The organism is Streptomyces sp. NPDC046862, assembly GCF_040704615.1.
Classification (GTDB): Bacteria; Actinomycetota; Actinomycetes; order Streptomycetales; family Streptomycetaceae; genus Streptomyces.
In genome coordinates this window covers 1-56,578 of record NZ_JBEYXP010000009.1, presented here as the reverse complement: position 1 = coordinate 56,578, position 56,578 = coordinate 1, and the positions used below count along the sequence as shown (strand labels likewise).

44 protein-coding genes and 1 pseudogene are annotated in these 56,578 nt (G+C 70.9%); 20 read left to right on the top strand and 25 right to left on the bottom strand.

Going from position 1 to position 56,578, the window contains the following annotated elements; genetic code table 11:
• Positions 1 to 75 precede the first annotated feature (75 nt).
• The gene (locus AB0959_RS12155; RefSeq protein WP_366826263.1) at positions 76 to 1,605 is read right to left on the bottom strand and encodes a CehA/McbA family metallohydrolase; all 1,530 of its coding nucleotides are present in this window, start codon (positions 1,603 to 1,605) and stop codon (positions 76 to 78) included.
• Between the two features lie 192 nt (positions 1,606 to 1,797).
• Here AB0959_RS12155 and AB0959_RS12150 point away from each other — a divergent pair, with 192 nt between their 5' ends.
• Both AB0959_RS12150 and AB0959_RS12145 read left to right on the top strand, forming a co-directional pair.
• Positions 1,798 to 2,652 (top strand): LLM class F420-dependent oxidoreductase, encoded by an 855-nt coding sequence (locus AB0959_RS12150; protein WP_366826262.1) that lies wholly within the window; start codon positions 1,798 to 1,800, stop codon positions 2,650 to 2,652.
• 343 nt (positions 2,653 to 2,995) lie between these two features.
• Positions 2,996 to 5,590 carry a bifunctional FO biosynthesis protein CofGH gene (locus AB0959_RS12145; protein WP_366826261.1) on the top strand — a complete coding sequence of 865 codons (2,595 nt, stop codon included), beginning with the start codon at positions 2,996 to 2,998 and terminating at the stop codon, positions 5,588 to 5,590.
• 261 nt (positions 5,591 to 5,851) lie between these two features.
• On the opposite strand, the gene AB0959_RS12140 is transcribed toward AB0959_RS12145, so the two are convergent.
• Positions 5,852 to 6,403, bottom strand: coding sequence for a DUF2165 domain-containing protein (locus AB0959_RS12140; RefSeq protein WP_366826260.1), 552 nt, complete (start codon positions 6,401 to 6,403; stop codon positions 5,852 to 5,854).
• A 164-nt stretch (positions 6,404 to 6,567) separates the two neighbouring features.
• Here AB0959_RS12140 and AB0959_RS12135 point away from each other — a divergent pair, with 164 nt between their 5' ends.
• The 3 genes from AB0959_RS12135 (at position 6,568) to AB0959_RS12125 (ending at position 11,923) form a co-directional block, all read left to right on the top strand.
• A complete protein-coding gene (locus tag AB0959_RS12135) occupies positions 6,568 to 6,921 on the top strand; it encodes a hypothetical protein (RefSeq protein WP_366826259.1) in 354 nt (117 codons plus the stop codon).
• Between the two features lie 102 nt (positions 6,922 to 7,023).
• Positions 7,024 to 9,648, top strand: a complete 2,625-nt coding sequence (locus AB0959_RS12130; RefSeq protein ID WP_366826258.1) for a tetratricopeptide repeat protein — start codon at positions 7,024 to 7,026, stop codon at positions 9,646 to 9,648.
• A gap of 694 nt (positions 9,649 to 10,342) precedes the next feature.
• Positions 10,343 to 11,923 carry a LamG domain-containing protein gene (locus tag AB0959_RS12125; RefSeq protein ID WP_366826441.1) on the top strand — a complete coding sequence of 527 codons (1,581 nt, stop codon included), beginning with the start codon at positions 10,343 to 10,345 and terminating at the stop codon, positions 11,921 to 11,923.
• Positions 11,924 to 12,069: 146 nt separating this feature from the next.
• Here AB0959_RS12125 and AB0959_RS12120 read toward each other — a convergent pair whose 3' ends face one another.
• On the bottom strand, positions 12,070 to 12,909 hold the full coding sequence (locus AB0959_RS12120) for a hypothetical protein (protein ID WP_366826257.1): 840 nt from the start codon (positions 12,907 to 12,909) through the stop codon (positions 12,070 to 12,072).
• Positions 12,910 to 13,059: 150 nt separating this feature from the next.
• Here AB0959_RS12120 and AB0959_RS12115 point away from each other — a divergent pair, with 150 nt between their 5' ends.
• Both AB0959_RS12115 and AB0959_RS12110 read left to right on the top strand, forming a co-directional pair.
• The gene (locus AB0959_RS12115; RefSeq protein ID WP_366826256.1) at positions 13,060 to 13,845 is read left to right on the top strand and encodes an SDR family oxidoreductase; all 786 of its coding nucleotides are present in this window, start codon (positions 13,060 to 13,062) and stop codon (positions 13,843 to 13,845) included.
• Between the two features lie 177 nt (positions 13,846 to 14,022).
• The gene (locus tag AB0959_RS12110) at positions 14,023 to 15,582 is read left to right on the top strand and encodes a sodium:solute symporter family protein (RefSeq protein ID WP_366826255.1); all 1,560 of its coding nucleotides are present in this window, start codon (positions 14,023 to 14,025) and stop codon (positions 15,580 to 15,582) included.
• A gap of 180 nt (positions 15,583 to 15,762) precedes the next feature.
• Here the strand turns inward: AB0959_RS12110 and AB0959_RS12105 are convergent, their stop codons facing one another.
• From AB0959_RS12105 to AB0959_RS12090, 4 genes are all read right to left on the bottom strand, one after another.
• A complete protein-coding gene (locus AB0959_RS12105) occupies positions 15,763 to 16,878 on the bottom strand; it encodes an ADP-ribosylglycohydrolase family protein (protein WP_366826254.1) in 1,116 nt (371 codons plus the stop codon).
• Between the two features lie 237 nt (positions 16,879 to 17,115).
• Complete coding sequence (locus AB0959_RS12100; protein ID WP_366826253.1) at positions 17,116 to 17,316, bottom strand: DUF397 domain-containing protein; 201 nt, start codon at positions 17,314 to 17,316, stop codon at positions 17,116 to 17,118.
• A 254-nt stretch (positions 17,317 to 17,570) separates the two neighbouring features.
• Entirely contained in the window at positions 17,571 to 18,425 is an 855-nt protein-coding gene (locus AB0959_RS12095; RefSeq protein WP_366826252.1) for a helix-turn-helix transcriptional regulator, read from the bottom strand.
• A 596-nt stretch (positions 18,426 to 19,021) separates the two neighbouring features.
• Positions 19,022 to 19,777, bottom strand: coding sequence for a GPP34 family phosphoprotein (locus AB0959_RS12090; RefSeq protein WP_366826251.1), 756 nt, complete (start codon positions 19,775 to 19,777; stop codon positions 19,022 to 19,024).
• A 240-nt stretch (positions 19,778 to 20,017) separates the two neighbouring features.
• Here AB0959_RS12090 and AB0959_RS12085 point away from each other — a divergent pair, with 240 nt between their 5' ends.
• Complete coding sequence (locus tag AB0959_RS12085; protein WP_366826250.1) at positions 20,018 to 22,720, top strand: D-alanyl-D-alanine carboxypeptidase; 2,703 nt, start codon at positions 20,018 to 20,020, stop codon at positions 22,718 to 22,720.
• Positions 22,721 to 22,892: 172 nt separating this feature from the next.
• Complete coding sequence (locus tag AB0959_RS12080; protein ID WP_366826249.1) at positions 22,893 to 24,722, top strand: MFS transporter; 1,830 nt, start codon at positions 22,893 to 22,895, stop codon at positions 24,720 to 24,722.
• A gap of 191 nt (positions 24,723 to 24,913) precedes the next feature.
• Here the strand turns inward: AB0959_RS12080 and AB0959_RS12075 are convergent, their stop codons facing one another.
• The 4 genes from AB0959_RS12075 to AB0959_RS12060 all read right to left on the bottom strand — a co-directional run bounded on the left by AB0959_RS12075 (position 24,914) and on the right by AB0959_RS12060 (position 29,714).
• A complete protein-coding gene (locus AB0959_RS12075; protein ID WP_366826248.1) occupies positions 24,914 to 25,834 on the bottom strand; it encodes a MerR family transcriptional regulator in 921 nt (306 codons plus the stop codon).
• A 156-nt stretch (positions 25,835 to 25,990) separates the two neighbouring features.
• Positions 25,991 to 26,512, bottom strand: a complete 522-nt coding sequence (locus AB0959_RS12070) for a glutathione peroxidase (RefSeq protein ID WP_366826247.1) — start codon at positions 26,510 to 26,512, stop codon at positions 25,991 to 25,993.
• On the bottom strand, positions 26,502 to 28,532 hold the full coding sequence (locus AB0959_RS12065; protein WP_366826246.1) for a zinc ribbon domain-containing protein: 2,031 nt from the start codon (positions 28,530 to 28,532) through the stop codon (positions 26,502 to 26,504). Before AB0959_RS12065 ends, AB0959_RS12070 begins: the two co-directional genes overlap by 11 nt.
• A gap of 213 nt (positions 28,533 to 28,745) precedes the next feature.
• Entirely contained in the window at positions 28,746 to 29,714 is a 969-nt protein-coding gene (locus AB0959_RS12060) for an ArsR family transcriptional regulator (protein WP_366826244.1), read from the bottom strand.
• 78 nt (positions 29,715 to 29,792) lie between these two features.
• Between AB0959_RS12060 and AB0959_RS12055 the strand changes: the two genes are divergently transcribed.
• Complete coding sequence (locus AB0959_RS12055; RefSeq protein ID WP_366826243.1) at positions 29,793 to 31,022, top strand: MFS transporter; 1,230 nt, start codon at positions 29,793 to 29,795, stop codon at positions 31,020 to 31,022.
• A 129-nt stretch (positions 31,023 to 31,151) separates the two neighbouring features.
• On the opposite strand, the gene AB0959_RS12050 is transcribed toward AB0959_RS12055, so the two are convergent.
• Both AB0959_RS12050 and AB0959_RS12045 read right to left on the bottom strand, forming a co-directional pair.
• Complete coding sequence (locus tag AB0959_RS12050) at positions 31,152 to 32,393, bottom strand: DUF2235 domain-containing protein (protein WP_366826242.1); 1,242 nt, start codon at positions 32,391 to 32,393, stop codon at positions 31,152 to 31,154.
• Positions 32,394 to 32,539: 146 nt separating this feature from the next.
• Positions 32,540 to 32,971, bottom strand: a complete 432-nt coding sequence (locus AB0959_RS12045) for an SRPBCC family protein (RefSeq protein WP_366826241.1) — start codon at positions 32,969 to 32,971, stop codon at positions 32,540 to 32,542.
• 300 nt (positions 32,972 to 33,271) lie between these two features.
• Between AB0959_RS12045 and AB0959_RS12040 the strand changes: the two genes are divergently transcribed.
• The 3 genes from AB0959_RS12040 (at position 33,272) to AB0959_RS12030 (ending at position 37,201) form a co-directional block, all read left to right on the top strand.
• Positions 33,272 to 33,556, top strand: a complete 285-nt coding sequence (locus AB0959_RS12040) for a hypothetical protein (RefSeq protein ID WP_366826240.1) — start codon at positions 33,272 to 33,274, stop codon at positions 33,554 to 33,556.
• A 169-nt stretch (positions 33,557 to 33,725) separates the two neighbouring features.
• Positions 33,726 to 36,596 (top strand): hypothetical protein, encoded by a 2,871-nt coding sequence (locus AB0959_RS12035; protein ID WP_366826239.1) that lies wholly within the window; start codon positions 33,726 to 33,728, stop codon positions 36,594 to 36,596.
• Positions 36,597 to 36,799: 203 nt separating this feature from the next.
• Positions 36,800 to 37,201, top strand: a complete 402-nt coding sequence (locus tag AB0959_RS12030; RefSeq protein WP_366826237.1) for a DUF4234 domain-containing protein — start codon at positions 36,800 to 36,802, stop codon at positions 37,199 to 37,201.
• Positions 37,202 to 37,220: 19 nt separating this feature from the next.
• Here the strand turns inward: AB0959_RS12030 and AB0959_RS12025 are convergent, their stop codons facing one another.
• Both AB0959_RS12025 and AB0959_RS12020 read right to left on the bottom strand, forming a co-directional pair.
• Complete coding sequence (locus tag AB0959_RS12025) at positions 37,221 to 38,696, bottom strand: APC family permease (RefSeq protein ID WP_366826236.1); 1,476 nt, start codon at positions 38,694 to 38,696, stop codon at positions 37,221 to 37,223.
• Between the two features lie 257 nt (positions 38,697 to 38,953).
• Complete coding sequence (locus tag AB0959_RS12020) at positions 38,954 to 39,700, bottom strand: FCD domain-containing protein (RefSeq protein ID WP_366826234.1); 747 nt, start codon at positions 39,698 to 39,700, stop codon at positions 38,954 to 38,956.
• 522 nt (positions 39,701 to 40,222) lie between these two features.
• On the opposite strand from AB0959_RS12020, the gene AB0959_RS12015 reads away from it, so the two are divergent.
• Both AB0959_RS12015 and AB0959_RS12010 read left to right on the top strand, forming a co-directional pair.
• The gene (locus tag AB0959_RS12015; RefSeq protein ID WP_366826233.1) at positions 40,223 to 41,686 is read left to right on the top strand and encodes an amino acid permease; all 1,464 of its coding nucleotides are present in this window, start codon (positions 40,223 to 40,225) and stop codon (positions 41,684 to 41,686) included.
• A 340-nt stretch (positions 41,687 to 42,026) separates the two neighbouring features.
• Positions 42,027 to 42,956 (top strand): hypothetical protein, encoded by a 930-nt coding sequence (locus AB0959_RS12010; protein ID WP_366826231.1) that lies wholly within the window; start codon positions 42,027 to 42,029, stop codon positions 42,954 to 42,956.
• A 2-nt stretch (positions 42,957 to 42,958) separates the two neighbouring features.
• Here the strand turns inward: AB0959_RS12010 and AB0959_RS12005 are convergent, their stop codons facing one another.
• On the bottom strand, positions 42,959 to 43,279 hold the full coding sequence (locus AB0959_RS12005; protein ID WP_366826230.1) for a GYD domain-containing protein: 321 nt from the start codon (positions 43,277 to 43,279) through the stop codon (positions 42,959 to 42,961).
• A gap of 126 nt (positions 43,280 to 43,405) precedes the next feature.
• Positions 43,406 to 44,197: a helix-turn-helix domain-containing protein gene (locus AB0959_RS12000; protein ID WP_366826228.1), complete on the bottom strand. Its 792-nt coding sequence runs from the start codon at positions 44,195 to 44,197 to the stop codon at positions 43,406 to 43,408.
• Between the two features lie 251 nt (positions 44,198 to 44,448).
• On the opposite strand from AB0959_RS12000, the gene AB0959_RS11995 reads away from it, so the two are divergent.
• Positions 44,449 to 44,658 carry a hypothetical protein gene (locus tag AB0959_RS11995; RefSeq protein ID WP_366826227.1) on the top strand — a complete coding sequence of 70 codons (210 nt, stop codon included), beginning with the start codon at positions 44,449 to 44,451 and terminating at the stop codon, positions 44,656 to 44,658.
• A 110-nt stretch (positions 44,659 to 44,768) separates the two neighbouring features.
• On the opposite strand, the gene AB0959_RS11990 is transcribed toward AB0959_RS11995, so the two are convergent.
• A complete protein-coding gene (locus AB0959_RS11990) occupies positions 44,769 to 45,716 on the bottom strand; it encodes an alpha/beta hydrolase (RefSeq protein WP_366826226.1) in 948 nt (315 codons plus the stop codon).
• A gap of 298 nt (positions 45,717 to 46,014) precedes the next feature.
• On the opposite strand from AB0959_RS11990, the gene AB0959_RS11985 reads away from it, so the two are divergent.
• Positions 46,015 to 46,695, top strand: a complete 681-nt coding sequence (locus AB0959_RS11985; RefSeq protein ID WP_366826225.1) for a DUF1707 domain-containing protein — start codon at positions 46,015 to 46,017, stop codon at positions 46,693 to 46,695.
• A 61-nt stretch (positions 46,696 to 46,756) separates the two neighbouring features.
• Here the strand turns inward: AB0959_RS11985 and AB0959_RS11980 are convergent, their stop codons facing one another.
• The 4 genes from AB0959_RS11980 to AB0959_RS11965 all read right to left on the bottom strand — a co-directional run bounded on the left by AB0959_RS11980 (position 46,757) and on the right by AB0959_RS11965 (position 51,333).
• On the bottom strand, positions 46,757 to 47,971 hold the full coding sequence (locus AB0959_RS11980) for an SPFH domain-containing protein (protein ID WP_366826224.1): 1,215 nt from the start codon (positions 47,969 to 47,971) through the stop codon (positions 46,757 to 46,759).
• An 11-nt stretch (positions 47,972 to 47,982) separates the two neighbouring features.
• Entirely contained in the window at positions 47,983 to 48,234 is a 252-nt protein-coding gene (locus tag AB0959_RS11975) for a hypothetical protein (RefSeq protein WP_366826223.1), read from the bottom strand.
• 278 nt (positions 48,235 to 48,512) lie between these two features.
• A complete protein-coding gene (locus AB0959_RS11970; protein WP_366826222.1) occupies positions 48,513 to 49,697 on the bottom strand; it encodes a DUF5937 family protein in 1,185 nt (394 codons plus the stop codon).
• 22 nt (positions 49,698 to 49,719) lie between these two features.
• Positions 49,720 to 51,333: an AbgT family transporter gene (locus tag AB0959_RS11965; protein ID WP_366826221.1), complete on the bottom strand. Its 1,614-nt coding sequence runs from the start codon at positions 51,331 to 51,333 to the stop codon at positions 49,720 to 49,722.
• Between the two features lie 263 nt (positions 51,334 to 51,596).
• Here AB0959_RS11965 and AB0959_RS11960 point away from each other — a divergent pair, with 263 nt between their 5' ends.
• Positions 51,597 to 53,603 (top strand): CocE/NonD family hydrolase, encoded by a 2,007-nt coding sequence (locus tag AB0959_RS11960; protein ID WP_366826220.1) that lies wholly within the window; start codon positions 51,597 to 51,599, stop codon positions 53,601 to 53,603.
• 129 nt (positions 53,604 to 53,732) lie between these two features.
• On the opposite strand, the gene AB0959_RS11955 is transcribed toward AB0959_RS11960, so the two are convergent.
• Complete coding sequence (locus tag AB0959_RS11955; RefSeq protein WP_366826219.1) at positions 53,733 to 54,620, bottom strand: hypothetical protein; 888 nt, start codon at positions 54,618 to 54,620, stop codon at positions 53,733 to 53,735.
• A gap of 156 nt (positions 54,621 to 54,776) precedes the next feature.
• Here AB0959_RS11955 and AB0959_RS11950 point away from each other — a divergent pair, with 156 nt between their 5' ends.
• Complete coding sequence (locus tag AB0959_RS11950) at positions 54,777 to 54,992, top strand: hypothetical protein (protein ID WP_366826218.1); 216 nt, start codon at positions 54,777 to 54,779, stop codon at positions 54,990 to 54,992.
• Between the two features lie 28 nt (positions 54,993 to 55,020).
• Here AB0959_RS11950 and AB0959_RS11945 read toward each other — a convergent pair whose 3' ends face one another.
• Positions 55,021 to 55,233: a DUF4287 domain-containing protein gene (locus tag AB0959_RS11945; protein ID WP_366826217.1), complete on the bottom strand. Its 213-nt coding sequence runs from the start codon at positions 55,231 to 55,233 to the stop codon at positions 55,021 to 55,023.
• A 68-nt stretch (positions 55,234 to 55,301) separates the two neighbouring features.
• Positions 55,302 to 55,874: a dihydrofolate reductase family protein gene (locus AB0959_RS11940; RefSeq protein WP_366826216.1), complete on the bottom strand. Its 573-nt coding sequence runs from the start codon at positions 55,872 to 55,874 to the stop codon at positions 55,302 to 55,304.
• Between the two features lie 581 nt (positions 55,875 to 56,455).
• On the opposite strand from AB0959_RS11940, the pseudogene AB0959_RS11935 reads away from it, so the two are divergent.
• Positions 56,456 to 56,578: pseudogene (locus AB0959_RS11935) on the top strand (DNA-directed RNA polymerase subunit alpha); the annotation flags it as partial.

Sequence of the window (56,578 nt, the reverse complement as noted above, 5' to 3'; positions counted from 1 at the left end):
GCCCTGTGCCCTGTGCCCTGTGCCCTGTGCCACGAGGGTCGTTCCGTCCTCCGGCGAGTGACGCGGTGTCCCCGGCTAACGCCCCAGGAAGATCGGGTTCGTGAACGCCGCCAGAGGTCCCGGGTAGGACGTGATCACGGCCTCGTGCCGCAGCTCCGCCCGTACGTACGCCGCGTACTGCGCCGTCGTACGCCACTCGACCGTGTCCGTACCGGACACCGACAGGGGCTCGCTGGTGTGGAGGAGACCCTGGTCGGTGACGAACCGGACCGTGCAGCGGGGCGCGCCCGTGGCCTCCAGGCGGACCGTGACCGGGTCGTCGCGGTCCACGTCGAGCCGCTCGCCGATGCCCGCGTGTTCGCCCCGCCCGCCGACGGCGGTGAAGGACAGGGACACGGTCCTGGACTCGGCGACGTACGAACGGCCCGCCCGCAGCCCCTCCTGGATGTCCTCGCGGGTCAGGTCGTCGGCGAGGACGACCGTCTGCGGACGGCCCACGGGGTCGGGGTCGCGGTGGGCGTCGCTGTTGCCCATCGCCGGGATCCAGGACCGGCCGCCGTTCGCCCGCACCGAGGCGACCAGCATGCCGTCCCAGTCGGCGAGGGCCACCTCGTCGTCCGGGGTGTACGCGCCGTTCCACACCTCGATCACGTCGGCCTCGCCGAAGCCGAACTTCCAGTTGCAGCCGATGCAGGTGGCGTGCGGGTGGGCGGGGACGACCAGGCCGCCGGCCTCGCGGATCCTGCGCGCGTACTTGCCGAAGCGGTTGTCCCGGGCCCGGTAGCGCCAGTCGATGAACGTACCCGGGTCCGTGCCCAGCGCCACGACATGCCCGTTGCGCGTCGTGACCTCCTCGCCCAGCAGGATCAGGAGGTCATCACCCGCCTGGTCGGCCCAGTGGGCGTGCGCGGAGTGGGTGTTGTGCTCGGAGGTGTTGATGAAGTCGAGCCCCGCGGCACGGGCGAGCGCCGCGATCTCCGCCGGGGTACGGCGACCGTCTGAGTACCACGAGTGCAGGTGGCAGTCACCGCGGTACCAGGCCCGGCCCCGGCCCTTCGCCCGGGACGGCGGGTAGATCGGCTTCACGGTCTTCCCCGGTTCGCCGTATGTGAGGGTGATCGTGACCTCGTACGCCAGGCCCTCGGGCGCCACCGTGTACGGGCCGAGCGCGATGTTCCAGGTACCGGGGCGGACCGGGCCGGGGACGTAGCCGGGCGTCGCGTCGTCCGCCCGGATGAAGAACTCCGACCGCGCCCCGCCCGACCAGCCGCGGAAGCCCCGGCCCCCGAGGTCGGTGCCGCGCTCGTCGAAGATGCCGATGTCCAGGGCGTTGCCCACGGTGCCGGCCGGGACGGTCGGTTTGTCGTAGGTGTACGCGACGTGCAGCTCCCGTACGCCGGACGGTACTTCGACGGGGAGGTACACGTAGTCGGGCGAGCCGGTGGGCAGCGTGCCGCGCACCGTCTTCGTCTCCTGGCTGCTCGCCGCCGCGGCGGCCGGGCCGTTGTCGAAGCTCACACTCCCCAACGTAAGCGCGGCGGCGGCGCCCGTCACGAACAGGGCGCGTCTGCCCAGGCCTGCGCCGCGGTCGTCGTCCTCGCACATGCTGCTGCTCCCAACGCGTCGGATCGTCACAGGGTGTCGTCACTGGGGGTCGTCACTTGGGTGGTGCAGGTGTGGCGCGTACAACCTTGCTATTCAGCCGTGAACTTCCGTGCAAGGGAAGAGGATCGGCATGTTGCGCGCAAGCGGCGTGGTCGCCTTCCGGGTGCTCGCGATCGGTGTTAGGAACGGCCCATGCGGATCTCGACCACGATCTTCCTCACCGACGAGACGATCACTCCGGCCCGACTCGCCCGTGAGCTGGAGGAACGCGGCTTCGGCGGGCTGTACCTGCCCGAGCACACGCACATCCCCGTCGAGCGGACGACACCGTATCCGGCGGGTGGGGAACTGCCGCGGGAGTACGGCCGCACCCTCGATCCCTTCGTCGCGCTCGCGCAGGCCGCCGCGGTCACCGAGCGGCTGGGCCTCGGCACCGGCATCACGCTCGTCGCCCAGCACGACCCGGTCGTCCTCGCCAAGCAGGCCGCGACCCTCGACCACCTCTCCGGGGGCCGGTTCACGCTCGGCGTCGGCTTCGGGTGGAACGTGGAGGAGGCGGCGGACCACGGTGTCGACTGGGGTACGCGGCGGGAGCTCGTCCGGGACCGGATGGCGCTGATGCGGGCGCTGTGGGCGGCGGAGCCGACGGCGTACGAGGGTGCGTTCGGTTCCGTGCGGGCCAGTCACGCCCACCCCAAGCCTGTCCAGGAGGTGCGCGGGCCGGTGGTGGGGCCGCGCACGCTGGTCGGCGGGGCGGCCGGTCCGAAGCTGTTCGCGTACGTGTGTGAGTACGCGGACGGGTGGATGCCGATCGGGGGGCGGGGGCTTTCGGAGTCGTTGCCGGTTCTGCGCGAGGCGTGGGTGTCGGCGGGGCGGGACCCCGGGGCCCTCCAGATCGTCCCGTCCGCGGTTCGGCCCGCGCCGGGCAAGCTGGAGCGCTTCGCGGAACTGGGGGTCGAGGAGGTGGTGGTGCAGTTGCCTCCGGCGGATGAGCGGGGTGTGTTGCGCACCCTGGATGAGTACGGGGTGTATGTGGGAGGTTGGTAGGTCTCGTCTGCCGGGTTGGGGTGGGGGCGTGGGTGCGTGCGTGCGTGCGTGGGTGGACGGGTGCGGGTTTCGTCGTGGCTCGTCGCGCAGTTCCCCGCGCCCCTAAAACCGCGCGGTTCTGCGCGGCCTTGAGATTCCGCGTGGTTCTCCGCGGCCCTAAAAACCGCGCGGTTCTGCGCGGCCCTCGAAGGCCGCTCGGTTCTCCGCGTACCTGAAGGCCTGGGGCGTGCCCGTGCTTTTGCGGGGCGCGGGGAACTGCGCGACCAGCCACGACGAACCCGCAGTCATCCACCGGCACCCGCGGGGCGGACCTCGCTGATCACGCCGATCGTATGCTCGAAGGATGACGACTTCCGCGACCCCAGGGACCCCAGGGACCGGCCCGACCGAGAACTCCATGCGTCGCGCTCTCAAACGCGCCCGTGACGGCGTCGCACTCGACGTCACCGAGGCGGCCGTTCTGCTCCAGGCCCGCGGCGCGGACCTGGAGGACCTGGCGGCGTCGGCGGCCCGCGTGCGCGACGCGGGCCTGGCGGCGGCCGGCCGGCCCGGCGTCATCACCTACTCGAAGAGCGTCTTCATCCCCCTCACGCGGCTGTGCCGCGACAAATGCCACTACTGCACCTTCGTCACCGTCCCGGGCAAGCTGCGCCGCACGGGCCACGGAATGTTCATGTCCCCGGACGAGGTCCTCGACATCGCCCGCAAGGGTGCCGCACTCGGCTGCAAGGAAGCCCTGATCACCCTCGGCGACAAGCCCGAGGACCGCTGGCCGGAGGCCCGCGAGTGGCTCGACGCGCACGGGTACGACGACACCATCGCCTACGTCCGCGCCATCTCCATCCGCATCCTGGAGGAGACGGGACTCCTCCCGCACCTCAACCCGGGCGTCATGACCTGGACCGACTTCCAGCGGCTCAAGCCCGTGGCCCCCTCCATGGGCATGATGCTGGAGACGACCGCCACCCGCCTCTGGTCCGAGCCCGGAGGACCGCACCACGGCTCCCCGGACAAGGAACCGGCCGTACGGCTGCGCGTCCTGGAGGACGCCGGCCGCTCCTCCGTCCCCTTCACCTCAGGGATCCTCATCGGCATCGGCGAGACGTACGAGGAGCGGGCCGAGTCCCTCTTCGCCCTGCGCCGTGTCTCCCGCGCCTACCACGGCGTCCAGGAGCTGATCATCCAGAACTTCCGCGCCAAGCCGGACACCGCGATGCGCGGCATGCCGGACGCGGAACTGGACGAGCTCGTCGCCGCGGTCGCCGTGGCCCGCCTCGTCATGGGCCCGGCCGGCTGCATCCAGGCGCCCCCGAACCTCGTCGACTCCGAGTACGCACGCCTCATCGCCGCCGGCATCGACGACTGGGGCGGCGTCTCCCCGCTCACCATCGACCACGTGAACCCCGAGCGCCCCTGGCCCCAGATCGAGGAACTCGCCGAGAAGTCGTCGGCCGAGGGCTTCGAGCTGAAGGAACGGCTCTGCGTCTACCCGGAGTTCGTGACCCGCGGCGAGCCCTGGCTGGACCCCCGGCTCCTTCCGCACGTACGGGCACTGGCGGACCCGGAGACGGGCCTGGCCCTTCCCGACGCACCCGTCGAGGGCCACCCGTGGCAGGAGCCCGAGGAGGCGTTCCAGCCCTCGGGCCGCACCGACCTCCACACCGCCATCGACACCGACGGCCGTACGTCCGACCGGCGCGACGACTTCGACGAGGTGTACGGCGACTGGGACGCCCTGCGCGAGGCGGCCGCCCCCGGCATGGCCCCGCAGCGCATCGACACCGACGTACGCGAGGCCCTGCGCACCGCGGCCGACGACCCGACGAAGCTGACCGACGACGAGGCCCTCGCCCTGCTGCACGCGGACGGCCCGGCGCTGGACGCCCTGTGCCGGATCGCCGACGACGTACGCAAGTCGGCGGTCGGCGACGACGTCACCTACATCGTCACCCGCAACATCAACTTCACCAACGTCTGCTACACCGGCTGCCGTTTCTGCGCCTTCGCCCAACGTCGCACGGACGCCGACGCGTACACCCTCTCCCTGGACCAGGTGGCGGACCGGGCGCAACAGGCCTGGGACGTGGGCGCGGTCGAGGTGTGCATGCAGGGCGGCATCCACCCGGACCTGCCGGGCACGGCGTACTTCGACATCGCGAAGGCGGTCAAGTCCCGCGTCCCCGGCATGCACGTGCACGCCTTCTCCCCCATGGAGGTGGTGAACGGCGCGACCCGCACCGGCATGTCGATCCGCGAGTGGCTGACGGCGGCGAAGGAGGCGGGACTCGACACCATCCCGGGCACGGCCGCGGAGATCCTGGACGACGAGGTGCGCTGGGTCCTGACGAAGGGCAAGCTGCCCACGGCCACGTGGATCGAAGTGATCACGACAGCGCACGAACTCGGCATCCGCTCCTCCTCGACGATGATGTACGGGCACGTGGACCAGCCCCGCCACTGGCTCGGCCACCTGCGCACCCTGTCCCGCATCCAGCAACAGACGGGCGGCTTCACGGAGTTCGTGACGCTCCCGTTCATCCACACCAACGCCCCGGTGTACCTCGCGGGTATCGCCCGCCCCGGCCCGACGACCCGCGACAACCGCGCGGTGACGGCCATGGCCCGCCTCCTCCTCCACCCTCACATCCCCAACATCCAGACCAGCTGGGTCAAGCTCGGCACCGAGGGCGCCGCCGAGATGCTCCGCTCCGGCGCCAACGACCTGGGCGGCACGCTGATGGAGGAGACCATCTCCCGTATGGCGGGGTCGAGTTACGGCTCGTACAAGTCCGTCAAGGACCTGATCGCGGTGGCGGAGGCGGCAGCCCGCCCGGCCAAACCGCGCACGACGCTGTACGGCGAGGTCCCGGAGGAACGACAGCGAGCGGCGGAGCTGTCGGACGGCCACCTGCCGGAGCTGCTACCGGTGCTGGACTGAGTCCGTCCAGCCCTCGGGGACGGAGACGATCCGCGGCCTGAGACCAATTGGCTTCTCAGTCCCAGCGACACGCCGTGAAAGCGGTGTGTCGCTGGGACTCGCGAGACACTCGGCGACGGTGCGTGGGGTTGTTCCCCCGCTCGGCAGCCGCGCCGGTATCGGCCGCCGGTCTCGGCGGCCGCCGCCGTGGCCGACGCCGGGCTGGTCGTGCCCGATGCCAGGGCCATGGCTGGGGGGACACCCTCCGCGAATACCGGTCGATTACCGCTCGGCCGTACTCGCGTCGGAGGCGGGCGCCCGGCCGCCCATCGGAAGATGGATGACCAGAAGGACGATGCCGCTCAGCGTGAGGACCCGCGTCGCCGCATCCAGCCCGTTCCAGCTCTTCGACTGCCACATCACGAACCACTCACCGCCGACCCCGATGAACCCGGCGCCGAACAGCAGCATGAGCATCAGCAGCCCGAGCGTGGAGAAGCGCCGGGCACGGTACTGATCCCTGCGCACCCAGAGATACGTGCCCCAGATGAGCACGAGCGCCGCGACGGTCTCCCACACGATGATCGCGACGTACGCGGCGTTCTGCAGCGCCCGCGACTCGATCGCCCGCCACATCAGGTCCTCGTCCTTGAACGTGGTGTCCATCGCGAGGACGTGCTGGACGAACGCCTGATTGGTACCGAAGTCGGTGATGTTGCTGAAGGCGACGAGGGCGATGTAGAGGGCGACGGTCGCCGTGAGGAGGGTGGCGGCGAGAGGGAGGAACGTGGACCGGGAGGCCAGCTGTGACTGGGGTTTCTGGGTTGTGGTCATGGTTGGACTATGTCCCTGGACTGCCCGTCAACCCCAAGTGATTTTTGGCGAGTTGAGTGAGGGCGGCCTCAGCACTCCACCGCAAACACCACAAAGCGAGCCCAAGAGCCCTCCGGCGTCCGTTCCCGCCTCGGAGCCGCCCTCGTCCGACTTACGCTCGGGACATGAGTGATGCCTTGCCCTTGGTGGCGGTCTTCGGTGGCCTCGCCGCTGTCCTGTGCGGCTTCGCGTGGTTGGCGTCGCACGTGCGGCGGCGCGGTACCGCGGGTGGGGCCGTTCGGGCGGCGCTGGCGTCGTGGGAGGAGGCGTACCGCGTGACCTCGCACGAGTCCTACCAGGAGATCAAGGCGCAGACGGAGCGCAAGGCGCCCCTGCTGTCACCGGACGGCCACTGGCGACCCAGTGGTTACCTCACACGGCCGGGGGAGCCGGGGGCCCGGACCGCTCTCACCGACCGTCCGGGTCGAAGGCGTACGAGTATCAGGCGCCTGGCCCGTCGCCTGCGTACGCGGCACTGATCGGCGGAGGTCACTTCGGTCCCAACCCGACCCAACGTTCGATGCGTTGGGTAAGACTGGTGGCCGGTGGGGCGGTGATCCGGCGGACGGGCGGAGGAACACATGGCGCGGGTGCGGCCGTCGAGGCTGGAGCTGATCCGGCGGCGCAGACGGCAGACCTTCGTCGGGCGGGACGCCGAGCGCGCCGCGTTCCGGGAGAACCTCGATCTCGCCCCCGAGGACGGGGCCCCTCCCACGTTTCTCTTCCACGTGCACGGCAACGCCGGGGTCGGAAAGACGTTCCTGGTACGGGAGTTGGAGCAGATCGCCCGGGACCGCGGGGCGCTGACCGTGTACGTCGACGAGGCCGTGGGCAGTGTGCCCGACGTCCTCACCGCGATCAGCGCCCAGTGCGCGGCGCAGGGCCACCGGGTCAAGGAGCTGGAGCGCCTGCTGGCCTCGTACCGTGAGCGACGGTACGAGGCCGAGATCGCCGCGCTCACCGCCGTCCCCGACCCGCAGGCGCCCTCCGTGGGCAGTACGGCCGTGGCGCGGGTGGCCACGGCGGCGCTGGGGTACGTGCCGGTCGTCGGGCCGCTGGCCAGTGCCGGCGTCGACTCCGACCAACTCGCCCGGGGCGTCGAGCACATGCGCGCCGGGATCGGCACCCGCTTCCGCAACCAGGAGGACGCCCGGCTCGTCCGGGAGCCCGAGCAGGTGCTGACGCCGGTGCTGCTGAGGGAGGTGCGGGAGGTCGCCGCCGACGTTCCCTGGATCGTCCTCGTCCTCGACACCTACGAGCGCACCGGTCCCGTACTCGACCGCTGGCTGCACGACATGCTGGCCACCGACCGGTACGGCGAGATCCCCGACAACCTGGTCGTCGTCACCTCCGGCCAGTACCCCCTCGACGCGACCCGCTGGAGCGACGTCGCCGACTTCGTGACCGACGTGCCGCTGGAGCCCTTCACGGAGGCGGAGTCGCGCGAGGTGCTCGCGGACAAGGGGGTGGTGGACGAGCCGGTCGTGCGGGAGGTGCTCCGGCTCACGGGCGGGCTGCCGGTCCTCGTGTCGACCCTCGCGCAGGCCCGGCCGGCGGACGTGGACGACATCGGCGACCCGAGCGTGACCGCCGTGGACCGCTTCCTGAAGTGGGAGCAGGACCCGGTGCACCGGGCCGCCGCGCTGGCCTGCGCGTTCCCCCGGCAGTTGGACGCCGACGTGGTCCAGGTCGCCGTGCGGTGCGCGGAGGACCAGACCGAGATGTTCTTCGAGTGGCTGCGCGGGCTGCCGTTCGTCAGTGATCGCGGTGACCGGGTGCGGTACCACGACCTCGTACGGACACCGATGCTGCGGCTGCAGAGGCACCGGTCACCGCGCCAGTGGACCGCCCGGCACCGCCGCCTCGCCGAGGCCCTGCGCCAGTGGCGGGCCGAGATCGAGACGGAGCTCGGCGGGGAAGAGGCGGCCTGGGCGGACGAGTGGTGGCGCCGGCTGCGGCTGGAGGAGTCGTACCACCGGTTGTGCGCCGGGACGCGGACCGCTCTGGCGGACGTCCTGCGGGACTTCGTCGTGGCCTGCGATCAGGGCGAGGACGTGGCCCGGCGCTGGGTGGGGCTGCTGCGGGACGCGGGGGAGGACACAGAGGTCCAGGCACTGCGGGACTGGGCGGCCGGACTGGCCGGGGCGCTCGAACGCGGGCGCGAGGCCGCCGCGCTCGAACTGCTGCTGGAGCAGGCCGGCGAACTCCCCGCGGCACACAGCCCCACCACCGCCTGGATGGACGAGGAACGCGCACGCACCCGCGGGGCGGCAGCACCCGAGGAACGCATCGAGTACGCCCGGGTCGACCTGGACGACCACACCCTGTCCCTGGCCCATCTGGCGCGCGGCAAGTCCCTGCGGGGCGCCCGCGCGTACCTGCGGGCCCTCGCGGAGTACGACAGGGCCCTCGTCCTCGCCCCCGGCCTCGCCCGCCCTCACCGGGGCCGTGCCCTCGCCCACGCCGACCTGGGCGACTACCGCGCCGCGATCCGCGACCTGGACCGCGCCCTCGAACTGGAGCCGGACCACGCCCGCAGCCACTCCACCCGAGGCGAGTACCACCGGATCCTGGAACAGTACGACGAGGCGTTGGCGGACCTCGACCGGGCGATCCTGCTGGACCCGGGCCGGGAGTTCGCCTGGGCCTCCCGCGGAGCGACCTGGCTCCGCCTGGGCGACCTGGACCGGGCACTCGCGGACCTCGACCGGGCGCTGGAGCTGGAGCCCGACTACGCGTGGGCGTTGGTGCGCAGGGCTCGCGTGCTGCGCGACCTCGGGGAGGCCACGCGGCAGATGGAGGACCTGGACCGGGCCGTCGTCCTGCAGCCGGACTGGGCCTGGGGGCTGTGCGAGCGCGGCGACGCCCTCCGCGCGGCCGGCCACCACGAGGCCGCCCTCGCCGACTACGACCGCGCCCTGGAACTCGACCCCGACTACGCGTCGGCCTTCGCGAGCCGCGCGGCCTCCCGGGCCGAACTGGGCCGCCACCAGGAGGCCCTCGCGGATCTGGACCGGGCCGTGGAGCTCAAGCCGCACTACGCCTGGGCCCTGGGCCGACGTGCACTCGTCCACCTGGAACTGGGCGACCCGGCCCGTGCGCTGACCGACGCCGACCGCGCCCTCGGCCTGCGCCCCGACGACCCCTTCGTCCGGGAGACCCACGTCCGGGCCACGGAGGCCGCCCGAGCGCGACACGGGGAGTAGCGCGGGGCGCGTGATCCGCGGCCGGAAAACCGGTTCGGCGCTGTCAGCGCCCCCTGTTAGCCTCCTGCGGCTCGCGTGATCCGCGAGGCGGGAAAGCTCACAGGGGAGGGAACAGTTGGGCAAGGTGAAGAGATCCGGCGGCGGCAGACTGCTGGCGGTGGGGTGCTCTCTGGCGGCCGTCGTGGCGGCCACGTCCGGTGTGGCGCAGGCCGCGGGCAACCTGCCGCCGAAGCAGCCGCTCGTCCAGGACCTGCAGACGGGGGCCAAGGAGTGCGCGGCGGGGGCCGACAGGGCGTTCGTGTCGGGGCCGCCCACGCTCAGCGCCGTCCTGTACGACCCGGAGGAGGACAACCAGCCCGCCGAGGCCAACCTGGTCAAGGGGGAGTTCGAGGCCTGGTGGACGGACTCCGAGGGCGTGGAACAGCGACGCACGTACACGACGCACGAGACGCTCTCCGGCACTCGGCAGCGGTGGCGGATGCCGGAGGACAGCATCCCGCCGGACACCGTCGTCTCGTGGCACGTTCGCGCGAACGACGGTACGGCGACCTCTCCCTGGAGTTCGGAGGGCGAGGGCTCGGTCTGCGAGTTCGTGTACGACGACGAGAGCCCGCAGAAGGCGACGATCACCTCGCCCGAGTACCCCGAGGACGTGCTCTGGGTGGACGGCGTGGGCGTGTACGGCCACTTCACCATGGACTCGCCGTCGGACGACGTCGTGTCCTACGTGTACGACTTCATCGGCGGCCCTCACGGAACCGCGCGGGCGCAGAGTCCCGGCGAGGCGGTGACCATCCCCTTCCTGCCGCTCAAGTCGGGTCCCAACACGCTGACGGTCCGTGCGGTCGACCGTTCCGGACGCAGCAGCGGAGAGTCGACGTACCGCTTCTACGTGAAGTCCGGCCGTGCCCCCGTCGCCCACTGGAAGCTGGACGACGCCGCGGGCGCCACGAGCGCGGACGCCGAGGCGGGAACCGACGCGCACGCCGCCTCCGGCGTGACCTTCGGCTCCTCGGCTCCCGAGGGCACCGGCCTCACCTCCACGGCCACCCTGGACGGCAGCAGCCACGGCTACCTCACGCCGGACACGCCGGCCGTCGCCGACATCGGCGAGACGTTCGCGGTCAGTGCCTGGGTGCGGCCCGCGCAGACCGACCGGAACATGACCGTCGCCAGCCAGGACGCGGGGGACTCCGCGGGCTTCGCCCTCGGCCTGCGCACCCGGGACGGCGAGGCGCCGGCCTGGTCGTTCACCGTCGGCGGCGCACGCATCTCGGGCGGCGCACCCGAGACCGGCGAATGGACCCATCTCCTGGGTCTGTACGACGCCGAGACCCGCGTGGCCCAGCTGTACGTCAACGGCCGGGAGGCCGGCACGAGGACGCAGGCCGCGCCCGCCGGGGAGGCCGGCGCCTTCCAGATCGGCCGGGCCCGCGACGGCAACGGCTACCACGACCGCTGGCGGGGCGGCCTGGGCGACGTGAGGGTGCACGACCGGGTCGTCGTCCCCGCCGAGGCGACCGAACTGGCCCACCGCACACCGCGGTTGCTCGGCCACTGGTCACTGGAGACCGCGCGGGACGGTGACAGCCCCGAGCAGGGCAGCGGGTCGCCCCTGAAACTGAGCGAGGGTGCGGCGATCCACCGCGGTCCGGACGGCTCCTGCCTTCCGGACCTCGACCCGGACTGTCCGGCGGTGCCGTACGCGCTCGTCGGTGACGGGCACCTGACACTGGACGGTGAGACAGGCCACGCGGCCACGACGGGACCGGTCCTCGACACCTCGGACAGCTTCACGATCGGCGTGGTCGTACGCCTGGCCGACACCGAACCGGAGCAGCCGATGACCGTGCTGTCCCAGGGCGGTGAGCGCACCGACGCCTTCAAGGTGCGCTACCAGCCCTCGGAGCACGCCTGGCAGCTGGTGATGCCGCAGCGGGACGAGCAGGGCGCGCCGGAGACCGTGGTGGCCCAGGTCGCGATGGCGGACGGCGGCGAGGGCGACGGCCACCGGCTCGCCGTCGTCTACGACGACGCCACCGACCAGGTCAGGCTCTACCTGGACGGCGAGGCGGGGCCTGCCGCAACGGCCGACTTCGCGAACGGCTGGCCCAGCTCCGGCCCTCTCCAGATCGGCCGGGCCCGGACAGGTGACGGCTGGGGAGAGTACCTGCGCGGGGACGTGGACGAGGTGCACGCGTTCGCCGGGGTGCTGAGCCAGTCCGACATCCAACAGCTGGGGTTCGGAACCGAGCCGTGTCTGTGCTCCTGGTAGCGGGCGCGGACGGCTGAGCGAAGCGAGGCCCGAGGCTGCGGGCCTCCGCCGATCCAGCCGATCCAGGGGACGGCGGGGGCCCGCAGCCCTTCTCGTTGCAGCTGCCGTGTTGAAGGTGCCGACGGGCGGCGGGCGGCGGGCGGCGGTCAGCGAAGCCGATCGACGTACCGGTCCGTCCCCGGCACCGTCGGGATGAACGGCGCCACCAACTCGACCCGCCCGAGGCCCGCTTCGGCCACGGCCTCGTCGAGTCCCGTGAAGTTCCCGTCCCAGCACTCGCGGGGATCCGCCTGAAGGAACCAGAGCAGCGTGAGCCGGGTGTCGACGCCCTCGACCTGCTGGACGTACGACATGCGGTCGAGGGGGAGCGGGGTCGGGCGGAAGACCGTGACCATGGCGGCCGGGGAGCCCGCGAGGCGCTTCGGCAGGTGGCGGGAACGCAGCCACTCCAGCAGTTCGGCCCGTTCCGCCGGGCCCGGCGCGTCGATGACCTCCACCACCAGGCCCGCGTACGGGTGGTCGAGGGCGTGGAAGTCGCGGGGGCCCGCGGCGCCGTCGCGGTAGACCGTCGCCTCGTGGTCCTGGAAGGCCGTGAAGACGTGGGTACGGTCCTGGTAGACGCGGGCGTCACGGTTGAGACGCTTGTTGATGGCGACCGTCCACTTCATGTGGTCGTCGTAGCGGCCCGCGGTCACCCAGTAGACGGTGATGTAGCAGCCCGCCGTGACCGGCTGGGCCACCGCCGACTTCTCGGGGTAGCGCAGGAGCTGGAGGTCCCTGGTCGCCACCCAGCGGCGGCCCGCGTACATCCAGGGCATCGCCATGGCGCCCGCGTAGTAGTGGTCGTCCTCGTACCAGCGGTTGTACGCGTACTCGTGGCCCGGATGCGGCTCCACCATGGTGATCAGGGCGTGGCCGGGGTGGAGGCCGTACGGGCCGACGGCCGCCAGTTCCGCGTACACCTCGCTGCGGGTCTCCTGGGACATGCTGCTCCCCTTTCGTTCGAAGCCGTCCGTTCGAAGCCGTCCGTTCGAAGCCGTCCGTTCGAAGCCGTTCGTCCGACGCCTTCCGTGTGCGGTTGTGTCCACCTAATCTGACGGGCCGTCAGGTAAACCGCCAGAGGCCGGGAGGCGCCCATGTCACTGCTGGAGCGGAAGACCGTCGTGGTCTCGGGGGTCGGGGCCGGGCTCGGGCACCGGGTCGCCGCGGCCGTCGTGCGGGACGGGGGCAACGCCGTGCTGGGCGCGCGGACGGAGGCGAACCTCGCGAAGGTCGCGGCCGAGCTCGATCCGGACGGTGCCCACACGGCGTACCGCGCCACCGACATCACCGACGAGGCGCAGTGCGAGGCGCTGGCGGGGCTGGCCCGTGAGCGGTTCGGGGGGATCGACGCGGTGGTGCACGTGGCGGCCTGGGACAGCTACTTCGGCGGCGTGGAGGACGCCGACTTCACGACCTGGCAGTCGGTCGTGGACGTCAACCTGCTGGGGACGCTGCGGATGACGCGGGCCTGCCTTCCGGCGCTGAAGGAGCGGGGCGGGTCGGTCGTGATCATCGGGACGCAGTCGTCGGTGGCCGCCCCCTCGCAGGTGCGGCAGGCGGCGTACGCGGCGTCGAAGGGGGCGCTGACCAGTGCCATGTACTCGCTGGCGAGGGAGGTGGGCCCGCACCGGATCCGGGTCAACACCGTGCTGCCGGGCTGGATGTGGGGGCCGCCGGTGGAGGCGTACGTCCAGTTCACCGCGCACACCGAGGGCGTGCCGGAGGCGGAGGTGCTGGGGCGGCTCACCGAGCGGGTGGCGCTGCCCGAGCTGGCTACGGACGGAGATGTCGCGGATGCGGTGGTATTCCTGGCGTCCGATCGGGCGCGGGCCATCACCGGGCAGTCGCTGCTGGTCAACGCCGGTGAGGTGATGCGGTAGCCGTGATTCGGCCAAGTTCTGCGCGTTCATTGATATGAACGGAGGTCAACTAGCAGAACTTTTTTGCTCCCTCTTGACCCTACGGGCCGTTGCCGAGGGTGTCCGGCGGATCCCACGATGAGCGGGCACTGCGCGGGTGCCTTGGCATGCACCGGTCCAATTCCCGGGAGGGAGCACATGAACGGTCTCGACTGGGCCGTGCTCATCGGCTACTTCGGAGTGATGGTCGCGATCGGCATCTGGTCGCACAAGCGGGTCGACAACGTCAGCGACTTCTTCACCGCCGGCGGGAAGATGCCCTGGTGGCTGTCCGGCATCTCGCACCACATGTCGGGCTACAGCGCGGTGATGTTCACCGGGTACGCGGGCATCGCGTACACCTACGGCGTCACGTCCTTCGTCACCTGGTCCTTCCCGATCGCGCTCGGCATCGCGATCGGCTCGAAGCTGTTCGCTCCGCGCATCAACCGGTTACGTTCACGACTGCACGTGGCGTCTCCACTCGAGTACCTGAAGAACCGTTACAACCTGCCCACGCAGCAGGCGCTCGCCTGGTCCGGGATGCTGCTGAAAATCGTGGACGTGGGCGCGAAGTGGGCGGCGATCGCCACCCTGCTGTCGGTCTTCACCGGCATCTCGCTCAACCAGGGCATCCTCATCACCGGCGCGATCACGGCGGTCTACTGCACGATCGGTGGCCTGTGGGCGGACGCGCTGACGGAGCTGGGCCAGTTCGTGATCCAACTCCTCGCGGGCATCGCGATGTTCGTGGCGGTCGTCCTGAAACTGAACGACAAGGGCATCGGCTTCTTCGGCGCGTGGGACGAGCCGGAGCTGCGGGGCCACGGGGAGCCGCTCGTCGGCCCGTACGGCACGGTCTTCCTCCTCGCCTTCCTCTTCATCAAACTGTTCGAGTACAACGGCGGCATGCTCAACCAGGCCCAGCGCTACATGGCCACGGCCAGCGCGTACGAGGCCGAGCGCTCGGCGCGTCTGTCGGCGATCCTCTGGCTGGTGTGGCCGGTGGTCCTGTTCTTCCCCATGTGGATGTCGCCGCTGCTGGTCGAGTCGCAGAAGCCGGACGGCTCCGACTCCTACGGTCTGATGACCGAACAGCTGCTTCCACACGGCCTGTTGGGTCTGGTCATCGTCGGCTTCTTCTCGCACACCATGGCGATGTGCTCCTCGGACGCCAACGCGATCGCGGCGGTCTTCACGCGGGACTGCGCGCCGGTGATCTGGCGCAGGGCGCGGACCTGGACGCAGGGGCAGGGCCTGCGCGTCGCCCGCATCACGACCGTCGTCTTCCTGGGCCTGTCCATGGCGGCGGCCACGCAGGTCAACTCCCCTGCCTTCAAGGACATCATCACCGTCGTGATCAAGTGGGTGGCCGGCCTGATGGGCCCGATGGCCATCCCGATGATGCTGGGCCTGCTGCGCCCCTTCCGCCGCTCCGGCCCGACGGCGGCCCTCACCAGCTGGTCGATGGGCCTGCTCGCCTTCTGGCTGGTCAACTACCCGATCAGCTGGCAGATCGAGGGCGGGGTCCCGCTCCAGTACCAGGTCTCGATCCCGCTGGCCGTCTCCCTCGTCCTCTACATCCTCATCGGCTACCTGAAGCCGGAGGACACCCCGGAGCGGCTGGCGATCATCGAGTCGGTCAACACGGACGGGGACGGGGCCGCGGTGGCGGTCCCCGCGGAACCGAGGGACGCGTCGAGCCCTTCGGGGGTGTGAGGTACGGGCGGTCGGGGGCGCCCCGGGGGTGTCTCGCCCCCGCCGCCCCTACCCGTCCCTCCCCCACTCTCGGCTCCGCTCGAGAGTGGGGGAGCGACCAGCCACACACCACCCGCAGCCGACCACCCGCAGCCGACCACCCACCCCGACCATCCACGAACCTCTCGGAACGGAACAACCTCACGCCCTGGGATACCGCGTCAGCCACCCCGGAGACGACCCGGTAGGGCCGTGCAGGGCCGGGCCCTGGGTCATCTCCATCGCGAAGTCGTCCGCCAGGACGAGGAGCGTGGGGCGGCCCTCCAGCTCGGCCAGCCAGGCCGGCGGGAGGGCGGTCTCGCCGTGGAGGGCGCCGAGCAGTCCACCCGTGAGCGCCCCCGTCGCCCCGGAGGGCCCCCCGTGGTTCACGGCGAGACACAGCCCGTGCCGTATGTCCTCCCCCACGAGCGCGCAGTAGACCGCCACGGCGAGCGCCCCGTCCGCCGTACCGTCCCCGGCGAGCTCCTCCACCCGCGTCGGCGACGGCATGCCCTGCCGTACGGCACCGAGCGCCTGCTGGAGGGCCGCGGTGACCGGCTCGTGCCCGGGCCGGGCGGCTAGGAGCACCAGCGCCTGCTGGACGGCCGCGTCGAGGCTGTCCCCCCGCGCCAGAGCGTGCACGATCGAGGCGTAGGCCCCCGCGGCGAGATACGCCCTCGGATGTCCGTGGGTCTGTGCGGCGCACTCCACGGAGAGCTGCACCACGAGCTGCGACTCCCAGCCGACGAGGAGCCCGAAGGGCGCGGAACGGGCCGCGGCCTCGGGACCGGGCTCGCCGGGGTTCTTGGGCGCGTCCAGCGTGCCCATGGTCTCGTCGCCGAAGCCGAGCAGACAGGCGCGGGAGGGTTCGCGACGGGCGTACAGCCACTCCTCGCGGGCCAGCCACCCGTCGTCCTTGCGTCTCTCGTCGGGCCCCCAGTCCCGTTGCGTCGCCGCCCATCTGAGGTACGCCCGGTGCAGGTCCGTCGGCGGGTGCCAGGCGCCCGTGTCCCGGCGCACCTGGGCCCGTATCAGCCCGTCCACGGTGAAGAGGGTGAGCTGGGTGATGTCGGTGACCGCACCGCGCCTGCCGAACGCGGGCGCCAGGTCGACGAGCCCCTCCGGCCCGTGCGCCGCGCGGATCTCCTCCAGGGTGAGCCCGTCGATGGGCGCGCCCAGCGCGTCCCCGACAGCCGCACCGAGCAGCGTCCCACGCACCCGGCTACGAAAGTCCTGCTGTTCGGCCCGCCCCCACACGGCCCCGGCGTTCGCAACCACCGCACCCACCTCCCACCACCGCCTCGCTCAGGCACTGTAATCGAACGAGAACGGTCGGTTGTCGGCGCGGATCGGTATGCGACGTGTGGCCGAGAGGTCACCTATGGGTTGTCGTGGGCCGGACCTCCTTCACCGTGCCGGGGCAAGGCCGAACCCCCTCGGCCGGGACGGCGGGCCAGTCGAGAGGGCTCAATCGGTGTTGCCTGTGCAGTTGTTGATCGAGGGAGTGGACGAGGGTCAGAAGGCTCCCCGGTCCACGCCCGTCACGAAGGCGCTCCAGGCGTTCGAGGGGAACGCCAGCGCGGGGCCCTCGGGAACCTTGGAGTCGCGGACGGCGAGCGTGGTCGTGACGGGGGACTTGACCTCCACGCAGGCACCGTTGCCCGCGGAGTACGAGGACTTGGTCCACTGGAAAGTGGCTCCCTGACGGATTGCCATGTTCGCTCCGGTAAGCAGTGGGTCGAGTTGCTGTCACCGTCCTGCGGGCTCCGGTCGGAGCCCGCTGTTCGGTTTGCGCCAACGTTGTTGCTCGGTGGCGTGATCGACGCTACTCGCCAACATCGGTGGCTGAAGCGACTATTCACTCGACCGGATGGCATATATCCCTGAGGTCTTCCGCTTTCATGAGGAGAGGGTGTAGGGTGTCGCCCCTTTGTCCTCGTCTGCTTCTCGTCTGCTCCTCGCTCAGGCCGTCAGCGTGCGTACTCCTTCGCGATGTCCGCGATGAACTGGCGTGACTGTTCCGCGTTCAGGGCCTGGGCGCGGAGGTGTTCGTACATGACGCTGTACTTCTGGACGTCGTGGGCCTTCTCCAGGTAGAGGTCGCTGGTGACGCCCTCGATGTAGACCACGCTGGAGTCCGCCGCGTCGGGGAACTCGAGGATCGCGTACTGGCCGTTCAGGCCGGGATGCGCGCCCATCTCGAAGGGCAGGATCTGGACAGTGACGTGAGGGAGTTGGGACTGCTCGACGAGCTGCTCCAGTTGCTCACGCATGATCAGACGGCTGCCGACGGCCCGTCGGAGGGCGGCCTCGTCGACCACCGCCCACAGGCGCAGGGGCTCGTCGGCGGAGATTCGTTCCTGCCTGCGCAGTCGGACCTGGACCCGTTTCTCCACGTCGGTCGTCGGGGTCTCCGGCAGGGCACCCTGGATGAGGGCCTCGGCGTAGGCGGGGGTCTGGAGGAGGCCGGGGACGACCTGGGGCTCGTACACCCTGAGCGAGGCGGCGTCCGTCTCCAGGCCGATGTACACGCTGTAGGGGATGTCGCCGAAGGCGTGCCACCAGCCCTGCTGGCGGGAGTCCTTGGCCATCTGCATCAGCGAGTCGACGATCCGGTGGTCCTCGACCTCGTACACCCCGCACAGGTCGCGGACGTCGCGCTGGCTGATGCTGCGGCGGCCGTTCTCCAGGCGGCTGATCTTCGACTGTGAGACCAGCAGACGCTCGGCGACCTCCTCGGCCGTCATGCCCTTGAGCTCGCGGAGCCGACGCAGCTCCTGGCCCAGGCGGCGCCGCCTGACAGTGGGATTGACATTGGACGCCACGGGACGTGCACCTCCGGCTGCGGGCCTGACACTTTGAGTATCTGCTAATGAGCAGATTGCCACCAAGGTGCTTACTACCGCTGGGAAACGGCGGATATGCGCCGTGCACACGCGAGTTCGGGTGTGCGTGCCTGCCGGGGGTGATATCCGGCCGAATTCCGCCCAGTATTCCGCCAGGCGTGCGGCCGGGTGCTCGGCGAGACGTTCATCCGGGTGCTCGACGGGGCGTGCGGCCGGCCGTCCGGACATGCCGCCGGGACATGCTGCCGACCGCCCGGACACGCGACCGGGCATGCGGCCGCGCGGGGCGGTGAGACCGCGGCGTCGCCCCGGACGGACGAATGGTTCGTCCGGGACGGACCGCGTGCGGCCTCACACGCCCCGCGCGAGCCGGCGGCTCCCGAACCGGGTCTTCGGGCCCATGAACGGATCGTCGCGGCGCTGTGACGGTGCTGCGTGGCGGTGCGGCACCGTGTGATGCGGTACTGCGTGGCGGTGCGGTACTGCGTGGCGGTGCGGTGCTGCGTTCGTGGTGCCCGCTGGTGCGTGCGGGCGGTGCTTTCCGGGATTCCGGCCTCGCTGTCGTGGCCCGCGGCTCAGTGAGCCACGACACGCGCCATCGAGCCGCGGCGCGGCTGCATCGGAACGCCCCTGGAGGGCTCCGGCGCGGGCCTGCCCCCGGCGCCCGCCGGGCGGCCGGCTGGTGCCGGGCTACGGCGTGGCTGCACCGCCACACCGTTCTGGACGTCCATCACGGCGTGCGCCACGAGGCCGCCCATGGGGTCGTGCCGGATCAGATCCCGGAGGCGGGAGCGGGAGGACCGCCCCTCGTTCCCGGGATACAGGTGCTTGCCGAGACCGACCGCGTGGGCCAGTGCGGCGAGCGCGGCCGTCCGTGGGTCCGGCGGCACGCCGGTCCGGATCGCGGAATCCAGCCGGGACCTGATCTCCCGGCTGATGGCCGTGTCCGTCGCCTGGTAGCGCGTCGTCGGCAGCACCCCGCACATCTGGCCCGCCACGGCATGCACCATGCCGCACCGCTCCAGATGCGAGAGATAGGTCTGGCGCAGCCCCAGCCGGGGTCCGCCAATCCAGTGGACCGCCCGTACCGGAGCGCCGCGCCTTCGCAGCAACTCCAACGCGCAGTCCAGAGTTGGATCTCCTGTCGGCCGTGGTGCCACCACGGCGATACGATCCCCGTCTGGGGCTATCCGTCCGGCCAGCGCCAGCTCCACTAGCTGTGCTCCGGCCAGACCAAGGTCGAGCGACTGCGGCTGTGCAGTGGTACCCGTGGTCGGGTCCAGTGCCAGCAACAGAAGCTCCTCCGGAAGTGTTCTGCGGCTCCTGCCCATCCATGCCTCCCCGCGTGGATGAATGACAGGGTGACCCCTCTCACATTGGTCTGTCGAGGGTGCGTGACCAGTTCGTAGTGGAACCAGTAGGTATGTCGTTCTCGTCTACGGCTTCGGTTAAGCCCGCACACAGGACACTGGTACATGGTTCGGACAGCGGTACAGGGCGGTGTCCGGGCGGGGTTCACGGTTCGGTAGAACGCTCGTTCCGGCAGTGGGACGGCGCAGGAGGAGGCATCGGTGGCGGGCGAGTTCCCCGACAGGTCGAAGCGGTACGAGTCGTCGACGGGATCGACGCCGGGGAACAGGTCCGTGGTTCCGGAGTCGGGGGCCACGAGTGCGCCGGGCGCGGGCGCGGCCGCGAGTGCGGGCGCCGGTGCGGCCTCCGCCTCGGCATCGGCCTCGGCTGATCCTCGGCTGGCGGTGGCCCAGGAAAAGGTTTCCGTGCCGGGGGCGTCCGCCCCTGCCACGGTGGGTGTGGACCAGGCGACCGCGGTGTTCTCGCGGCGGGCCCTGGAGGAGGCCGAGCGCGGGCTGGGTTCGTCGGGAGGCTCGGCCGCGGAGTCGGAGTCGGAGGCGGAGTCGGAGGCAGAGGCGGAGTCAAAGAACGGCTCCGCGGCGGCCGCGAAGGACGACGAGGGTTCCGCCGGCGACGGTGACGGTGGCGGCGACAAGGCCCCGGAGGCCACCGGAGGAGCCGACGCGGGCTCCGGAGACTCCGAGGACTCCGCGGAGACCGGAGATGACGGCCGGTCGGAGGGCGAGGACGACGACGCCGCGGAGGCCGAGGAAGCCGAGTCCGAGTCCGAGAGCCAGTCCGAGACGGAGGGTGAGCCGGAGGACGCCGTGAAGCGCGACGGCGACCGTACGGCCGCTGCGGCGGACAGCGAGACCGAGACGGAAGCGAAGTCCGAGACGGTCGAGTCCGAGGTCGACGAGTCCGAGTCCGACGAGCCCGAGGCGGACGCCCCGGCCCCCGCCGCCGCAGACTCCGAGTCGAAGCCTGAGCCTGAGCCTGGGGCGAAGCCCGAGGTCGAGTCCAAGCCTGAGTCCAAGCCTGAGCCCAAGCCTGAGCCCGAGCCCGAGCCCAAGTCCGAGCCCAAGCCCGAGCCCAAGTCCGACTCGGACGCGAAATCCGACACCGACACGGAATCCGACACCGAGTCTGAATCCGGCACGGACAAGGGCAAGACGGACTCCAAGCCCCAGGTCGACCAGCCCACCGCCGTCTTCAAGGTTCGCCCGCCCGCCGTGGACCAGCCCACGACCATGCTCAAGCTGGGCGGCGGCACGAAGCCGACGGACGCGCAGGACTCGAAGGACGCGAAGAACCCGCAGGACGCGGCGGACTCGAAGGCCGAGCCCGCCGACAAGTCGGCCGACAAGCCCGCCGACAAGTCGGCCGACAAGCCCGCCGACAAGTCGGCCGACAAGCCCGCCGACAAGCCGGCCGACAAGCCCTCGGGCAAGCCCGCCGACAGGCCCGAGCCGGAGTCCGAGCGCACCAGCAAGTTCGTGGCCCTCAAGCCGCTCGACGAGCCGAGGGCCCCGAAGCCCGCCTCTGCGCCTCCTGAGCCCCCGAGGACCGCCCCCGCGGACGCCACGGCCGCCATCCCGCAGATCGGCCCCGAGCGGACCGCGCAGCAGCCCCTGCCGCCCAAGCCGCCGATCGACCTGCTGGCCGAGCTGACGAACACCCCGCCGCCCCCTCCGACTCCGGTCCGCACGATCGTCCGGCGGGTCAAGATCTGGACCCCGCTGGTCGCCCTGCTGGTGATCATCTTTGCGGTCGTACAGGCCGTACGCCCGTTGCCGACGCCCACCCTCACGCTGACGGCGGACAAGACCTACGCCTTCGAGGGCGGCAAGCTCTCCCTGCCGTGGCCGAAGGAGGGCCAGGGCGCGATGGACGTGACCGGCATCGGCACGATGGACAACTTCGGTGAGCAGAAGGCCGTGCCGATCGGGTCGGTCGCCAAGGCGATGACCGCGTACGTCGTCCTCAAGGACCACCCGCTGAAGCCCGGCGACAAGGGCCCCTCCATCACGGTCGACGCCCTCGCCGAGAAGGAGGGCGGCTACGACGCCCAGAACGAGTCCACGCTGAACACCGTCAAGAAGGGCGACAAGCTCTCCCTGCAGGACGCCATCTCGGCCATCATGATTCCGTCCGCGAACAACATCGCGCGGCTGCTGGCGCGTTGGGACACGAACGGCTCCCAGGCGGAGTTCGTCAAGAAGATGAACGCCGCCGCCAAGGACCTCGGGATGACCAACACCACGTACACCGACCCCTCGGGCCTGCAGGAGACGACCGTCTCCACCGCCGAGGACCAGGTCAAGCTCGGCAACGCACTGGTGAAGATCAAGGCGCTGACGGACATCACCAGGCTGCCCAGCTGGAAGGACCCCTCCGGCACGACGTGGCCCAACTTCAACCGCCTCGTCCCCTACAACAACGCCATCGGCATCAAGACCGGCTCGACCACCAAGGCCGGCGGCAACCTGCTCTTCGCGGCCACCAAGGAGGTCGGTGGCGAGAACGTCATCATCGTCGGCGCGATCCTCGGCCAGCACACGGCGCCGATCATCGACACCGTCAACGCGGTCAGCAAGACCGCGATGATCGCCGCCCAGGACGCGATGACGAGCGAGAAGATCCTCAAGAAGGGTGATGTCGTCGGGTACGTCGACGACGGCCTCGGCGGTCACACACCGGTCGTCGCCACCAAGGACGTCTCCGCGGTGGGCTGGGCCGGGCAGACCGTCAAGCTGGCGCTGACGGAAGACGGCAAGGCGGTCCCGCACGAGGCCGCGACCGGAACCAAGGTGGGTTCCCTCACCGTCGGAGACGGTAAGGGGGACACCGTCGAGGTGCCCGTCGCGCTCCAGTCGGACCTCGCCGAGCCCGGTTTCGGCAGCAAGCTCACCCGCGTGGGCTGACCGCCTCCGCGTCGCCACGGAGCCCCGCCGGCGGAGCGCCACCCGGAAACTACCGGCGCTCACCGGCGGGGTGCGTGCTAGCGTCGCGAGACCGGGGACGGTCGCAGGCCGCGTGGTCGGCCGGAGCACGAGAAACGGGACACGTACAGAGGGACACGGGGAGTGCGTTCAGGTGGCGACAGCGGAGCGGACACACGCCGACGACGCCGATCCAGGACAGGGCGCCGCCCCGCGAATAACAGAACCCTCCCGCGGCGGCGCAGATGAGAAGACCGAGACCGATGGGACCGGGCGTCCGACGCGCTTCCTGCGTCACCCCGTCACCCTGGTCACCGCTCTCGCGGGCCTCCTCCACCTCGTCTGGTTCTTCACGTTCGCGAACAGCGGCGGGGATCTGGCGGCGCAGGACGCGTGGGCGGAGTTCGTCGGCCGGCATCCGGACTCGGCGTACAACCTGGCCTGGTACGGCGGTATGCACCCGGTCTCGTACAGCGTGGTGTCCCCGTACCTGATGTCGGTCCTCGGGGTCCGTACGACGATGATGATCGCCGGGACGGCCTCCGCGGGCCTGCTGACCATGGTCCTGATGCGCAGCAGGGCGGTGCGGCAGCCGCTGTGGCCGGCGCTGGCCGGGGTGTTCGCGCTGCTGTGCAACGCGGTGTCCGGGCGGGTCACCTTCGGTCTGGGCACGGTCTTCGCGCTGGGCGCGACCGCGGTCGTGTTCTGCTGGCCGTACCGCTGGCGCTACAAGCGCTGGGCGAAGGCGCTGTGCGCCGCGCCGCTGGCCGCGCTGGCGACCATGGCGTCACCCGTGGCGGGCCTGTTCGTCGGGCTGGTGGCGGTGGCGCTGTTCCTGCAGAAGCGCCGTCCCGGTGCCTGGGCGCTGGGACTGGCACCGTCGGTGGTGGTGGCGCTGTCGGCCTGGCTGTTCCCGTTCTCGGGCACGCAGCCGATGTCGGTCGGATCGGCGTCCCTGCCCGTGATCTACGCGGCCTTCGTCTACGTCCTGGTCCCCAAGGATTGGACGACGGTACGCATCACGGCGGCCGTGTACGGACTCTCCGTACTCCTCGTCTGGCTGGTCAGCTCGCAGATCGGGTCCAACATCACGCGCCTGCCGATGCTGTTCGCGGGCGTGACGCTGCTGGCCGCGCTGCCGTTCACGGTGCCGCGTTCCCGCAAGTGGTACGCCACGGTGATCGCCTTCCTCGGCTTCACGACGTGGATCGGCTACAAGTCGGTGGACGACGTCGTCCACACGACACCGGCGGCCTCGTGGGCGCGGGAGCTGGCTCCCCTGGTCAACGAGCTCCAGGTGGTGGGCGCCGAGAAGGGCCGCGTGGAGGTGGTTCCGGCGCGTTCGCACCGAGAGGCGTCGGCTCTCGCGCCGTACGTGAACCTGGCGCGGGGCTGGATGCGGCAGGCGGACATGGAGCGCAACCCGCTCTTCTACGACGACACGCTCAACTCCGCGAACTACCACGACTGGCTGAAGCGGTGGGCCGTGCACTACGTCGTCCTGCCGAAGGACGAGCCGGACGGGGACGGGGGCGAGCGTGAGCGGGAGCTCGTTCAGCGGGGCATGCCGTATCTGAAGCAGATCTGGGGCGACGCCAACTGGCAGTTGTTCGCGGTGACGGATCCGACGCAGCTCGCGGAGCCGCACGCCGTGGTCGAACGGGCGGCCCAGGGAGAGATGACCCTCCGGGTCCGGAAGGCGGGGCGCGTCCTGATCCGGATTCCGTACTCGCCGTGGCTGAGTGTGGTCGACGAGGAGGGCAAGAGCCTTCGGGGGCCGCAGGAGACGCAGGAGTCGAAGCGGCGGGAGGGGGACGGTGTGCCGAAGGAGTACGACAACGTCAACGGTTGCCTCATGGAGGCGGAGAAGGACGCCTTCGGCGACAAGTGGACCGAGCTCCTGGCCCCCCGGGCGGGCACGTACCGCCTCGCGGCGCCGTACCAGCTCCCGCGGGGCACGCCGTGCCCGGAGGAACTCCGCTGAGGGTGTGGGGTGGCTGGGGTTCGTGGTAGGCCGCGGGGTGTGCGTGGCTGGTCGCTCCCCCACTCTCGGCTTCGCTCGAGCGGGGGGGGGACCCCATCGTGGCGGAGCCGCATATTGACACAGCCCCGCGCCCCTGAAAACCCCGCAGGCGGGGGCGAGGAAACATGGCCCGCCCCCACCGGCAGGAGCTGTCACCTCACCGGAAACGCCACATCGCACACCGGATCCTCCGGCCCCGCCGCGTCCCAGTCGGCGAAGTACACCTCACGGCACGGCCCGGCGACCTCCAGGCCCTGCCGCCCGACCCACGCCTCCACCGCGTCGAACGCCGCGTGGATCTGCGGATTGGCGACCTGCGCCTTGCTGATGCGCGTGTAGACGAGACGCCGCGCGGGCTCAAGACGGGCCCGCGTCTCCCAGGCCCGCCCCTGACCGGCCGCCCAGGCCCGCGCGGCACCCCCGTCGGCAACCGGCACGCACGCCTCCGCGGGCCCGTCGCTCTCCATGGAGACCTCGGCGTAGTACGTGACGAACGGCGCCCCGGCGACGCCCCCGCACACCCGCGCGGCCTCCTCCAGCCGCCCCAGCGACGCCCCGATCCAGAGGGGAATCTCGTCGGCCAGCACGTGCCGCCGCTGCGCGAGCACCCACTGCTCGGGCACGTCCACCGTCGCGATCTCGAACTTCCCGTACAACTCGGAACTCCTCCCTGAAAGCTGTGCACGGAGGTAGTCCACGAGCGCCCGCTGCCCGGCCAGCCGCGCCTCGACGGCCGCCCAGTACGCGGCGACCCGGTCCGCGGCCCGCTCCCCGTCCTGCTGCTCCTCCAACTCGACGATCTCGGCGATCCGCGCGAGCGGCATGTCGAGTTGGCGGAGCAGCGCCACGAGACGGGCGCGTTCGGCCTGGTCGGCGCGGTAGTAGCGGTAACCGGTCACGTCGTCGACGTACGCAGGCGTGAGCAGGCCCTGCCGGTCGTACAGCCGCAGGGCCTTCGCCGACAGCCGCGTCCGCGCGGCGAACGCGCCGATGGTCAGCAGGTCCTGGACCGGCGGTCTCCCGGCCGGCGGTTCCTCGCCCACCACGCCCACCACGCAATCCTCGGTGTACATGACCCCGTCCTCCGTCGCCGGGCGATCACCGCCCGGCGACGGAGACGCTGCCCCTTGCCCCAGGGACAAGGTCAACGACGTCAACGACGTCAACGACGTCAACGACGTCAACGACGTCAACGACGTCAACGACGTCGGAAAGGAGAGCGAACCCGCTCAGCCGACGGCCTTCTCCACCGCCGCCACGAGCTCCGCCGCCTCCGGCTCGGTCTGCGGCGAGAAGCGGGCGAGGACCGTACCGTCCCGGCCGATCAGGAACTTCTCGAAGTTCCACCGGATGTCACCGGTGTGGCCCTCGGCGTCGGCGTGGTCCACCAGCCGCGCGTACAGCGGGTGCCGTCCCTCCCCGTTCACCTCGGCCTTCTCGGTCATCGGGAAGGTCACGCCGTACGTCGCCGAGCAGAACTCGGCGATCTCCTCCGACGTCCCCGGCTCCTGCCCGAGGAACTGGTTGCACGGCACGCCGAGCACGGTGAAACCCTGGTCCGCGTACCGCTCGTGCAGCCGCTCCAGGCCCGCGTACTGCGGGGTCAGTCCGCACTTGGAGGCCACGTTCACAACGAGGACGGCCTTGCCGTGGTACTGCGCGAGGTCGGCGGAGCCGCCCTGCAGCGCACCGATCCCGACATCGAGCACGGAGTTCCCAGCAGCGTTCGCAGCAGTATTGTCAGCAGTCATGAGCGGAGCGTCTCCGATCAGTTGGTGATCCCATGTCAGACATAGCGTATGGCGTGGGATCTGCCCATCGTGGAGGGGTGGCGTGGGCGTGCAGGTGGAAGCCCGCGCCCAGTGCTGCCCCTCTCGGCCGGTGTCGGCGGGGTGGGGGTCCTCCCGGACGGAGTCCGGGGGAGGGTGTGCTGATCGTCGTCACGCCCTGGTGCCGGTGGGCTGCGCGGGGCAGCCGCATCCGGCCCGGTGGTGCGTGTCCCTCCGGACGCTTGCCCGCCGGGCCTGTGGGGCCGGTGGGGGAGGGTGCCCTGCGTCGCCTGGGCGCGGGGCGTGTTGTGCGGTGCCGGGTGGGGCCGGTCTTGGACCGGTCGGCCCGGCTGGCCTTCGTGGCCGGGGTGACCACGGCTGTGGTTTCGAGCTTGTCCACTACCGAGCGGATGCTCATGATGCCGGTCGCGCGGTCGGTGACGGTCTTCGTCTGGTGGGCCAAGCCACGTGCGGCGATCCGCTGCCACGCGCCGGTGTCGCGGTCCCCCTGCCAGTCACACTGGGGATTGGGGCAGATGGCCCATCTCCAGCCGGGTGTGGTGGGCCGGTCGGGAGCCTTGCGGTGCCGTAGCGGGACGAGACAGCGCGGGCAATTCCGGGAGGTATCGCGGGCTGGGACGGTGACGACGGCGATGCCGGCTTCGGCGGCCAAGTGCCGCATCCGCTCCACGATCTGTCCGCGGATCTGCTGGGACAGGCGAGTGTTGAGGGTGCGGCCCATGCCCCGGGCCTCCATCGAGCGCAGGTCCTCGACGTAGATCACGCTCGCCCGGGCGGTGATGGCCTGGTCGACCGTCCACCGTGCCGCGGACCAGGCCAGGGCGTCGTTGAGGTGGGAGCGGCGGTCACAGACGTACCGGATCTCCTCGGCGAGCACCCGCTGTTTGCCCGTCAGCGGATGCGTGCCGTCTGCGGCGATGAGGCGTTCGTAGTGGCCCGTCTTGGCGTGCAGGTATTCCAGCTCACGCCGCAGCCGATGCTGTTTTGCCCCCACCCCGGCGGCCCGGAACAGCGCCCCGGTACCGAGGGCGGTGATTGTGCCGTCCGGATGGAGCCGGGCCGCGCCCACGCTGAGCAGGGTGTTCAGTCCCCAGTCCACACCCAGCGCGATCGTGTGCCCACTACGCCGGGTCTTCGGTACGGCGTGGGTGTAGGCGAGGTCGGCGTGGATGCGGCCCTGGTGGATGCGCAGGGTGGGCAGATGCAGCACCGCGCCCGCCGGAACGGTCGGCGGCAGCGTGATCGGGCAGGCCACCCACGTCCAGTCCCGGTAGGAGCACGGATCGGGCCGGACGGGCAGCTGCAGCCGCAGCAGCGCCCGGCCCGGATCATCACCCCGGACCAGGGTGGCCTGCTGCCCGTCGCAGGCGGACAGCAGCAGCATCCGCGCCGTGCGGGATGCGGCCTCCAGTTCGAACATGTCGGCCGGCATACGGCCGTGCCTGCCTGCGAAGGCGGCGATCTGCCGGGTGCGGGACCTGATGACGCCACAGGGCAGGTGACGGCCATCAGGGACCGCCTCACGGACGGCATCCCACTCGTCAGGGGTTCGCTTCGCGGGATCGGCGGGCCAGGTCGCGATGATCCCGGCGGTCAGGTCGGCCCGCCAGGCGGCCGACCGTAGAGTGCGCCCGGCCTGTTCCTGGGCCATGCGCACAATCCGGTCGTTGACACGGACACCCCCGGGCGGGCTGATTGTCCAGCCCAGTCGCCGCAGCGCCATCCACGCGTTCGACGGCAGCGCCCGGCCGCTCGCGTCCACGCCCGAGGCCAGCAGGCCCACATCGGCTGCGTTCCAGTGCTCGGCCAGCAGTCCGGCGGCCATGCCGGACGCCAGATCAGCCGCCCAGCCCACCCGTTCGGCCAGCACAGCAGACGACAGTACCTCGCCCGTCTTCTCCACCACGCCCGACCGCAGCAGACCACGGGCACAGGCCGTGCGGGCCGTCTCACCCTCGCCCAACGCAAGTCTCCGGCTCACCGGTGCCCCTCACCCGTAGTGCTGTCATCCGATCAACGACACACCCACGGAAAGGTCACGCATTCGATCCACATACTCACGTACGACACCGGTTCACGGTGTCTGCTTCGCGACATGACACTGACGCATGGCACACCACTACGGATCACCACGGATCACAAAGGAAACACGTCGGCCCAACTCCGGCGGGTGTCCCGCGGACGGCGGGCCGTCTCAGCCCCGCTGAGCTGTGACGAGCACCTCACCGGCCGCGGTCCGGTAGTACAGCACCGACCGCCCGGCCCGCCGCCTGCGCACCAGCCGCGCGTCCAGCAGCACCCGCAGATGCCGTCCGACGGACCCGAGCCCCTGCCCGGTGAGGGCCACCAACTGGGTCGTACTCATGGGGGAGTCCAGCAGCACGAGCACCCGGGCCCGCGCGTCGCCCAGGAGTGTGCCGAGTCCGGCGGGAACGGACGACGTGACCGGCTCCCCGGTGAGTACGCCCGAACACGGGTAGACGACGGCATATCGCTCGCCCTCGTCCCAGGACGCCCATCCGTGCCGTTGCGCGGTGACCGGCACGAAGAGCAGCTCGGCCCCGGAGATCTCGCGCGGCGGGTACTCGTGCAGATTGACCTGCAGTCGGTCCCCGCCCAGCCATCGCATGCCCGGCCGCAGCGCGTCGAGCACCGCGCTCCATCCGCCCTGGCCCAACTGCGCGGTCCGGGCCAGCACATCGGCCTCGAGCACGCGCCGACGCCGCTCCCAATACGGCCGTACGGTCTCCTCCCACACGAACTCCAAGAGATCGGCGGCGCGTTGAGGGAGGTCGTCGCGCCGGAGGAGGTCGGGGAGCGGGCCGCGGAGGGAGACGCTGAGGTGGTCGCGTGCGGCCGCGGGGTCGGTGTCGCGCACCCGGGCGACCTCCTCGGCGAAGCCGGCGCTCTCCTGCGGGGCGGGCGTGAGGAAGTCGGCGATCCACTCCCGTCCGAGCCCGGCCCGTACGAGCAGCGCGGTGACCGGGTCACGGGACAACCGCCGCCGGTAGGCGGGCAGATGTCGGGCGAGCCAGGCCACTTCGCCCGGATGCGCCCCCGCCCCGGCGTGCAGCACCTTCAGGCTCGCGAAGGTCTCGGCGAGCGGTGAGACGACGAACCGGCTCCCGGCGAGGGTGTCGGCGTTGACCTGCCACCAGCCCATCCACGCCCCCCCGGGATCATGTTTCGCTCACCCGCGAAACAGTAACGGTGCTCCGCGGCACCGTCCGATCCTCCGTCCATGCGCACTTATCAAGACCTCTTCCGAACCCGCGAGTTCACTCCGCTCTTCCTCTCCTCGGCCCTCCAGGTGGCGGCCTCGACGGTGAGCGGTCTGGCGCTGGGCACCTTGGTGTACGAGGCGACGGACTCCCCGCTGCTGTCGGCCCTGAGCATGTTCGGACCGTCCCTGGCCCAGATGGTGGGCGCGACGACGCTGCTCTCGGGGGCCGATCGTCTACCGCCGAGGGCGACGCTGTCGGGCACGGCGGCGGCGTTCGCGGCCGGTACGGCGCTGTTGGCGCTGCCGGGGCTGCCGCTGGGGGCCGTCTTCGCCGTGATCCTCGTCCTGGGGCTGGTCGCGTCGCTGAGCGGGGGAGTCCGCTGGGGGCTGCTGAACGAGATCCTGCCCGAGGACGGCTATCTGCCGGGCCGCTCGGTCTTCAACATGATGCACGGCATCATGCAGATCACCGGGTACGCGACGGGGGGCGTCCTGGTGGCGGTCCTGTCCCCGACGACCACACTCCTGCTGGCGGCGGCCCTGTACGCGGCAGCGGCCCTCGTCTCGTTCCTCGGCCTGGCCCGCCGCGCCCCCAGAGCCTCCGGGCGTCCCTCGGTCTCCCGGACCTGGCGGACGAACGCCGAGCTGTGGTCGTCCGTTCCTCGCCGTACCGTCTACCTGGGCCTGTGGGTCCCCAACGGCCTGATCGTCGGCTGTGAGTCCCTCTTCGTGTCGTACGCACCCGATCGTGCCGGCCTGCTCTTCGCCTGCGCGGCGGTCGGGATGCTGGTCGGGGACGTGACGGCGGGCCGCTTCCTCCCGCCCGCCGCGCGCCGCCGCCTGATCACTCCCTTTCTGCTCCTCCTCGCCGCCCCGTACCTGCTGTTCGCCCTGCGTCCGCCGCTCGCCGTGGCGGCGGCCTGCGCGACCCTGGCCTCCGTCGGCTTCGCCGCGAGCCTCCTCCAGCAGGAACGCCTTCTCTCGCTCACCCCGCACCACCTCACCGGCCACGCCCTGGGTCTGGACTCCGCGGGCAGGCTCGCCCTGCAGGGCGTGAGCGCGGCCGTCGCGGGGGCCGTGGCCCAACTGACGTCTCCGGGCGCGGCGATGGCGGTGATGGCGGGGGCGTCGGTCGTGGTGACGCTGGCGCTCGCGGGGGCGAGGTCCCGGTGGCTCGCCGGGGCGGACCCTGCGGAGACGGCCGCTGCGGAGGCGGCCCGTGCGGAGGGCGGACAGCGGTCGGGGTGAGCGGGGCGCGGGACGCCGTGGTCCGAGAGCGGGCGCCCCGGGACCCGCCGCGGCCCCGCACGGTGTTCGCCTGGCATTGGAGACCGGTCCGTAGGACCCGACCGGTCCGGGAGACGGGGGCCGGACGGACTAAGTGGTCCGGTCGGTCGTCCCGGGCGTCGCCCGATCCCTCGCGTCGGGCGTCGCCCGGCCCGCCCCGTCGGGCGACGGCAGGACGGCCGCGGCGTTCGACAGGGCCCCGCCGCGAGGGTCGAGGAGCACCGGTTCGAGCCGTACGTCCGCCTCGTCGGCGAGGTACGTGTCGAGCTCCGGCGGCCGGTAGGCCGCGTCCCCGTCGTGGCGTTCCCTGGCGGGGACGGCCAGGTACTGGCTGCCGTCGAGGGCACCGCCGCCGTTGTCGTGCGCCGTCCGCCCGATGGGCCGGTGCAGCGGCCCGGACAGTCGGTACAGGCCCGTGCGCGAGTCGTGCAGCTCGCCCATGACGAGAGGACGCACCCTGAACTCGGTGCTCCGGTCCGCGCTCATCTCACGCGGCCCGTCCGGGCTCAGCGCTCTGGTGTCGAACTCCAGCCCGTATCTGCGGGCCTGATGGACCATCCACAGCAGGGCGATGTCGGACAGGGACGTCTCCGGGTAGCCGCCGCCGATGTCGCTGTGCACCCCGGCGAACCACACCTGCCGCAGCTCCTGCTCGCTGTCGGTGTCGTCGGGCCGGCGGCTCCACAGCGTCGGCCGGAACGCGGTGCGCTGCTCATCGATGGCCAGCGCGTGGAAGGCGCCCTTCACATGGCTGCTGAGCTCGGTGTCGTGGAAGGCCCAGCGGCGGTTGACCAGGTTCACCAGCGGCTTGAGCCAGCGCGGCCCCGGAACCGGGATGCCCAGCGCGCCGACCGTGTCCCACACGCCGATGAAGTGGATCTCCGGCTCGTACGAGAACGCCCGGCGGAACAGGGTGGACGCCGTACCGCTCGGCGTCTCGACCCGGTCGCGGTACAGGGACCACGCCTCCTTGACCCGGTCGGCGTTCTCGCGGCGCAGGATCCCGGAGTTGCGCACCAGCCCCGCCAGGCTGCGCGCGGTGAACGCGCCCCGGCTGAACCCGAACAGGTACAGCTCGTCACCGGGCTCGTAGTTGTGGACGAGGAAGCGGTAGGCGTCGACGATGTTCCGGGACAGGCCCACCCCGAACGCCCCTCCCCGCAGCCGTTCCAGACGGCGCGTGCCGACTCCGCTGTGGTAGAAGACGCGCTGCTCCATGCCGGCGGCGGACCGCGGCCGCACGGACAGGGCGACCTTGGTGACGTTGGTCTTGCTCGGCTGGTCGGCGAGGTTCCACGTTCCGTCGCAGCAGACGATCAGACGCTTGGCCATGACATCCATCCTCCACGACAACGCTCACCCGGAACCGGAGGGGGAGATCCGTCCGCAACTCCCGGTCGCTGAGAGTGATGCGTTCCGCCCCGATCTGATGATCGCACTGCGCCTCGGGCCACGCCATTCATGGGGGCGGGATTGTTTCACCGCCCTCGCTCCACGTACTCCTTGAACTGCTCCAGATCGCTGCGGACAAGCCGCTCGATCGCGTTCGCCTGGGCGAATCCCCTCGGCCCGCCGAAGGCGTCCCTGAGCGTGTCCGGGTCGTACTCGAGCCGTGCCTGGACCCGCGTGTGGTTCTGGTCGATCGGCTGCAGCGAGAAGGAACCCGCGAGATCGGGGGCGCCCGTGGTCTGCCACTCCATCACACGTTCCCCCGCGCGGTCGGCGACCTCGGCCTCGACCTCGCGGGCCCGGCCGCCGGTCTCGACGTCCAGCCGCGCCCGGTCTTGCGCCTCCGTACGGGCGTCGCGCACTCCTTCCACGAAGCGTGGATAGTTCTCCAGTCGATGGAGGCTGTCCCAGGCCCTGTCGATCGGGACTCCGACGTCGACGTGTTCTTCGAGGGTGCTCATGGCTCACCTCCACGTTCGCGCATGACGCACGGACCTCTGCTTCCAGTGTGCGCCCGGAACACGGGGGCCGACGGGCCGACGAGGCCACGGGTCGACGGGCCGACGGGCCGACGGGCCGCCGGGTCGACGGGCCGACGGGTGGGATCCGGCGGCGCGGCCGGACCGAGCCGCCGTTCGGCTCACCGCAGACGGCCTTTCCGGTGATCACCGGCCGCCTCACGAGCGACGTGGCTGTCGCGCGGGGTACGGCGTCTCAGCAGTGACGCGGTGACGCACCCGGAAACCACGAGGAGAACAGTCATGTACGCAGCCGTCCGACGGTACGACGGGGTGACCGACACGGCCGAGGCGGGTCGCCTGGTGAACGAGCGATTCCTGCCGCTCGTGCGCGAGATCCCCGGCTTCGTGGCCTACTACTGGCTCGACGCCGGGAACGGAGTCATGGTCTCGACCAGCGTCTTCCAGGACCAGGCCGGTGCGGACGAATCGATCGCGCGAGCGGCGGACTTCGTGAGGGACAACCTCGTGTCCCTGCTCCCCAACCCTCCCCAGGTCACGGCCGGTGAGGTCGTGGCTTCCGCGTAGCGGACAACTCCGTTGCGGCGCAGGGTCGTTGGAGTCCGGAACAGGTCAACTCCTTTGTGAATCCTGTGGAAGGAGGCAACCAGGCAGCGACATCTGCGTCTTCTGATGCATCGGGGGAGCCCGGGACCCATGGGGCGCCCGGAGCAACCGACCATCAGGAGGACCAGAAGTGATCCGTGTCCCGCGTGTGGCGGCCGCCGTGACAGCGGCCCTCGCGGTGGCGCTGGGCTCGCCGGGGATGGCGCAGGCGGCGCCGGAACCGCAGCCCGGGCAGCCGTCCGCTCCCGTGTCTCCGGAGTCCCCGAAGCCCCCGGGGCTTCCCGAAGGCTGGAGTATCACCGGATCCGGAGAGCCGGGGAAGCCGGGGGAGCCGGGGGAGCCGGGGGAGCCGGGGGAGTCGGGGGAGTCGGGTAAGCCGGGAGTGCTCGTGTGGCGCTCGGCCGGGAAGGTGCCGGTGGGCGATGCCCGGGTCGAGTTCCTCAGCGGGAACCGCTCGCTGGGCATCCCGGAACCCGCCGCGGACGGGCGTACCTTCCGGCTCCCGCTCGACGGCGTACGCCTCGGCAGCACGGACGACCTGCGGGTCGTGGCCGCGGGACGCCGACTGGACGCGGCCGGAGCGAAGGCCGCCAAGGAGCGTCACAGACTCGACAGACAGTCGGCTCCCTCCGCCCCGCCCCTGGCGGAGACCGTGAACGAGGTCGACCCCGGTGCCCCCGGCCCGTACCGCACCGTCAGCGGTGAGTACTCCCTGCCGTCGGTGCGCCTGCCCGGCTACGACGCCAAGGTGGAGATGAGGGCCGAGGTCGTCGTGCCGCGGGGCGCCACGGGCCGCCGCCCGCTGGCACTGTTCCTGCACGGGCGCCACGTGACCTGCTACAAGGGTGACGACGTGGAGATGGAGTGGCCGTGCCCGGCCGGCCAGAAGCCGGTGCCGAGCTACCGCGGCTACCTGCACGACCAGAAACTCCTCGCCTCCCAGGGCTACGTGACCGTCTCGATCTCGGCCAACGGCGTCAACGCCCAGGACTGGAAGCCCGAAGACGCCGGCGCACAGGCCCGCTCCTCCCTCGTACGGCTGCACCTGGCGCGCTGGGCGGACTGGGCCGCCGACCCCTCCGCGGCCCCCGCGATCGTGCGGAAGGCGCCCAGGGCCGACCTCGGCAAGGTGCTCCTCGTGGGCCACTCCCGAGGCGGTGAGGGCGTCAACCGGGCCGCGCTGGACAGCCTCACCCCACCGCCCGCCGACCAGGACGGCTACCACGGCAGGACCCGCTGGACGATACGCGGAACCGTCCTCATAGGCCCCACGATCTTCGGCCAGAACCCCGTACCCGACGTGCCGTCCATGACGATCCTGCCGGGCTGCGACGGAGACGTCTTCGACCTCCAGGGCGAGCTCTACGTCGACGCGACCCGCGGGATCAGCCGCGGCAAGGCCCTGCACAGCGCGGTCTACATGACCGGCGCCAACCACAACTTCTTCAACAGCGAGTGGACCCCCGGCCAGGCCGCGGCGCCGGCCGAGGACGACTTCTCCTACGGCGGGGACGAGCACGACCCGGTGTGCTCCCCGGGCACCAGTACCCGGCTGACCGCCGGGCAGCAGCAGAAGGCGGGCTCGACGTACATAGCGGCCGCGGCCCGGCTGTTCGTCGCCGGTGACGACCGGGTCCGCCCGCTGCTCGACGGCTCTCCCGTGCGCGCCGCCTCCGCCTCACCCGCCCGCGTGGCCACCCACGCCGTCGGCGCGGCCCGCTCCGGGGCGTTCCTGCCGGACTCCTCCGCCACGGTCGCCGGCGGCCGGCTGTGCGCCCAGGTGGACCCGCGCCCGAGCGTCTCCTGCCTGCCCGAGGGCCTCGAAACCGCCTCTCCCCACTTCGCCCAGTGGGGGAGGGTGACCACCAGGGAACCGGGCCGCTACGCACTGGCCATGGACTGGAACCGCTCCGGCACCGCCACCCGGCTCAGCCCCGCCCGCCCGGTCTCCCTGTCGGGCGCCAAGGAGCTGACCCTGCGCGTGATCGTCCCGCCGAACACCACCGGCACCAAGCTGGACGTCGCCCTCACCGACACCTCCGGCAAGCGGGCGTCCCTCGGCCGGGCGCGCGTCGACGGCCTGCCGGGCACCGACCGGACCACCTCCTACTGGGCGCGCGAGGTCCGCGTCCCGCTGTCCGCCGCGACCCGCGCGCGCCTCGACCTCGGCCACGTGGCGACGCTGGAGCTCACTTCCCGTACCGCGTCCGGGAAGGCGTGGCTGATCGACGCCCACGGCTGGCGCCCCGGCACCCCCGCGGCCCGGCCCGCCGAGCTGGCGCGCGTGGACATCGGCCGGCTGACCGTGAAGGAGGGCGACTCCGGCACGCGCAGCTACAAGGTGCCGGTCCAGGTCTCCGGCTCGGGCAGCGGCAAGCTCCGGCTGTTCGTGGAGCGGCCGGGCAGCGAGTACCCCGCCGTGCGCACGGTGACGGTCCGGCCGGGCTCCCGCGTCGACATACCGGTGAAGGTCGAGGGCAACACGCGTTACGCCTACGACGTCGACCACTCGGTGGCCGTCAAGGCCGTACGCGGCGCGATGGTCGGCTCCCACCGGGGCGGGGTCACGGTGGAGGACGACGACCCCCGGCCCAAGACGACCGTGACGCCGGTCGCCGACCAGGTCACCGAGGGCCGGCCGCTGGTCTGGCGCATCACCCTCTCCCAAGCCGCCGACGTCCCCATGGAGGGGGAACTGCTGATCCTGCCCGTCTCCGGTGGCTCCGAACTGTCCACCAAGGACGTCCCCGCGGACTGGCTGAACGACCGCTTCGAGGCCGCGCCCGACCCCGAGCGCCCGCTGTCCGGACTGCCGGACGACCCGCGCCTGTGGTTCGAACTGCCCGCGGGCACCCGAACCATCGACGTCTCCGTGCCCACCGTCACCGACACGGTGAGCGAGGGGACGGAGAAGCTGCGGCTGCGCCTGCAGACGTATGACCAGAACTGGGACCCGGTCGAGGGCCCGGAGATCACGGGCACCGTGCGCGACGCGTCGTAACGGGCTCGGCCCGAGGTGCCGCCGGCGCCCCCGCCTCCCTGGCGGGAACCGGCGGCACCGCCGTGCGCGATACCACCGTGCCGCGACACCGCCCGACCGTCCGCGTCCGCCCTTCCCTCGCTCTTCCCCGCCCGTCGCCGACGTGCCGCACGACGCGCGGGGCGCGGAAGGCCGTGATGCACTGGAGTGACGGGAGGTGTGTCATGTCAGGTCGCGCGGGCAAGACCCGCAACATCTTTCTCGTGTGGTTGATCTGGCCCTTGATCACGCTGGGCATCTACCACCTGGTCTGGTACTACAAGATCAACCGCGAGGCCCGGGACTTCGACGAGCGGATCGAGGTCGATCCGCTGCTATCCCTTCTGGCCATCACCATCGGCTGGGTGGTGATCGTTCCGCCCTTCGTGTCGATCTACAACACCGGTGAGCGCATCGCCCGGATGCAGCGGTCGGCCGGGATGCAGCCCACCTGCAACCCCTGGATCGGGGTCATCCTGTTGATCGTCGCCGGTCTGTACCCGCTCTACTACCAGCACGAGCTGAACCAGATCTGGGCCCACTACCGGATGCCCGTGGAGGGCGAGCAGGTTCCTCTCGCCGCGTGAGGCTCACTCCGCGCGAAGCTCACTCCGCGTCGGCGACGACGGAGCCCACACGGTCGGCCAGGCCGGGGTCCCGGCGGACCAGGAGCGTCGCGTAGCCGACGGCGGCCAGTAGAGCGGCCAGTGCCGCGTAGGGGAACCAGTTGTACGGCGCGGGCTGGCCGGGCTTGGCCAGGTAGTACAGCGGTACCAGGATGGCCAGGGTGCCGATCGCGGGCAGCACGAGGTGCCGTACCGTCCTGAACTCCTGCGGCCGGTACCTGCGGTAGTACAGCGGCAGCGCGATGTTCGACGCCAGGTAGACCAGCAGGATCAGGATGGCGCCCAGGGTCGAGGTCTCGGTGAAGAAGACCACGGGGTTCATCGAACCGCCGTCGGCACCTCCGAGCAGATGCCCGAGCCCCCATACGCCGATGATCAGCAGCGCGGTGGCGGTGAAGGTGATGATCGCGTTGTTCGGCGTACGGCGGGTGGGGTGGACGTAGCCGAAGAAGGACGGCAGCAGCCCCTCGCGCCCGGCGTTGAACACCAGGCGGGCCTGGGAGTTGATACCGGCGATCAGCACGCCGAGGGTGGAGGTCAGGCCCCCGACGTAGGCGAGGAACGCCAGTGCCCCGAGCGTGTGGTGGGCGACGTCGATGAAGGGGATGCGGGCCTCGCCGAGCCTGTCGGTGTCGTAGCCGAAGCCGGTCACCGTGGCGTAGGCGAAGAGGATGTAGCTCACCGTCATGATCGCGATCGAGGAGAACACGGCACGGCCGACGTTGCGCCGGGGGTTCTCCGTCTCCTCGGCGAGTGCCGCCGAGTTCTCCCACCCGATGAACAGGTACACCGCGAGCGGGAAGCCCGCCGCCAGGCCGCTGAGGCCGTGGCTGATGTGCCCGGGGAGGAAGGGAGCGGCGGAGAGGTCGCCGCGGTGCTCGACGATCGTCGCGACCGAGACGACGACCAGCACCAGCATCTCCACGCCGAAGAAGTAGCCCGCCCACTTGGTGGAGACCACGACGCCGCGCAGCATCAGCACCACCGACAGTCCGGTCAGCAGCAGCGTCCAGATGATCCACGGCAGGTCGACGCCGGTGTAGTGGTGCAGGGTGATCTGCACGAACCCGCCCGAGATCGCGATGACGGAGGCCATCGCGATGATGTAGCCGAGCCCGGCCAGCAGGGCCGTGGTCACCGCGCTGACCGGCCCGAACGTCCTGCCGACGAAGGTGATGAAGCTGCCCGCCGAGGGGTGCGCCCGGGAGAACTCGGCGAGCGTGTTGCCGAGCAGCGCGACCGCGACGCCCGCGGCGACGATGGTGAGCGGGGACGCGACGCCCGCCGTGGTGGCCAGGAAGGCGAAGCCGAAGAAGAAGCTCATGGCCGGGCCGACGTTGGCCATGGTGGCGGCGGCGATGTCCGCCATGCCGAGCACCCCGCCGCGCAGCCGCTGGGGCTCACCTCCGGCGGGTCCCGCCGTCGACGACGGCCGGACAGCTCCGGGGTCGGACATGCTCGGGGCTCCTTCGGGGGTGGGGTGGGGCTTGGCTTTTCAGCCCGTCCGGCGTTTGAGGACGAGGCCGCAAGGCCGATACGGGGGTCTGGGGGCGGAGCCCTCAGGGGTGGGACGGGTAGGGGCGGCGGGGGCGAGGAGAGGCGGGAGGGCCGGCACCGGGCTGCCCGGGCTACTGCGACCAGGGCTTACGGGGCTTATGGGGCTACGGGGATCGGCGTCGATCCCCCTGGCGTGGGTGCGGGCGTTGGCGGGCGTCACGTCGGGGAGGCGTCAGGCCGGGCGTGCTGGTGGGCCTTCACCGCCCGCACGGCCGGGTCCATCGCGCCGCGGCGGAGCTCGGTGAGCAGGTCGGCGTGGCAGCGGTTCCTGGCCCGTACCAGCGCGGGTTCCGGAGCGGGCAGCACCAGGCACTGGCGACCGAGCAGGTCGGCGGCGAACTCGCGGATACCGGCCCCTCCGAGCGCCTCCGCGAGGTCGAGATGGAAGCGCGTCTCCAGCTCCCGCAGTCGAGCCGGGTCGTCGGACAGGTCCATCTCGTCGACCAGCGCCCGCAGCCCGTCGAGCCGGCCGTCCGGGACCTCGCCGGTGCCGTGGGCCACGAGACCGCACTCGAGCAACAGGTGGAAGGCGTCCAGCGCGGCCGCCGTGTCGGTGTCGTGCATCAGGGCGACGACGGCGTCCCAGTCCGGCGCGACGAAGGTCCCGCCCGCCCGGCCCCGCCGGCGGTCGAGCAAGCCGTCCTGGCACATCCCCTCCAGCGCGCGGCGCACGGTGATCTCACTGATCCCCAGCTCCTCGGCGAGGACGCCGGCGTCCGGCAGCCGATCGCCCGGTGACACGGACTTCAGGCGCACCCGCAGGGCGACCCGCGAACGGACCAGTTCCGATCCGGTCTGGCCCCTGCCGGGCAGGAGGTGGGCGTCCCGCACCGCGGCGACCGGTGCCGGCTGTGCCGGACCCGGCTGGCTGTAGGGCCCGAACTTGCCCGCTGCGTTCACCACGACGCCACCCTAACGGCCTGCTGAGCGGGGTCACGGTCCGCGGCGAAGCCGTCCGTGCCAGGGGTTCTCGCGACCACGCCGCGAAGGTGTGAGCGGTGGTGTGCATAGGGGCTCCCACGAGGCGGTTCCGCGATGGCCAAGAAATTAGAGCAGGGTGAACACTTAAGCAAGCCCCTAAGCAAGCCCCTGTGCAGGGCGGACGAGAGCGCACGTGGCGGGCGTGCGGGCACCACGAGCAGGGCGCCTCGAAGACACCCCTTGTTTTTTCTGATCGTGGTGAACTATTTTCCTGACGGCCACCCGCACCTGCCCCGTCGGGCACGGGCCGGACGGCCGCGGCTCACTATGCCGTCACGGCGGCCGTGATCGCGACCTGTGACGTGCCCGACCTTCGCACCCTTCCCCGTCGGTCCCCTCGGCGGAACCCGCGCGGTCCTCCCGCCGGGCCCGTCGACGCATGTCCATGCCCATGCCCCCGCCCACGCCCATGTCCTCGTCCGAACTCCCTCCATGGATGTCGAGATGACCACACGTCCCCCCGTCCCCGCTCCCTCCACCACGGATCCGGCGACCAGCACCGGCAGCACCGCCGCCCCGGCGGACTCCGGCCTGCAGGCCGGGCTGAAGAACCGCCACCTGTCCATGATCGCGATCGGAGGTGTCATCGGCGCCGGCCTCTTCGTCGGTTCCGGATCCGGCATCGCCGCCGCGGGCCCCGGCATCCTCGTCTCGTACGCGCTCGTCGGCGTCCTCGTCGTGCTCGTGATGCGCATGCTCGGCGAGATGGCCGCGGCCAACCCCACGTCGGGCTCGTTCTCCGCCTACGCGGACCGTGCGCTCGGGCGCTGGGCCGGATTCACCATCGGCTGGCTGTACTGGTTCTTCTGGGTCGTGGTGCTCGCGGTCGAGGCGACCGCCGGCGCCAAGATCCTGGCGGGCTGGATCCCAGCGGTCCCGCAGTGGGGCTGGGCCCTGATCGTCATGGTCGTCCTCACGGCCAGCAACCTGGTCTCGGTCAGCTCCTACGGCGAGTTCGAGTTCTGGTTCGCCGGCATCAAGGTCGTCGCCATCGCCGCCTTCATCGTGCTCGGCGGCCTCGCGATCTTCGGTCTGCTGCCCGGCTCGGACCACCCGGCGTCCGGCTTCTCCAACCTGACCGCGCACGGTGGGTTCCTGCCGAACGGGCCGGGAGCGATCCTCACCGGCGTCCTGATGGTGGTCTTCTCCTTCATGGGCAGCGAGATCGTCACGCTGGCGGCGGGCGAGTCCGAGGACCCGCGGGGCGCGGTCACCAAGGCCACCAACAGCGTGATCTGGCGGATCGCGGTGTTCTACCTGGGCTCCATCCTGATCGTGGTGTCGCTGCTGCGCTGGGACGACCCGGCGATCCTCAAGGACGGCTCGTACGTCGCCGCCCTGAGCTCCATCGGCATCCCGCACGCGAGCCAGATCATGAACGCCATCGTGCTGACCTCGGTGCTCTCCTGCCTCAACTCCGGCCTGTACACCGCCTCACGCATGGCGTTCTCCCTCGGCCGGCGCAGTGACGCCCCGGCGGGCTTCGGCCACACCACGAACCGGGGCGTGCCGCGGACGGCCATCCTGGCCTCGGTGGTCTTCGGCTTCGTCGCGGTCGCCTTCAACTACCTGTGGCCGGACACCGTCTTCCAGTTCCTGCTCAACTCCTCCGGCGCGATCGCCCTCTTCGTCTGGCTGGTGATCTGTTTCTCCCAGCTGCGCCTGCGCAAGATCATCCAGCGTGAGTCGCCGGAGAAGCTGATCGTCAGGATGTGGCTCTACCCGTACCTGACCTGGGCCACCATCGCCCTCATCACCTTCGTCCTGGGTTACATGCTGACCGACACGGCCGACGGCGGCGGCCGCGACCAGGTGGTCCTGTCCACCCTGGTGGCCGTGGGCGTGGTGGTCGTCGCGCTGATCCGCGCGCGCCTGGGCCGCACGCGCCACTCCGTCACCTCGTCGTAGCGACCGGGCTCCGCCACGGTCCGATGCGACGGTGGCGCGACGCGACCGAGGGCGGCGTCCCGGCTGCGGGATGCCGCCCTCGCATGCCCCCTTACCGAGCCAGTAGGCGTAGGAGGCGGCGCGACATGGCCACAGGGCTACCCGTCGGCGGCATACTGGCTCTCTTGATCGGCCGGACCTTGGGCTGAGGGGAAGGGGAGGGGGGCCGCCATGCCCCTGGAGTCCCGGCTGGAGGAGCTCGTCGAGGCCGACCCCGGGCATTCTCGGCCGGCCATTGCTGGAAAAGGTGACCGTGTTCAGAAGCCCGCAGTGGCCGATGGGAGGTCTGGCCCGTCTCGCCGTGAGCCCCCGCTTACTCCGGCGACGACGTCCCGCCGCCCGCCCGAGGCCCGACCTGCTCGAACCGTGGGAGCAGGCGGTCGACGAACAGACCGCGCGTGCCCACACACTCCCCGGCGTCCACGGGTTCCCGTACCGACCGCACCGCGCCGAGGACGTACCCGACGGCGCGCTCGGGGCACTTCGCCGGGCCGTGGGGACCGACGACACCGATCACCTGCTCGTCCTGCCCGCCCGCACCCGCCCCGGCCGCCTCGGAGACAGCCGTCTTCAGATCCTGACGCCGACCGGCGTGCTCGGGTTCGGACCCGGCGGAGTGGCGCTGTGGGTGGGTGCTCCCGCCCTGCCCGGAGTGCGGGTGGTCCTCCATCCGCAGCAGGTGGCCGCGATCGAGACCGCTCACATCCTGCTGTACGCCCGGCTGACGATCCTCGCCACCGACACCCGCCTGACCGTCCATTACAACGCCGTCGCCGGACACCACCTGCACCCCCTGGTGCGGTCCCTGCGCCGCCGCGCGGCCCGTACCGAGCTGGACATGCCGGACGCTCCCGTACCGGACGCCGCTCTGCCGTACAAGTGGCGACGACTGCTCGCCTCGGACGTGGCGCGCCTGGACGACGGCGATCCGATCGCCGTCGTCGCCGGCGCGCTGCCGGTACCCCCGCGCTCGGAAGCCGCGTACGCGGCCGTCGTCCTCACGCCCCGGGAACTCGTCGTCCTCACCGACCCGCTGCACGCCGAGAGGACCGGTGGCCGCCACGGCGTGGACACCCACGTCATTCCGCGCGCGAGAATCGAACAGGTCCGCGCGGACGACCCGCTCCTACGGGTCCGCGTCGGTGGAGCGGACCTTCAACTCCCCCTGGGCCAGGATCTGTCCCGCCGGGTCGTCCACACGTTCGCGCACCATCTGCCCGTCGCCTCGTAGGCCTACCGGCCGGGGGCGCGGAAGTTCACCTGCTGACGGGCCGCCTCGTCGATCTCCTCGAGAGTGAGGAGAGGAGTGGCCCGCGTCCGGGCGGCGCCGCTGGCCTTGACGGTGAGGCTCACAGCGGCCATGGAGACCGGGTCCGGGAAGTCGACGATGAGCACGGTGTCGTCCTCCCCGAAGGCGAAGTACATCGCCTCGACCTTTCCGCCGAGCCCGGTGACGACCTGCTCGACGGCCGCACGACGACCACTCCCGCCCTCGCTGAGCAGCCCCTTCGTGCCCTCGGGCGTATAGGTGGCCTGGATGAGGAACTTCGGCATACGGACACTCCCTGCCCATCGGTTGCCAGATACGCAGAATGGGCTTCCCGCTGCTGCCCGGCGAGTACTTGCCGAACGGCGGGATTCACCCGTTGGAAGCTGCTCTCGAGGCCATCGCGGACCCCGTCACCGGTCCTGCCCGGCCACATACTCGTCGAGAGGCTGCGACGCGCCCCAGGCCTGGTCGAAAACGGATGCGAAGGGGGCCAGGAAGACCGGACCTTCGACGCTGAGCCCGGTGAGTTGCTGGCGACCGGCACCGGAAAAGGAGAGAAAGGTGACGGAGTCGTCGTAGAGACCGGAGTTGTGCCAGGGGCAGGAGGTGCTCCAGGACATCACCCGTGCCTCGTAGGCGTACACGTCCCTGACCTCTGCCTGGTGTTCCCGCAGCCAGGCCAGATAGGCCGGCTGGGGCACGCCGTCGCGTTCCGGGACGCCGATGATGCGCCGGACGCTGGTGGACTCCCCGGCGTGCTCCCTGGCCCACTGCAACACCGTCTCGTAGTAGGTGGCTGCCTCCGGGATGAGCCACTGGCCGGGAGGGTGAAGCCTCACGTAGGTGAGGCGGAGCTCGTGGCGGGTCGTGTGGACGCGGTCGGCCGCGGCGCGGTAGAAGGCGGGAGGGTCCGGGTAGCAGACCATGTTGGCCTGCAGCGTCCGCGGCGGCGTCTCGGGCCTGTTGTGTTTCAGGTCGTCCAGTTCGGTCCGGACAACCCGCCACAGCTCCCTCCACCGCACCCAGTCGCCGTCCAGGGCGGCGACCAGACGGCGGGTGACCGTCTCACTGGGCAGCCGGTGGCCGTTGAGCGCTTCGGAGACCGTCGCCTGACTGCACTGCGCCCGTGCGGCGATCGTCTTGAGCTGAGGGTCGCCCGCGGTGATGCGCAGTCGTCGTAACTCCGCGGCGAATCGCTGCACGGGCGGTAGCGCACCGCGTGGGTAGCCATCCACGTTTCCCCCCAAAGCGCCTGACACGAGCCGGATGGCCGAGATGTTCGCACCTCCTCCGCCGAGGACGCGGAACTTCACCGAATTCCGCTGAAAAAGGCTGAACTTCTGGTCCCTTTCCCGGCACATCGAGGCCCGTCGGATTCGCTGGACGGTCGGTCCTCCGGCCGGTCGAATGGGAAGCACCTCGGCCCAACAGTGCCCAAGAAGGTGAGGAAAGCGTGCCGATCGACTTCGCGGCGTCACTCCGCCGCCATTACGTGATCTTTCTTGCCGTCCTCGTGATCGGCATCGTTCTGATCATCATGCGCCACGGAACTTCACGGTCCGTGGCTGTCTACCTGGACTGCGTGCTCGGTGTGGCCGGCCTGATCAGCGGTTACGCTTTCGCGCCCGCGGCCCAGGGGCCACCACCGGCGCCGAAGCCCTGACGAGAGACCCTGCCCCTGAGCAGGCGAACGGGCGGCCCTCAGCGTGACGTCGGACGTCCGCTCGGGGGCCGCCCGGCAGTTCCCGTCGCAAGGCGCGGAGTTCGCTCGCCTCAGGGACACGACCTGAGAAATTCGATGAGGGCCGCGTTCACCTCGTTCGGGCGTTCCTGCTGGGTCCAGTGGCCGCAGCCGGCGAGCTTGACGGGCTCGCGCCGCAGGTTGGGCATCAGGTCGGGGAGCCGCTCGATGAGTTCGGGTGTGCCGGGGAACGCCGGGACCAGGTCGCGGTCGCCGTAGACGTAGAGGGAGGGCGGGGTGATGACGGCGCCGTGCCAGGGGGCTGTCAGTTCCCAGTTGCGGTCGAGGTTGCGATACCAGTTGAGGGCTCCGGTGAAGCCCTGGGAGAAACTCTCGGTGAGGGCGTCGAGGTCGCTCTCCGTGAACCAGTCCGGCAGCACCTCGGGGTCCGTCATGTCCGCGAGCCAGCCGCGCTCGGGATCGACCAGCGGCTGCCTGTCCTCGCCGGTACCGGGAGCGTCGCCGGAGGCCGAGTAGAAGAACTTCCGCAGGGTGAGGCGCGTGTCCCTGGCGAACTCCGCGTCCGCGACACCGGGGCGGTTGAAGTAGTTCCAGTAGAAGCGGCCGCCGAACCTCTCCTCCATCGCGGCCAGCGGAGGCCCCGTTCCCCGGAAGGGAGGCGGCACGCTCAGGCCGGCCACTGCCCGCACCATGTCCGGTCGCAGCAGGGCGGTGTGCCAGGCGACCGGCGCGCCCCAGTCGTGCCCGACGACGTACGCCTTCTCCTCGCCCAGGGCCTGGACGAGTCCGACGACGTCGCCGACGAGGTGGAGGATGGTGTACGCGTCGACGGCGTCGGGATGGTCGCTGCGTCCGTATCCCCGCTGGTCGGGGGCGACGACACGGAAGCCCGCCTCGGCCAGCGGGCCGAACTGGTGGTGCCAGGAGTGCCACGACTCGGGGAAGCCGTGCAGGAGCACCACCAGGGGGCCGTCGCCCTGCTCGGCGATGTGCAGTCGAACGCCATTCACTTCAACCATTCGATGCTCAACCATGTGAACGAGCGTACGTGCCAAGGTTTTCGGGCGGTGGCGCAGGGGCTCGGCCCTGCGGACGCGACGGGCACGACGGGAGCGACGGGCACGACGGGCACGACGGGCACGACGGGCACGAGGGAATCAACGGGGCCGCCGGAGAGCGAAGTCGAGGTTCTCGCCCGGCGCTCAACGGTGCAGGTGTGAACTGCCCCCTGGCTCCATGTCGCGATATAGCGTTAGCCTTCTTCTTGCGCCGCTGCCCGCGTCGCGCGGAGACGTTCGACAGGACCAGGACGGAAGCATGCCGGGAGAGATGTCGCCCTCCGGGAAGCCCACCGGAGAGCCCTCCGGGAAGCCCATCGGCCCCGGCTCGTCGCCCGAGTTGCGAGCCTCTCACGCGGACCGGGACCGCGTGGTGGATGTGCTGCGTATCGCGGCGGGCGACGGCCTGCTGACCGCGGACGAGTTGGACGAGCGCCTGGAAGCGGCCCTGTCGTCGCGGACTCTGAGCGAACTGGCCCCGCTCACCGCTGACCTGCCGCCCGTATCGGCCACGGTCGGCGGGACGGGAGCGGAGGTCAAGGACCTCGTTCGGATCGAACAGGTCCACAGTGGCGCGGTCGAGCGTGTGGGGCGCTGGGTGGTACCGCGGAGGCTGGAACTCGCGGTGACGTACTGCGAGGTGACGCTCGACTTCACTGACGCGGTGATCACGCACGACACCTTGCGGATCGACGTGGGCATGACGGGGAAGACCCTGACGCTGGTCACGAGGCCGGGCATCGTGGTCGATACCGATGGTCTGCAGCTGGTACACAGCAGGGTCAAGTTCCGTCAGACCCCGACGCATCCTGATACGCCGGTCACCTTGCGAGTGGAGCTGGTCGGTTACAAGGCCCACGGCCGCGTGGTGGTGCGGCCCCGGCGTCGGACGTTCGGGCAGTGGCTGCTGCGCAGGCCCAGGTCCCTTTCTGTCTCCTGACCTGGATGGCAAACGTCCAGCGCGGTAGGTCCGGTCTGCGCCTCGCAGATGCTTGCCGCCCCTAGTCGACGTCCACCGGGCCGTCGTTCGACTTCCTCTCCCTGTTGGTGGGCAACTGGAGCAGACCGTTGCCGTCGCTCTGCTCGGGACGTCGGTCATCGGGGCGACCGTCGCCGGGGCGGGGTCCCTCGGGGTCCTGGCCGTTCAGGTTCTGTCGGACCGAGTCGAGGATCGTCAGGCCCTGTGACACCAGGCCGGCGGCGATCTCGCCGAGCCCGTCCGCGCCGTTGAGGACGTTGACGTTGGCGCCGGCGAGGCCTCCGGCGGCCTCCTTGACGATCTGCGGGAGCTGGTCGATCAGCATCCGGTCGAGCGCGACCCGGTCGTACGAGGCCGCGGCCTCCGCCTGGATCTTCATCCGCTGCGCCTCGGCCGCCGCGAGGACCCTGACCCGCTCGGCCTCGGCCTCGGCGGGCTTCACGACCTCGGCCACCAGCTGCTGCTGGCGCAGCTTGGCCTGGCGCTGGGCCAGCTCCGTCTGGGCGGCGAGCACCTCCTGCTGGGCGTGTGCCTGCGCCAGCGGTCCGGCCTGCGCGGCCTGCGCCTGGGCGCGGTCCACCTCGGCCGAGTACTCCGCCTTGACGACGGCGGTCTGCCGGGCGTACTCGGCCTGCTTGCGGGCCGCCTCCTGCTCCGCCTCGACCGAGGCCTGGGTGGCCTGCGCCTGGGCGATCTGCGCCTGCCGCTGGATGGCCGCCTTGTGCGGCGCGGACATCGCGTCGATGTAGCCGGCGTCGCCGTCGTCGATCGACTGGATCTGCAGCGAGTCGACGATCAGGCCGATCTTCGCCATCTCGGTCTTCGAGGTGTCCAGGACCTCCGCGGCGAGCTTCTGCCGCTCGGTGACGATCTCCTCGACCGTCATCGAGCCGATGATCGCCCGCAGGTGGCCGGCGAAGATCCGGCCGGTCAGCACCGACATCTGGTCCTGGTCGGAGAGGAAGCGCTGCCCCGCGTTGATGATGCTCTCGTGGTCGTTGCCGACCTTGAACGCGATGACGGCACGCACGTGCAGCGCGATGCCCTGCCTGGTCACACAGGTCTCGGTGACCTCGGACTCGCACATCGACAGGGTCAGGAAACGGGTCTTGCGGAAGAACGGGATCACGAACTTTCCGTGCCCCGTCACCACTCGGAACGGCGCTCCCCCAAGTCCCCGCCTGCCTCCCGAGATCAGCATCGCCTCGTCGGGGGCGGGAACGCGGTATCCGAACATGCCTGTACTCCTCAGCCGGCGCCGACGGGACCGCCGTCGAGCGCGTCCAACGGATCCACCCACTCGATGACGCCTACCTCACGACATCCCCGTGATTCGATCACGAGCACTGTCGCCCCCGTCGGCAGGGGGTCCTCCGACCAGGCGAGGAAGGTCTCGGAGCCGCCTCTGACCCGCACGAGAACCTCGCCGGGTCCCGCGGATCCGCGGGTTCCGATGAGTACCTTCCCCGTGCAGCCGATCACGGCCTCGTCCTGCGGCATCACCGGCCGTCCTCCTCGTCCTGGCCCCATGATGCCGACGATAGACCCAGTCCGGCCCGGACCCAACGGGCAGGAGGACCCGGCCTGCGCCGCTGGGACATACGGCCCCCAGCGGCGTCCACACGGTTCCGGGCGCAACCGCCGGCTGGAGTACGACCCGGCCCATGACTGGCTGCCCGGACCCCACGCCACCACCGGGCCCGACGACGGCACCGCCTCCAGCGGGACGGCCCGGGAGAACACCCCTCCGTAGGTCGCAGGTGGCTTGCCTCGTCGGTTCACCGTGCCACCGTTGCGAGGACGTCGTGGCCGAGCCGCTGGATGACGTCCGTGGCGAGCCGGTGCCGCACCAGCTTGCCGTCCCGGGTGGAGCGCACCAGGCCCGCGTCGCGCAGGGTCCGCAGGGCGCGGGAGACCTGTGGTTCGCTGGAGCCGAGTCGGGCGGCCAGCTCCGAGGTGGTGATGGGCTCGCCCAGCAGATGGCGGCACAGCTCCATCCGGGCGGGCGAGGTCAGCGCCATCAGCCGGTGGTGCAGATCCCGCAGGGTCAGCTCCCCGGCCGGGGTGGTGCCGCGCGCCGCGTACTGCACCACCACGCACGACGGGTGCTCGTTCTTGACCGTCAGATGCGGCCACACCCGGGCGGACGGGACGAGGACGAGGGGACGCGGGGCCACCTTCACTTCGTCGATCTGCAGCTTGTCCAGCCGTATCCGTTCCCCCGGCCCGACCCGTGCCGCGGTCGGCAGCAACTCGGTGAGCACATCCGCGGGCGAGCGAAGCGAGATGGGGGTCCCTCCGGCCGAAGTCCCCCTGGGGGCACCCCCGGCCGGAGGCTGGGGGACTCCGGCCGGGGGTGCCCCCAGGGGGAAGTTCGCCAGCCGGCGGCGTACCTCCCGGGCGTGGTTCTCCAGGGGCGGCCGCAGGGCGCGCCAGTCCTCGGCGAAGAAGGCGGTGTCGGCGGCCCGCAGCACCGCCAGCAGCCGGTCCCGCAGCTCCAGCGGTGCCGCCACCAACTGTCGCGCGAGCTCACCGCGGGCGTAGGAGCGGCGCAGGCAGCGGCGTGCGTAGTCCTCCGCGGTGGCCGTGCCGGCGAGCAGTTCGCGGGCCGGCGGCACGGGCTGCGCGTTGGTGCCCAGGATCCCGGGCGCCACCAGCTCCACGAAGTCCTCGGCCGGCAGCGCCGCGATCGCCGCCAGCTCTTCGTCCAGGCTCGCCGCGAGCCGCACCGTACGGGGAAAGAACAGGCGGCAGCGATAGCGGGCCCACAAGGGGGCGAACACGGACAGCTCGTCGTGCAGCTCGGGTCCCGCCATGGCGGCGCGGGCCGTCCAGCCGGCGGCCTCCGGGTGGTGCTCGGGTTCGGCGAGCACATGCAGGCTCGCCATCAGCTCCGACAGCGCGGAGGGCCCGGCCGCGAGGTCCGCGGGGCCGAGTCCTCCCAGGTCGAGCACGATGCTCACGCCGTCAGCGTACGGCCGGAAGTCACCGAACGGGCGCGCCCGGACCGAGCGGGATGCCCAGCAGGTACCAGGCGAAGAACAGCAGCACCCAGACCACCAGCATGATCATGGCGACGGGCAGGGTGAACGACACCAGCGTGCCGATGCCGGCCTTGCGGCGCAGGGTCTGCAGATAGCCGACACAGAGCATGAACGAGGTGCTCATCGGGGTGATGGAGTTCGTGCAGGAGTCGGCGATGCGGTAGAGCGCCATGGTGGTGGCCGGGCTGGTGCCGAGCAGCATCAGCATCGGCACCAGCGCCGGGGCGACCAGGGTCCACAGGGCGGAGCCGGAGGTGATGAGAAGGTTCATCAGCGCGACCGCGACGATCAGCAGGGTGAACAGCACCAGGGTGGGCGCGCCCAGCCCCCGGAGGAAGTCCGCGCCCTCGACCGCGACGACCGTGGCGATGTTGGTCCACTTGAACAGGGCGATGAACTGGGACACCGCGAAGAAGAGCACCAGCAGCGGTGCGATGGAGCGCACGCCGTCCGCCATGAACTCCGGTATCGCGCGGTTACCGCGGATCTGCCCGGTGAACCGCCCGTACACGCCTCCGATGAGGAGGAAGAAGACGGTGAGGAAGAGGGCGATGGCGTTCATGAAGGTGGACTCCACGATCGCGCCCCCCTCTCCGCGGAGCGGAGACGAACCGGGCACCATCGCGAGCACGACCAGCGTGGCGTAGCCGACCACGGCAAGACCGGTCAGCTTCAGGGCCCGCAGCTCGGTCGCGTCGTCGACCCCGGCGGCGACCACCTGCCGTGAGGCGGCGGCCTCCAGGTCCGGGTCGGGGGTCAGGTGGTGCTCGCGCTTGGCGAGGATCCTGTCCACGACCAGGGCGATGGTGCCGGCCAGCACGAACGCCGAGACGGTGGTGAAGTACATGTTGTCCGTCGCACGGACCACCACGTCCTTGTCGACGAGCTGCGCGGCCTCGGTGGCCACGGAGGCGAACAGCGCGTCACCGGGGGCGATCAGCGGGTTGGCGTCACCCGCGGCGTTGATGGAGACGAACGCGACGATCATGCCGAGCATGGGGGAGCGGCCCACGGCGCGGAAGGCCACCGCGCCGAGCGGGATGAGGACCACGTACGCGGAGTCGGACAGGAACTTCCCCAGCACGCCGCCCAGCGCCACGCCCAGGACGACCGTACGCGGCGACAGGCCCGACAGCATGCGACGGGCCAGCGCCTCAAAGAGCCCCGACCGCTCGGCGACCGCGACGCCGAGCATCACCATCAGCACGGTGCCGAGCGGTCCGAAGGTGACGAAGGAGTCCTGTGCGCCGGTGAGCAGGTCCCGTACGGCAGCCGCCGACAGGGCGCTGCGAACGCCGACAGGGTCACCCGAGGCGGGGTCCTCGACCCGCAGGCCGGAGGCGTTCAGCACCCAGCTGACGAGGGCGACGATCCCGCACAGGATCCAGAACAGCCAGAAAGGATGCGGCAGTGCGTTGCCCGCGCGCTCGACCAGGTCGAGGAGCCGTGAGCCACGGCCCCCCGCGTCGGGCCGAGGGCTACGGCCGTCGTCGTCGGGTCCGGTGGCCTGCACCTCTGCCCGCACCTCCCGGGTATGGCTGTCGGGTGTGCTCATGGCGGCCTCCTGTGAGGACGGGTGGTGACGGGGAAACGAGGGCATGACGCGGCAGCGCCGAGAGCAGTGCTCGCGGCAGCGCCGCGAGCGGTGCGAAAAGGGACCCGGAGCCGGGCACGATCGCCGCAACGGGAACGCGGGGCGTTCCTGGGATGCGCTGCACAGTAGGTCTCGTGTCCGGTCCCGTCACCGTCCTGCGGAACAGTTGACCTGATGACGTCAAGTGATCGCCATGGCCTGGTCCGCTGCTTAGCGTCACGGGAGTGACCTCGTACGACACCACCTCCCACGCCGGTCGGCCCGAAGCCCTCCACGGCGGCGCCCTGTGGCGCCGCACCCTGCGCGTCCCCATGCGGGACGGCGTCCGTCTGGCCGCCGACCTGTACACCGCCTCACCCGGACCGGAGGTACCCGCGCTGCCCGTACTCCTGGAACGCACCCCGTACGGTCGGCGCGCGCAGCGCGGTTCGGACCAGGACCGCGGCGACGCGCCGCTTCCGCGGCCCGAGGACATCGCCCGACACTTCACCGAGGCCCGCTACCACGTCGTACGGCAGGACTGCCGGGGTCGCGGCGACTCCGAGGGAACGTTCGTGAAGTACCTCGGCGAGGGCGCGGACGGGGCGGACACGATCGCCTGGCTCAGCGACCAGCCGTGGTGTGACGGCAGGGTCGTGATGACGGGGGTCTCCTACTCCGCCCACGTCCAGGCAGCGGCGGCCGCCGAAGGGGCGACGGGGCTGGCCGCCATGTTCCAGGACTCGGGCGGTTTCTCCTCCGCCTACGACGCGGGAATGCGGATGGGCGGCGCCTTCGAGCTCAAGCAGGTGACCTGGGCACTGCGGCACGCGCTGCGGAGCCCGGAGGCCGCGGCGGACCCGGTGCTGTCCGAGGCGCTGCTGCGGGTGGACGTGACGGGCTGGTTCGGCGCGATGCCGTGGCGGCCGGGCTGCACACCGCTGCGGCACCTGCCGGCGTACGAGGACTATCTGCTGGAGCAGTGGCGGCAGGACAGGTTCGGCGACTACTACCGCACCCCGGCGATCTACGGGCGGGGCTTCTACCACCGCTTCCCGGACGCGCCGAGCCTGCACATGGGCAGCTGGTACGACCCCTACGTCCGCTCCACCATCGAGAACTTCACCGCCCTGCGGGAGCTGAAGTCGGCACCCACCTACCTCGTCATGGGCCCGTGGACGCACGGGCACCGCTGCGAGACGTACGCCGGAGACGTGGACTTCGGCCCGCGGGCGACCCTGGACGGCAACCTCGCCCCGTCATACCTGGAGTTCCGCCGCCGCTGGTTCGACCGGGCGCTGGGCCGGGAGAAGGGGCGGGACGGGAGGGGCGGGGAGGACGGGGGGAGCCCGGAGAACACGGGGACCCCGGAGAACCCGGGGACCTCGGAGAACCCGGGGGCCCCGGAGAACCCGGAGAACGAAGACCTTCCCGTCGTCCAGTACTTCCTGATGGGCGGAGGCGACGGCCGACGGGACGCGGCAGGGCGGATGCGGCACGGCGGTGCATGGCGCACAGACACCCGGTGGCCGCCGGCGTCGACGGCCCCCGTCGCCCTGTACTTCACCACCAAAGGAGCCCTCACCACCGCGCCGCCCACCGCGGCCGCCGCGTCGGTGACCTATGACTTCGACCCGCGTCACCCGGTCCCCACCATGGGAGGCCAGGTCACCTCGGGCGAACCGGTGATGACGGGCGGGGCGTACGACCAGAACGCCCCGGACGCCCGGGTGTACGGGGCGCGCGAGCCGTACCTGCCGCTGGACTCCCGTCCGGACGTGATCAGTCTGAGCACCCCGCCACTCGAGCGGGACGTGGTTCTGGCCGGCCGGGTGGCGGCGAGGCTGTACATCTCCACCACGGCCCCGGACACCGACTTCACCATCAAGCTGATCGACGTCCACCCGCCCAACGCCGACTACCCGCACGGCTTCGCGATGAACCTCACCGACGGCATCGCCCGCTGCCGCTTCCACCGCTCCTACGAGAAGCCGGAGTTACTCATTCCGGGCGAGGTGTACGAGATCGAGGTCACCGCCCCCGACACGGCGAACCGCTTCGCCGCCGGCCACCGCATCCGGCTCGACGTCTCCTCCAGCAACTTCCCCCGCTTCGACGTCAACAGCAACACCGGCGAACCGGAGGCGGCCGCCCGCCGCACCGCCATAGCCGTGAACACCGTGCACATGGATGCCGAGCGCCCCTCCCACCTGCGCGTGTGGCTGGAAGGAGGAGCGGACGCGCTCGCGTAGCCGGACGGCCGTTTTCGACCGACCTCAATGCGACCGACCTCAATGCGACCGACCTCGATGCGACCGACCCCAATGCGACCGACCTCGATACGACCGACCTCAATGCGACCGACCTCGATACGACCGACCTCAATGCGACCGACCGTCGAACCTCTCGGCTACGGCCTGTTCCAGAGTGAGACCGTCGGCTTCTTCGTCCGGTTCGAGGAACGCATGGATCAGGGCGAGCGCGACCGTTCCCATCAGTGAGCGGCGGCTGTCGCGGTCGACGACACCGGCTCCCGGATCACCGATGGCCCGCAGGATCATCCCGTCGGTGGCTGCGGACAGCGCGTTCGCAAGGTCGTCGAGGGTGAGCCCCGGACGCAGTCGCAGGCCGCGCTCGTGCATGACGGTGGCGTACAGCTTCTTCCAGGAGCCGAGGTAGTCCTCGTACATGGAGGAGACGGTCCGCGCCAGGTTCTCGTCGCCCTCGACCGCGGTCATGAGGGTGAGGGCGAGCCGGACCGAGGTGATGTCGACACCCTCAGCGGTATGTTCGTAGGCCGTCTCGTGAACGGCGCTCACGAAGTCAGGCCCGCTCACGAGCTTCTTGGTGGTGACGGCACGCTGCTCCCTGGATCCCGGACGGTAGTTCTCCCTCCACACCGCGAAGTTGATCAGGTCGGCGACGAAGTCCGACTGCGAGCTCCAACGGTCCCGCAACGACGCCACACTGCCGTGCCGCGAGAAGGGGCGGTCATTGTTGGCGACCTCGCCGGCGACCGCGCGCTGCGAGAGGAAGCCGAGGAGCGGGCGGCTCACGTTGACGCGCTTCGAGGCGTCCGGGCCCAGGTGCTGTTCGATCAGCCGCAAGCCGGCAGCCAGGTAAGCGGCGGTGACCCAGTCATTGGCCAGTCGGGTACGAAAGGTACGAGTGCGGCGGTTGAGATGCCGCAGCACCTTGGACAGGTCCTGGTCGTAGGGGAAGGGCAGGTCCCTTTTCGCGGACTTCCGCGGCTTGTTCACGTGCGCCATGGCCGCATACTTCCCCAGCTACCGGCGGGCCGACAGGGGCGCAGCTGCGCGGAAGTTCGCCGTGGCAGACCAGTACCGCGCGGTTGCGCGGCTTCAGCGCCTGGGCCGGCCGCGCTACACCAGGGATCTCCCGACGTACAAGGGTGTGACCTGAAGATGCTCAATATCGACATCGGTGCCGTGGCGTGGGTGCCGGCCGCTGTTGCCCTCACCAGCGGTCTGGTCCGGCTGATCCTCGGAGTGCTCGCCGCGCACGCCGCCCGCAAGGCCCTCAGCCCGTCGGACACCTCGGAGGCCGCGGACCGCCTGAGGGCCCACCGGCTCGCGGTACTGCGCGCACTGCTCAACGGCCTGAAAAGGCCCCGACGTTGAGCCACGCTGAATCGGCGATGCGCGCGGGTCAGTTTCCGTTGCGTTCGGCGAGAGTGTGGGCGACGAGGGCGTTGGCGTGGCCATGGCCGAGTCCGTGCTCGGCCTTGAGCCAGGTGACCAGTTCCATGTGCTTGGTGAGGGGCGAGGCGCGGATCAGCTCCTTCCACTCCGCGATCGGGCGACCGTACTTCTTCTCGATCGAGGGGAAGTAGCTGGCGGGGCCTTTCACTGGTGCGGTCATGCGCGATGTCCTGCCTGTCATGTCGTAGTGATCTTGGTGGTGGGCTTCCAACGAGTGCGGGAGCCTTGTCAGCGGACCACATCGAATACGTTCTTCTGCAGGCCGTTGGCGTACGCCTCGTGTTCGACCAGCTTCAGCTTCTGGGTGTCCTTGTCCGTGGTGCTGAACAGACGCTTGCCCGCGCCGAGCAGGAGCGGGAAGACGAGCAGGTGGTAGCGGTCGATCAGGCCGGCGTCCGAGAGGCTCTGGTTCAGGGCGGCGCTGCCGTGGACGATGATCGGGCCGCCCTCGGTCGCCTTCAGCGTGGCGACCTCGTCGAGCGAGCGCAGGATCGTGGTCTCGCCCCAGTTCGACACCAGGTCGTCCTCGGTGAGCGTGGTGGAGACGACGTACTTCGGCATCACCTTGTAGTCGGCGAAATCCTCCATGTCCGGCCATACCGCGCTGAACGCCTCGTAGCTGGTCCGGCCCATCAACATCGCGGTGGCTTCCTTCTGCTCCCGGCCCTTGATGTCGAAGGCCTCGGGGAGGAACTCGACGTTCTTGAAGGTCCACCCGGAGTTCCGGTAACCGGGCTCGCCGCCCGGGGCCTCCACGACGCCGTCGAGCGAGATGAAGGCCGTGCTGATCAGGGTACGCATCGAGGTTCCTCCGTGACTCGTGGTTGCTTCACCGGGTCAGACGGGAAACCCCGACGGAACTCATCGCCATCGGCCGAAGATTTCCAAAAAACTTTCGGCGGGCTGCGCGGCAGGCGGCCTCGCGGCAGGCGGCCTCGCGGCCGATGCCTCCCCCGCCCGGTCCGGCGTACGGCGGCCATCGCCTCACCACACCGCTCCTCCAACGCGGCCCTCTCCGCCCGGAACTCGCTGTTCCTTCCGGGAACGCTCTGCCTCCCGGCCACGGGTCCCTCGCAGATCACTCCGAGGGACCCGTTCGAGGCTCCGTGCCCGGGCAGACACAGTGCCCCCGGCAGGATTCGAACCTGCGACGTCCGCTTGAGGAGTTTTCCCTGGGGTAGGGCTGTGACCTGCGGAGACGCCGAGCTCAGTGTGTCCCGTGTCGAATGTGTGCCGCAGGGATGCCTTCCTGGCGAGGCACCAATTGCTTATTCGGCGGTCTGGAGGCGGTGCCTGGGACAGGTCGTAGGAGGTTGAGCCCGTACCCTTCGTGGTGTCCACAGCGTCACAGAGCGGGCGCCAAACACTGGAGGCAATACCTCGTGCTGATTGCTCAGCGTCCGTCCCTGGCCGAAGAGGTCGTCGACGAGTTCCGCTCCCGGTTCGTGATCGAGCCGTTGGAGCCGGGCTTCGGCTACACCCTCGGCAACTCCCTTCGCCGTACT

Coding starts and splice junctions, on each gene's coding strand:
- AB0959_RS11955 (WP_366826219.1), bottom strand. CDS start 54,620: ATGGCGCACGTGAACAAGCCGCGGAAGTCCGCGAAAAGGGACCTGCCC.
- AB0959_RS12060 (WP_366826244.1), bottom strand. CDS start 29,714: ATGGGCTGGTGGCAGGTCAACGCCGACACCCTCGCCGGGAGCCGGTTC.
- AB0959_RS12145 (WP_366826261.1), top strand. CDS start 2,996: ATGACGACTTCCGCGACCCCAGGGACCCCAGGGACCGGCCCGACCGAG.
- AB0959_RS11975 (WP_366826223.1), bottom strand. CDS start 48,234: ATGCCGCAGGACGAGGCCGTGATCGGCTGCACGGGGAAGGTACTCATC.
- AB0959_RS12120 (WP_366826257.1), bottom strand. CDS start 12,909: ATGTCCCAGGAGACCCGCAGCGAGGTGTACGCGGAACTGGCGGCCGTC.
- AB0959_RS12030 (WP_366826237.1), top strand. CDS start 36,800: ATGTCAGGTCGCGCGGGCAAGACCCGCAACATCTTTCTCGTGTGGTTG.
- AB0959_RS11950 (WP_366826218.1), top strand. CDS start 54,777: ATGCTCAATATCGACATCGGTGCCGTGGCGTGGGTGCCGGCCGCTGTT.
- AB0959_RS12015 (WP_366826233.1), top strand. CDS start 40,223: ATGACCACACGTCCCCCCGTCCCCGCTCCCTCCACCACGGATCCGGCG.
- AB0959_RS12025 (WP_366826236.1), bottom strand. CDS start 38,696: ATGTCCGACCCCGGAGCTGTCCGGCCGTCGTCGACGGCGGGACCCGCC.
- AB0959_RS12075 (WP_366826248.1), bottom strand. CDS start 25,834: ATGTACACCGAGGATTGCGTGGTGGGCGTGGTGGGCGAGGAACCGCCG.
- AB0959_RS12155 (WP_366826263.1), bottom strand. CDS start 1,605: ATGTGCGAGGACGACGACCGCGGCGCAGGCCTGGGCAGACGCGCCCTG.
- AB0959_RS12150 (WP_366826262.1), top strand. CDS start 1,798: ATGCGGATCTCGACCACGATCTTCCTCACCGACGAGACGATCACTCCG.
- AB0959_RS11985 (WP_366826225.1), top strand. CDS start 46,015: ATGCCGGGAGAGATGTCGCCCTCCGGGAAGCCCACCGGAGAGCCCTCC.
- AB0959_RS11965 (WP_366826221.1), bottom strand. CDS start 51,333: ATGAGCACACCCGACAGCCATACCCGGGAGGTGCGGGCAGAGGTGCAG.
- AB0959_RS12110 (WP_366826255.1), top strand. CDS start 14,023: ATGAACGGTCTCGACTGGGCCGTGCTCATCGGCTACTTCGGAGTGATG.
- AB0959_RS11945 (WP_366826217.1), bottom strand. CDS start 55,233: ATGACCGCACCAGTGAAAGGCCCCGCCAGCTACTTCCCCTCGATCGAG.
- AB0959_RS12040 (WP_366826240.1), top strand. CDS start 33,272: ATGTACGCAGCCGTCCGACGGTACGACGGGGTGACCGACACGGCCGAG.
- AB0959_RS12115 (WP_366826256.1), top strand. CDS start 13,060: ATGTCACTGCTGGAGCGGAAGACCGTCGTGGTCTCGGGGGTCGGGGCC.
- AB0959_RS12100 (WP_366826253.1), bottom strand. CDS start 17,316: ATGGCAATCCGTCAGGGAGCCACTTTCCAGTGGACCAAGTCCTCGTAC.
- AB0959_RS12070 (WP_366826247.1), bottom strand. CDS start 26,512: ATGACTGCTGACAATACTGCTGCGAACGCTGCTGGGAACTCCGTGCTC.
- AB0959_RS12090 (WP_366826251.1), bottom strand. CDS start 19,777: ATGGGCAGGAGCCGCAGAACACTTCCGGAGGAGCTTCTGTTGCTGGCA.
- AB0959_RS12050 (WP_366826242.1), bottom strand. CDS start 32,393: ATGGCCAAGCGTCTGATCGTCTGCTGCGACGGAACGTGGAACCTCGCC.
- AB0959_RS12140 (WP_366826260.1), bottom strand. CDS start 6,403: ATGACCACAACCCAGAAACCCCAGTCACAGCTGGCCTCCCGGTCCACG.
- AB0959_RS11980 (WP_366826224.1), bottom strand. CDS start 47,971: ATGTTCGGATACCGCGTTCCCGCCCCCGACGAGGCGATGCTGATCTCG.
- AB0959_RS12045 (WP_366826241.1), bottom strand. CDS start 32,971: ATGAGCACCCTCGAAGAACACGTCGACGTCGGAGTCCCGATCGACAGG.
- AB0959_RS11940 (WP_366826216.1), bottom strand. CDS start 55,874: ATGCGTACCCTGATCAGCACGGCCTTCATCTCGCTCGACGGCGTCGTG.
- AB0959_RS12055 (WP_366826243.1), top strand. CDS start 29,793: ATGCGCACTTATCAAGACCTCTTCCGAACCCGCGAGTTCACTCCGCTC.
- AB0959_RS11990 (WP_366826226.1), bottom strand. CDS start 45,716: ATGGTTGAAGTGAATGGCGTTCGACTGCACATCGCCGAGCAGGGCGAC.
- AB0959_RS12125 (WP_366826441.1), top strand. CDS start 10,343: ATGGACTCGCCGTCGGACGACGTCGTGTCCTACGTGTACGACTTCATC.
- AB0959_RS12005 (WP_366826230.1), bottom strand. CDS start 43,279: ATGCCGAAGTTCCTCATCCAGGCCACCTATACGCCCGAGGGCACGAAG.
- AB0959_RS12135 (WP_366826259.1), top strand. CDS start 6,568: ATGAGTGATGCCTTGCCCTTGGTGGCGGTCTTCGGTGGCCTCGCCGCT.
- AB0959_RS12130 (WP_366826258.1), top strand. CDS start 7,024: ATGGCGCGGGTGCGGCCGTCGAGGCTGGAGCTGATCCGGCGGCGCAGA.